General features: G+C 72.4%; 51 protein-coding genes. 25 read left to right on the top strand and 26 right to left on the bottom strand.

The genetic code is table 11. From position 1 onward, the window contains the following. The first annotated feature begins 11 nt into the window (after positions 1–11). Positions 12–827, top strand: coding sequence for an SAM-dependent methyltransferase (locus AB0K67_RS25790; protein ID WP_364065031.1), 816 nt, complete (start codon positions 12–14; stop codon positions 825–827). A 72-nt stretch (positions 828–899) separates the two neighbouring features. On the opposite strand, the gene lexA is transcribed toward AB0K67_RS25790, so the two are convergent. Then, positions 900–1,568, bottom strand: a complete 669-nt coding sequence (gene lexA, locus AB0K67_RS25785; protein WP_364065029.1) for a transcriptional repressor LexA — start codon at positions 1,566–1,568, stop codon at positions 900–902. A 108-nt stretch (positions 1,569–1,676) separates the two neighbouring features. Between lexA and AB0K67_RS25780 the strand changes: the two genes are divergently transcribed. Beyond that, positions 1,677–2,714: a methyltransferase gene (locus AB0K67_RS25780; protein WP_364065026.1), complete on the top strand. Its 1,038-nt coding sequence runs from the start codon at positions 1,677–1,679 to the stop codon at positions 2,712–2,714. A 151-nt stretch (positions 2,715–2,865) separates the two neighbouring features. Here the strand turns inward: AB0K67_RS25780 and AB0K67_RS25775 are convergent, their stop codons facing one another. The 4 genes from AB0K67_RS25775 to AB0K67_RS25760 form a co-directional block, all read right to left on the bottom strand. After that, a complete protein-coding gene (locus AB0K67_RS25775; RefSeq protein WP_364065023.1) occupies positions 2,866–3,246 on the bottom strand; it encodes a hypothetical protein in 381 nt (126 codons plus the stop codon). A 79-nt stretch (positions 3,247–3,325) separates the two neighbouring features. Continuing rightward, positions 3,326–3,571, bottom strand: coding sequence for a hypothetical protein (locus AB0K67_RS25770; RefSeq protein WP_364065019.1), 246 nt, complete (start codon positions 3,569–3,571; stop codon positions 3,326–3,328). Between the two features lie 201 nt (positions 3,572–3,772). Continuing rightward, on the bottom strand, positions 3,773–5,392 hold the full coding sequence (locus tag AB0K67_RS25765) for an FAD-binding oxidoreductase (protein WP_364065016.1): 1,620 nt from the start codon (positions 5,390–5,392) through the stop codon (positions 3,773–3,775). Positions 5,393–5,659: 267 nt separating this feature from the next. Continuing rightward, entirely contained in the window at positions 5,660–6,250 is a 591-nt protein-coding gene (locus tag AB0K67_RS25760) for a MarR family transcriptional regulator (RefSeq protein WP_364065014.1), read from the bottom strand. A gap of 153 nt (positions 6,251–6,403) precedes the next feature. Here AB0K67_RS25760 and AB0K67_RS25755 point away from each other — a divergent pair, with 153 nt between their 5' ends. Continuing rightward, positions 6,404–8,491 (top strand): serine/threonine-protein kinase, encoded by a 2,088-nt coding sequence (locus tag AB0K67_RS25755; protein WP_364065011.1) that lies wholly within the window; start codon positions 6,404–6,406, stop codon positions 8,489–8,491. Between the two features lie 88 nt (positions 8,492–8,579). Here AB0K67_RS25755 and AB0K67_RS25750 read toward each other — a convergent pair whose 3' ends face one another. After that, entirely contained in the window at positions 8,580–8,909 is a 330-nt protein-coding gene (locus AB0K67_RS25750; RefSeq protein WP_364065008.1) for a metalloregulator ArsR/SmtB family transcription factor, read from the bottom strand. 173 nt (positions 8,910–9,082) lie between these two features. On the opposite strand from AB0K67_RS25750, the gene AB0K67_RS25745 reads away from it, so the two are divergent. The 9 genes from AB0K67_RS25745 to AB0K67_RS25705 all read left to right on the top strand — a co-directional run bounded on the left by AB0K67_RS25745 (position 9,083) and on the right by AB0K67_RS25705 (position 18,973). After that, positions 9,083–10,063, top strand: coding sequence for a sugar ABC transporter substrate-binding protein (locus AB0K67_RS25745; RefSeq protein ID WP_364065005.1), 981 nt, complete (start codon positions 9,083–9,085; stop codon positions 10,061–10,063). Continuing rightward, on the top strand, positions 10,060–11,091 hold the full coding sequence (locus tag AB0K67_RS25740) for an ABC transporter permease (protein ID WP_364065002.1): 1,032 nt from the start codon (positions 10,060–10,062) through the stop codon (positions 11,089–11,091). Before AB0K67_RS25745 ends, AB0K67_RS25740 begins: the two co-directional genes overlap by 4 nt. Next, positions 11,088–11,849, top strand: a complete 762-nt coding sequence (locus AB0K67_RS25735; protein WP_364065000.1) for an ATP-binding cassette domain-containing protein — start codon at positions 11,088–11,090, stop codon at positions 11,847–11,849. The genes AB0K67_RS25740 and AB0K67_RS25735 overlap by 4 nt, the downstream gene beginning before the upstream one ends. A 277-nt stretch (positions 11,850–12,126) precedes the next feature. Then, a complete protein-coding gene (locus AB0K67_RS25730) occupies positions 12,127–13,101 on the top strand; it encodes an alpha/beta hydrolase (protein WP_364064997.1) in 975 nt (324 codons plus the stop codon). A 201-nt stretch (positions 13,102–13,302) separates the two neighbouring features. After that, complete coding sequence (locus tag AB0K67_RS25725; RefSeq protein WP_364064994.1) at positions 13,303–14,610, top strand: MFS transporter; 1,308 nt, start codon at positions 13,303–13,305, stop codon at positions 14,608–14,610. Further along, positions 14,607–15,554, top strand: a complete 948-nt coding sequence (locus tag AB0K67_RS25720; RefSeq protein ID WP_364064991.1) for a hypothetical protein — start codon at positions 14,607–14,609, stop codon at positions 15,552–15,554. Before AB0K67_RS25725 ends, AB0K67_RS25720 begins: the two co-directional genes overlap by 4 nt. Continuing rightward, entirely contained in the window at positions 15,542–16,576 is a 1,035-nt protein-coding gene (locus AB0K67_RS25715; RefSeq protein WP_364064988.1) for a DUF917 domain-containing protein, read from the top strand. The genes AB0K67_RS25720 and AB0K67_RS25715 overlap by 13 nt, the downstream gene beginning before the upstream one ends. Then, the gene (locus AB0K67_RS25710; protein WP_364064985.1) at positions 16,573–18,084 is read left to right on the top strand and encodes a helix-turn-helix domain-containing protein; all 1,512 of its coding nucleotides are present in this window, start codon (positions 16,573–16,575) and stop codon (positions 18,082–18,084) included. Before AB0K67_RS25715 ends, AB0K67_RS25710 begins: the two co-directional genes overlap by 4 nt. 34 nt (positions 18,085–18,118) lie before the next feature. Continuing rightward, on the top strand, positions 18,119–18,973 hold the full coding sequence (locus AB0K67_RS25705) for a metallophosphoesterase (protein WP_364064982.1): 855 nt from the start codon (positions 18,119–18,121) through the stop codon (positions 18,971–18,973). A gap of 212 nt (positions 18,974–19,185) precedes the next feature. Here the strand turns inward: AB0K67_RS25705 and AB0K67_RS25700 are convergent, their stop codons facing one another. From AB0K67_RS25700 to AB0K67_RS25690, 3 genes are all read right to left on the bottom strand, one after another. Continuing rightward, positions 19,186–20,814: a hydantoinase B/oxoprolinase family protein gene (locus tag AB0K67_RS25700; protein ID WP_364064979.1), complete on the bottom strand. Its 1,629-nt coding sequence runs from the start codon at positions 20,812–20,814 to the stop codon at positions 19,186–19,188. Further along, positions 20,811–22,835, bottom strand: a complete 2,025-nt coding sequence (locus AB0K67_RS25695) for a hydantoinase/oxoprolinase family protein (protein WP_364064976.1) — start codon at positions 22,833–22,835, stop codon at positions 20,811–20,813. Before AB0K67_RS25695 ends, AB0K67_RS25700 begins: the two co-directional genes overlap by 4 nt. A 91-nt stretch (positions 22,836–22,926) precedes the next feature. After that, entirely contained in the window at positions 22,927–23,364 is a 438-nt protein-coding gene (locus AB0K67_RS25690; RefSeq protein WP_364064973.1) for a hypothetical protein, read from the bottom strand. A gap of 81 nt (positions 23,365–23,445) precedes the next feature. Between AB0K67_RS25690 and AB0K67_RS25685 the strand changes: the two genes are divergently transcribed. Next, on the top strand, positions 23,446–24,066 hold the full coding sequence (locus AB0K67_RS25685; RefSeq protein WP_364064970.1) for a YigZ family protein: 621 nt from the start codon (positions 23,446–23,448) through the stop codon (positions 24,064–24,066). 168 nt (positions 24,067–24,234) lie between these two features. Here AB0K67_RS25685 and AB0K67_RS25680 read toward each other — a convergent pair whose 3' ends face one another. Beyond that, a complete protein-coding gene (locus AB0K67_RS25680; RefSeq protein WP_364064967.1) occupies positions 24,235–25,464 on the bottom strand; it encodes an isochorismate synthase in 1,230 nt (409 codons plus the stop codon). Positions 25,465–25,682: 218 nt separating this feature from the next. Here AB0K67_RS25680 and AB0K67_RS25675 point away from each other — a divergent pair, with 218 nt between their 5' ends. Further along, positions 25,683–26,522 (top strand): GDSL-type esterase/lipase family protein, encoded by an 840-nt coding sequence (locus AB0K67_RS25675; protein ID WP_364064964.1) that lies wholly within the window; start codon positions 25,683–25,685, stop codon positions 26,520–26,522. A gap of 11 nt (positions 26,523–26,533) precedes the next feature. Here the strand turns inward: AB0K67_RS25675 and AB0K67_RS25670 are convergent, their stop codons facing one another. Further along, entirely contained in the window at positions 26,534–27,250 is a 717-nt protein-coding gene (locus AB0K67_RS25670; RefSeq protein ID WP_364064962.1) for an HNH endonuclease family protein, read from the bottom strand. Between the two features lie 72 nt (positions 27,251–27,322). Between AB0K67_RS25670 and AB0K67_RS25665 the strand changes: the two genes are divergently transcribed. From AB0K67_RS25665 to AB0K67_RS25655, 3 genes are all read left to right on the top strand, one after another. Continuing rightward, complete coding sequence (locus AB0K67_RS25665; RefSeq protein ID WP_364064959.1) at positions 27,323–27,778, top strand: CrcB family protein; 456 nt, start codon at positions 27,323–27,325, stop codon at positions 27,776–27,778. After that, on the top strand, positions 27,775–28,134 hold the full coding sequence (crcB, locus tag AB0K67_RS25660; RefSeq protein ID WP_364064956.1) for a fluoride efflux transporter CrcB: 360 nt from the start codon (positions 27,775–27,777) through the stop codon (positions 28,132–28,134). The genes AB0K67_RS25665 and crcB overlap by 4 nt, the downstream gene beginning before the upstream one ends. Before the next feature lie 155 nt (positions 28,135–28,289). Then, positions 28,290–29,210, top strand: a complete 921-nt coding sequence (locus AB0K67_RS25655; RefSeq protein ID WP_364064953.1) for a trypsin-like peptidase domain-containing protein — start codon at positions 28,290–28,292, stop codon at positions 29,208–29,210. A 7-nt stretch (positions 29,211–29,217) separates the two neighbouring features. Here the strand turns inward: AB0K67_RS25655 and AB0K67_RS25650 are convergent, their stop codons facing one another. The 4 genes from AB0K67_RS25650 to AB0K67_RS25635 all read right to left on the bottom strand — a co-directional run bounded on the left by AB0K67_RS25650 (position 29,218) and on the right by AB0K67_RS25635 (position 37,943). After that, positions 29,218–30,516, bottom strand: coding sequence for a glycosyltransferase family 4 protein (locus AB0K67_RS25650; RefSeq protein WP_364064950.1), 1,299 nt, complete (start codon positions 30,514–30,516; stop codon positions 29,218–29,220). 159 nt (positions 30,517–30,675) lie between these two features. Further along, positions 30,676–33,858, bottom strand: a complete 3,183-nt coding sequence (locus AB0K67_RS25645; RefSeq protein ID WP_364064947.1) for a PDZ domain-containing protein — start codon at positions 33,856–33,858, stop codon at positions 30,676–30,678. A 371-nt stretch (positions 33,859–34,229) separates the two neighbouring features. Continuing rightward, positions 34,230–36,119 (bottom strand): translation factor GTPase family protein, encoded by a 1,890-nt coding sequence (locus AB0K67_RS25640; RefSeq protein ID WP_364064944.1) that lies wholly within the window; start codon positions 36,117–36,119, stop codon positions 34,230–34,232. Positions 36,120–36,896: 777 nt separating this feature from the next. Next, positions 36,897–37,943, bottom strand: coding sequence for an Rv2578c family radical SAM protein (locus tag AB0K67_RS25635; protein WP_364064942.1), 1,047 nt, complete (start codon positions 37,941–37,943; stop codon positions 36,897–36,899). 134 nt (positions 37,944–38,077) lie between these two features. Between AB0K67_RS25635 and AB0K67_RS25630 the strand changes: the two genes are divergently transcribed. Beyond that, the gene (locus tag AB0K67_RS25630) at positions 38,078–38,359 is read left to right on the top strand and encodes a DUF3040 domain-containing protein (RefSeq protein WP_364064939.1); all 282 of its coding nucleotides are present in this window, start codon (positions 38,078–38,080) and stop codon (positions 38,357–38,359) included. A 299-nt stretch (positions 38,360–38,658) separates the two neighbouring features. Here the strand turns inward: AB0K67_RS25630 and AB0K67_RS25625 are convergent, their stop codons facing one another. Continuing rightward, on the bottom strand, positions 38,659–39,129 hold the full coding sequence (locus tag AB0K67_RS25625; RefSeq protein WP_364064936.1) for an OsmC family protein: 471 nt from the start codon (positions 39,127–39,129) through the stop codon (positions 38,659–38,661). Between the two features lie 150 nt (positions 39,130–39,279). On the opposite strand from AB0K67_RS25625, the gene AB0K67_RS25620 reads away from it, so the two are divergent. Together AB0K67_RS25620 and AB0K67_RS25615 are read left to right on the top strand one after the other, a co-directional pair. Then, on the top strand, positions 39,280–39,927 hold the full coding sequence (locus AB0K67_RS25620; RefSeq protein ID WP_364064934.1) for a PadR family transcriptional regulator: 648 nt from the start codon (positions 39,280–39,282) through the stop codon (positions 39,925–39,927). Positions 39,928–40,077: 150 nt separating this feature from the next. After that, positions 40,078–40,926 (top strand): alpha/beta hydrolase, encoded by an 849-nt coding sequence (locus tag AB0K67_RS25615; RefSeq protein ID WP_364064931.1) that lies wholly within the window; start codon positions 40,078–40,080, stop codon positions 40,924–40,926. Here the strand turns inward: AB0K67_RS25615 and AB0K67_RS25610 are convergent. From AB0K67_RS25610 to AB0K67_RS25590, 5 genes are all read right to left on the bottom strand, one after another. Continuing rightward, complete coding sequence (locus AB0K67_RS25610; protein ID WP_364064928.1) at positions 40,920–42,494, bottom strand: penicillin-binding transpeptidase domain-containing protein; 1,575 nt, start codon at positions 42,492–42,494, stop codon at positions 40,920–40,922. The genes AB0K67_RS25615 and AB0K67_RS25610 overlap by 7 nt on opposite strands. 81 nt (positions 42,495–42,575) lie before the next feature. Then, complete coding sequence (locus AB0K67_RS25605) at positions 42,576–43,223, bottom strand: lysophospholipid acyltransferase family protein (protein WP_364064925.1); 648 nt, start codon at positions 43,221–43,223, stop codon at positions 42,576–42,578. 432 nt (positions 43,224–43,655) lie between these two features. After that, positions 43,656–44,252 carry a CoA pyrophosphatase gene (locus AB0K67_RS25600; RefSeq protein WP_364064923.1) on the bottom strand — a complete coding sequence of 199 codons (597 nt, stop codon included), beginning with the start codon at positions 44,250–44,252 and terminating at the stop codon, positions 43,656–43,658. A gap of 58 nt (positions 44,253–44,310) precedes the next feature. Then, positions 44,311–44,577: a hypothetical protein gene (locus AB0K67_RS25595; RefSeq protein ID WP_364064920.1), complete on the bottom strand. Its 267-nt coding sequence runs from the start codon at positions 44,575–44,577 to the stop codon at positions 44,311–44,313. Positions 44,578–44,710: 133 nt separating this feature from the next. Next, on the bottom strand, positions 44,711–46,729 hold the full coding sequence (locus tag AB0K67_RS25590) for an AAA family ATPase (RefSeq protein WP_364064917.1): 2,019 nt from the start codon (positions 46,727–46,729) through the stop codon (positions 44,711–44,713). 67 nt (positions 46,730–46,796) lie between these two features. Here AB0K67_RS25590 and AB0K67_RS25585 point away from each other — a divergent pair, with 67 nt between their 5' ends. Further along, a complete protein-coding gene (locus AB0K67_RS25585; RefSeq protein WP_364064914.1) occupies positions 46,797–47,399 on the top strand; it encodes a TetR family transcriptional regulator in 603 nt (200 codons plus the stop codon). Positions 47,400–47,616: 217 nt separating this feature from the next. Further along, positions 47,617–49,299, top strand: coding sequence for a SulP family inorganic anion transporter (locus AB0K67_RS25580; RefSeq protein ID WP_364065929.1), 1,683 nt, complete (start codon positions 47,617–47,619; stop codon positions 49,297–49,299). 407 nt (positions 49,300–49,706) lie between these two features. On the opposite strand, the gene AB0K67_RS25575 is transcribed toward AB0K67_RS25580, so the two are convergent. Beyond that, entirely contained in the window at positions 49,707–50,681 is a 975-nt protein-coding gene (locus AB0K67_RS25575) for a WYL domain-containing protein (protein ID WP_364064911.1), read from the bottom strand. Positions 50,682–50,806: 125 nt separating this feature from the next. Here AB0K67_RS25575 and AB0K67_RS25570 point away from each other — a divergent pair, with 125 nt between their 5' ends. After that, on the top strand, positions 50,807–51,202 hold the full coding sequence (locus AB0K67_RS25570) for a RidA family protein (RefSeq protein ID WP_364064908.1): 396 nt from the start codon (positions 50,807–50,809) through the stop codon (positions 51,200–51,202). 96 nt (positions 51,203–51,298) lie between these two features. Here AB0K67_RS25570 and AB0K67_RS25565 read toward each other — a convergent pair whose 3' ends face one another. After that, positions 51,299–52,270, bottom strand: a complete 972-nt coding sequence (locus AB0K67_RS25565; protein WP_364064905.1) for a tyrosine-type recombinase/integrase — start codon at positions 52,268–52,270, stop codon at positions 51,299–51,301. 10 nt (positions 52,271–52,280) lie between these two features. Then, positions 52,281–53,945 (bottom strand): acetolactate synthase large subunit, encoded by a 1,665-nt coding sequence (locus AB0K67_RS25560; RefSeq protein ID WP_364064902.1) that lies wholly within the window; start codon positions 53,943–53,945, stop codon positions 52,281–52,283. A gap of 137 nt (positions 53,946–54,082) precedes the next feature. On the opposite strand from AB0K67_RS25560, the gene AB0K67_RS25555 reads away from it, so the two are divergent. Both AB0K67_RS25555 and AB0K67_RS25550 read left to right on the top strand, forming a co-directional pair. Beyond that, on the top strand, positions 54,083–55,090 hold the full coding sequence (locus AB0K67_RS25555) for an aldo/keto reductase (protein ID WP_364064899.1): 1,008 nt from the start codon (positions 54,083–54,085) through the stop codon (positions 55,088–55,090). 176 nt (positions 55,091–55,266) lie between these two features. Continuing rightward, on the top strand, positions 55,267–55,650 hold the full coding sequence (locus tag AB0K67_RS25550; protein WP_364064896.1) for a VOC family protein: 384 nt from the start codon (positions 55,267–55,269) through the stop codon (positions 55,648–55,650). Here AB0K67_RS25550 and AB0K67_RS25545 read toward each other — a convergent pair. Beyond that, entirely contained in the window at positions 55,625–56,170 is a 546-nt protein-coding gene (locus AB0K67_RS25545) for a hypothetical protein (protein ID WP_364064894.1), read from the bottom strand. The two genes, AB0K67_RS25550 and AB0K67_RS25545, sit on opposite strands and share 26 nt — an antisense overlap. Positions 56,171–56,337: 167 nt before the next feature. Next, a complete protein-coding gene (locus tag AB0K67_RS25540; protein WP_364064891.1) occupies positions 56,338–56,739 on the bottom strand; it encodes a TrkA C-terminal domain-containing protein in 402 nt (133 codons plus the stop codon). Positions 56,740–56,888 lie beyond the last annotated feature (149 nt).

The raw sequence follows: 56,888 nt of genomic DNA, 5'->3' as shown, positions 1-56,888 counted from the left end.
GGGGAGTCGTGATGGGGGAGGAGCGCCGAAGGGCGGACCGCGCCGCGCCGGCCGAGCGGATGGACACCTCCGTGCCGCACCCCGCCAGGGTCTGGAACTACTGGCTCGGCGGCAAGGACAACTACGCCCCCGACCGCCAGGTCGGCGACGAGATCGTGGAGGTGATGCCGGACCTGCCGGTCAACGCGCGCGCGGAACGCGAGTTCATCGGCCGCGTCGTGCGCCACCTGGCCGGTGAGTGCGGCGTCGACCAGTTCCTCGACGTCGGCACCGGCATCCCCACCGCCGACAACACGCACGAGGTGGCCCAGCGGGTGAACCCCAAGGCCAGGATCGTGTACGTCGACAACGACCCGATCGTGCTGGCCCACGCGCGGGCGCTGCTGGTGGGCACCGAGGAGGGCGCGACCGACTACCTCGACGCCGACCTGCGCGAACCCGAGCCGATCCTGCGCGACGCGGCCCGCACGCTTGACTTCTCCCGCCCGGTCGCGCTGCTGCTGATGGGCGTGCTGGAGTTCGTGCCGGACGCCGAGCCGGCCCACCGCTCGGTCCGCACGCTCGTGGACGCGCTCCCGTCCGGCAGCTACCTCGCGATCGCGCACAGCGTGCACAGCCCGTCGATGGACAAGGCCGCCGCCGCGTGGAACGCCAGCGGCGCCACCCCGTTGACGCTGCGCACGGAGGAGGAGCTGCGCGCCTTCTTCGACGGGTTCGAGCTGCTGGAGCCCGGCGTCGTCTCGCTGCCGAAGTGGCGTCCCGATCCGCAGACCAGCTTCCAAGACCGCGAGGTGTTCCAGTACGGCGGTCTCGGCCGCAAGCCCTGACCCGGCTCGCCGTGTCAGACCCGCTTGGTGAGACGCTGAGCGTCAGACCCTGCTTGGTGGGACGCTGAGCGGTCAGACGCTGCGCAGCACCGACACCACGATGCCCAGCACCGTGGCCTCGTCGCCGTCGATCACCTCGTACGCCGGGTTGCGCGGCTCGAGGTAGACGTGCCCGCCCCGGCGGCGGAACACCTTGACGGTGGCCTCGCCGTCGATCATCGCGGCGACGATCTGCCCCGAGTGCGCCTCGGGCTGCTGCCGCACGATGACGATGTCGCCGTCGCAGATCGCCGCCTCGATCATCGAGTCGCCGCGCACCCGCAGCGCGAACACCGTGCCCCGCCCCGTCAGGTCGCGCGGCAGCGTCAGCGCCTCGTCCATCACCTCATCGGCCGGGATGGGAACGCCCGCCGCGATGTCGCCCACCACGGGCACGCTCACCAGGTCGGCGCTCGGCTCGGCGGACTCGGGGCGCAGGAACGACCGCACGTCGATCGGCCGCGTCATCGTCGAGCTCCGGCGCAGCAGCCCCTGGTCCTCCAGCGCCTTGAGGTGCTTCGACACCGACGAGGCCGAGCGCAGCCCCACCGCCTTGGCGATCTCGCGCGTGCTCGGCGGGTAGCCGTATCTGACCACGTGGTCCCTGATCGTGGCCAGGATGTGCTGCTGCCGCCGGGGCAGCGATTGGAGGTCGAGGTATTCGAACGCGTCGGGGCCGCCGTAGGTGCTCACCGGCGACATGCTAGAGCCTGCCGCACCGCGGCGTGGTCATCGCGGCGTCAGGCTCCGGAAAGGGCCTGTCGCCTACGGCCCTGCCTTCGTACTCTCAGGGCGTGGAAGGAGGCGGGCATGACGGAGGCAGCGGGCGGCGAGGCGGCGTGGGAGTCGGCGTGGAAGGTGCTCGCGCCGGTGACGGACCTGGTCACGCCCATGGCGGTACGCGTGGCGGCCACCCTGCGCCTGACCGACCTCATCGGCGGCGACCGCGTACCGGTGCAGGAGCTGGCCCGGCGCAGCGGCACGAACGCCGACGCGCTGGACCGGCTGCTGCGCCACCTGACCCATCAAGGCGTCTACACCGAGCCCGAGCCGGGCGTGTTCGCGGTGAACGAGCCCGCGGCGCTTCTGGCCTCCGGCCATCCCTCGGGGATGCGGGCCCGCCTCGACCTCGACGGCTTCGGCGGACGCATGGACCTCGCCTGCACCGGGCTGCTGCACACCGTACGGACCGGGGAGCCCGCCTGGGAGACGGTCTTCGGGCTGTCCATCTGGTCGCACCTTGCCTCCGACGAGCACCTGGGCGCGACGTTCGACGCCATGATGGCCGACGGCTCCGACTACCTGGCCGACGCCGCCGCCGGCTTCGACTGGTCCGGCGTACGGCACGTCGCCGACGTCGGCGGCGGCACCGGCGTCCTGCTCGCCGAGCTGCTGCGGGCACACCCCGGCCTGCGCGGCACCCTCGTGGACCTGCCGGACACGGCCGAGCGCGGCCGCCGGTTCCTGGCCGATCGCGGACTGGACGATCGCTGCTCCTTCGCCGGGCAGAGCTTCTTCGACCCGCTGCCCGCCGGAGCCGACGTCTACGTGCTCCGCCGCGTGATCCACGACTGGGACGACGGCTCCGCCGTACGCATCCTGCGCCGCTGCGCCGAGGCGGCCGGCCCGCGCGGCCGGATCGTCGTGATCGAGTTTCATGGCGGTACGGACGCCGCGCCGGCGATGCGCGCCGAGATGGACCTGCGCATGCTGGTCATCAATGGAGGTCGCGAGCGCACCCTGGAGCAGTACCGGGCCCTCGCGGACGCCGCGTCGCTGGAGGTGACCGGCACGCACATGACCCCGCTCGGCCACCTCGTACTCACCTGCACCCCGGCCGCCGCTTGAACCGCCACCGGGGTACGCGCCGTAGGCCGGACCCTCACCTGCCCACCGACCGGGACCCGCTGAAACCGCGCCACGTCGGGCAGGACCCCGCTCGCCGCCACGTCGGGCGGGACCCAGCTGGCCGCTGGGTCGGGCGGGACCCAGCTGGCCGCTAGGTCGGGCAGGACCCCGCTCGCCGGTCGCCGCCGCGTACGCCGTGACCGGCGGGCGGGCGCCAGTCGGAGCGCCGGGGCCGGATCGCCCCGCGCAGGTACAGGGCGTTGGCGGCCCGCCGCGCGAGGATGTCGAGGTGCGCGTCGAGCAGCGGCACCCGGGTGTCGGCCAGCTCGGTGCGTATCACCTGTACGAGGTGGTCGAGCAGCGGCAGCTCGGCCGGGTCGGCGGGCCGCTCGGGCGCGATCTCGCCACGGTGCAGTCCTGGCCGCCGGGGATCCTCCGGCTCCCCGCAGACGCGGCACTCCTCCTCGGCGTCGGGGTCGCCGGGGTCCTTCCAGGCGACGTAACGATGAGGCTGGACATGTGTCTCGTACATGACAATCACCTCGTACCCAGCCTAAAAGCCCCCTCTCCGCCCGGCCAGCACCGCAGCAGCCCCGGACGCCGGGATCGGGTCAGTCGCCCCCGTCGCCTCCATCGCCGCCGAAGCCGCCGCCTCCGCCTCCGCCCCCGTAGCTCGCGCCACCGCCGCCGTAGTCACTGCTCCTGCGACCGGAGTCAGCCGGGGTCAGGACGACAGCGAGCAGGAAAGCGAGGATGACGAAGACCACTCCCGCGAAATCGGAGTCCGGGTGTCCGATTCCGTAAAGGAAGTCGAAGAACATCAGCGGCACGATCAGCATCCACAGGTCCTTGCGCACGGCGACCTCCTCGGCCTGACGGGGGTTCCTCCTCGCCCTGGGCGGGGACGCAGGAGGGCCGGGACAGCCTGCGGGGAGGAGCCGCAGGCGGACGCGAAGTCTCCGATGAGCAGTTTTCCCACATGAGGGAGCGGCAACCGCCGGCAGCGCCAGGGTGAGGGGGCGGCGGGGCGAGCCGCGAGGGCGGGTCCCCGGAGCGGGTCAGGGCTTGGGGAGGCGGATCGACATGGCGTGGCGGAAGACGTCGCGCGGATCCCAGCGCGCCTTCACCCGCTGCAACCGGGCGTAGTTCCCGCCGTAGTAGAGGGTCGTCCACGGGACGCCGGAGGTGTTCCACTTCGGGTCGGCGTGGTCGATGTCGGGGTAGTTGATGTACGCGCCGCCGCAGTTCCCGCCCGGCACCGGCACGCCTCCGGTGGTCGCGTACAGGTCCCGGTGCAGCTCCCGCACCCACTGGAGCTGGGCGGCGCCGTCCTGGCCGTCCTGCCAGGAGGACAGGCAGATGACCTTGAGAATGGAGTCGCGCTCGGCGGTGGCGGTGGCGGCGGACGGCACGGTGTTGACCTGCCCGCCGTACGAGATGGCCCACAGCGTCCGCGGCATGGAGGCGGGCCTGCTGAGGTGGTCGTAGGCGACGTCGATCTGCCGGTCGGTGAAGCGCTTGCGCAGGTAGCTGGACTTGACCTTGAAGTGGCTGGACTGCTCGGCCTCGCTGAGCGCGAACGAGCGCACCGCGTGGTACCACGGCTGCCGCTCGATCGGCAGGACCGTCATATCCGGCTTGACCCCTTCGGCCACGGCGGCGAAGAACGCCCGCATCTTCTTCTCGGCGTCGGGGACGGTGGCGTCCATCTGGCAGGCCAGCGTGATGCCGCCGGGGTCGGCCGCGTCGCTCTTGCCGTTGAGCATGAGCACGCCGAACAGCGAGGCGTACGGGGAGCCGGGATCGCTGTTGCGCTCGTGCCACTCGCCATGGTTGCGGACCAGCCTGCGGAACGACTCCTTCGTCATGCCCTTCCACGGCCAGTACGCGACGCCGGTGAGCAGCGCGGCGGGCGGCTTGGGCAGCAGCGTGGCGGGGTCGTTGCCCTTGACCTTCGGATCGCGCAGCCAGTAGCGGGTGACGATGCCGAAGTTGCCGCCCCCGGCTCCGGTGTGCGCCCACCACAGGTCGTGATGGGGGTCGCGCGGGTCGCGGGTGGCGACGACCGCGCGGGCCCGGCCCGACCGGTCCACCACCACGACCTCCACGGCGTGCAGGTAATCGACGGTGAGCCCGTACTTGCGGGACAGGGCGCCGTACCCGCCGCCCACGATGTGACCGCCGGCCGCCACGGTGCCGCACTGGCCGCCGGGCAGCGTCACGCCCCAGCCGAGGTGGAGCGTCCGGTACGCGTCCATCAGCGTCGCCCCTGGCTCGACGGCGAACGCGCCGCGCCGCTCGTCGAAGTACACCTTGTTCATCTCGCACATGTCGATGACGACCTGCGCGCCGTCGCCGACGAAGTTCTCGTAGCAGTGGCCGCCGCTGCGCACCGTCACCCGCTTGCCCGCGCGTACCGCGTCCCCGACGGCCTTGACCACCTGCTCGGTGGAGGTGACCACGTGGAAGTACTCGGGTTGGGGGCGGAAGCGCTGGTTCATGCCGCGCACGACGAGGTCCGTGTATCGCGGGTCCGGCTTCCCGACGCGGACGAGGCCGGGGTCCTTCCCCGTGGCGGTCGTGGCGGCGGCGGGCAGCGCCGGAAGCAGGCCCGCGGTGGCGGCCCCGCCGAGCACGGTCGTGCCGCCGAGCAGTCGCCGGCGCGTGACGTCACTCATATCTGCGACTCCTAGTGGTGAGGTGATCTCTCAGTGCCTCACCGACGCTAGGAGCGGCCCGCCGGCCGGGGAATGCACCTAAGTACACCCCCGGGCGTGCCTGATTGCACTCTTCCGCGGGTGCCTTGATGCAGGCGGCCGGGTGTAAGCGGTGTCTTGATGCGGGTGGCCGGTTGATACGCGGCGTCCTGGCGCAGGTGGCCGGTTGATACGCGGCGCCTTGACGCAGGTGGTCGGTCCCGGGCGGCGGGGGAGGAACGCGGGTGATCAGTCTTGGGCGGCGGGGGAGCGGCGGCGGCGTCCGCTGCGGCGCGGCGCGGGTTCGGCACCGGCGAGCAGCGCCAGCCGCCGCGCCTCGCCCTGCTCCTCCACCTGGAGCACGACCTGGCGCAGCCCGTCGGCCAGCGCCCGGCAGGTCTCGCCGTCGAGCCGGGAGGTGACGAACACCTCCTCGGCGTTGAAGGCGGGCAGCGACCGCCGCATGAACTCCTCGCCCGCGGCGGTCAGCCGGCAGAGCACGAGCCTGCCGTCGGTGGGATGGCGCAGCCGCCGGGCCAGCCCGCGCGACTCCAGCGTGCGCAGGACGCCGGTCAGCGTGCCCTTGGAGATGCCGGCCTCCTGGGCGACGTGGCGGCTCTCCGGCTCGCCCCACAGCCAGATCACCCACAGCACCACGAACGCGGTCCAGGTGAGATCGCCGCTGCCGCGCAGGACGGCGTTCTCCAGGTGCTGGCGTACGGCGGCCGCGGCGCGGTAGATGTTCGCCACCACGGCCATGCGCTCGCGGTCGATCGGCATGTCGCCGAGCCTGGCCTCGACCAGCTTCTCCGCCTCGGTGATCGACCGTTGCCCGGGCACGCGGCCCTCCCTATCGCCTGCGAGCGGAAATCCGGCTTCCGAAGTATAGGTCCAGCTTCAAGCCTTGCCCGTTCTGCCCGATTTCGCGGATCGCCGAACCGTTACGGCACTTCCAACGTCTTCAAGTAGAACGGGGGCTTATCGGAGTGAAAGGTGGACCGGACGAACATGATCATGCCGGAGACCGTGCTGGCGGGCCGCTACCGCTTGCTGTCGCGGCTGGGCAGCGGGGGACACGGCGAGGTCTGGCGGGCCCGGGACATCCTGCTCGATCGCGTCGTGGCGGTGAAGACCGTGCGGTCGGGGCTCGACGGCGACGCGGTGGCCCGCTTCCACGCCGAGGCCAGGGCGATGGCCACCGTCGAGCATCCCGGAGTGGTGGGGGTGTTCGACTACGGGATCGCCGACGTGGACGGGCGGCGCACGCCGTACCTGGTGATGAAATACCTCGACGGCGAGCCGCTGCACCTGCTGCTCGAGCGCAGGGGGCGCATCTCGGCGGGTGCGACGCTCGACCTCGTCGCCCAGACCGCCGAGGCGCTGCAGGCCGCGCACGACAACGGCGTGGTGCACCGGGACGTCAAACCGGCCAACCTCATCGTCAAGGCCGACGGCAGCGTCGTGCTGACCGACTTCGGCATCGCCCGCGCCGCCGAGGGGCACAAGCTGACCGCCTCCGGCATCGTGCTGGGCACCGCCACCTACTGCGCGCCCGAGCAGGCCGAAGGCGCAGAGCCGAGCGCCGCCATGGACGTGTACGCGCTGGGCGTGGTCGCGTACGAGTGCCTGGCGGGACGGCCGCCGTTCCGCGGCGAGAACGCGGTCGCGATCGCGCTCCAGCACGTCCATGACCCGCCGCCGCCGCTGCCCGGCGACGTGCCCGCGGCGGTCGCGGAGGTCGTGATGCGCGCCCTGGCCAAGGACCCGGCGGCCCGCTGGCCCAGCGCCGCCGCCATGGCCGCGGCGGCCCGCGCCCTGTCCGCCCAGGTGAGCGGCGACTCGCCGCTGACCGACGGCTTCCCCGTCCCCGGCCAGCGCACGGAGACCGCGTCAGCGGCGAGCCCGCGCGACGGCGCCCCTGAGACGGCCGCACGCCCGGCGGAGCCGCAGGGCGGCGCCCCGGACCGGGCGGCCGGGACACGCGGCGGTGCGGGCGCGGCCAGGGGCCCGGCGGGACCGCGCGGCGGAGGCGCGGAGCCGGCGGGGAGAGCGGCCGACGGGACGACCCGCGCCCGGGCCAGGAGCCGTGAGCGGGCAGGAAGCCGGAAGCGGGCGGCGGCCACCGCGGGCGCGCTGGCCGGCGCCGCGATCGCGGCCGCCGCCGCGTGGGCGCTGCTGCCGGACGACGCGCGTACGCGGGCGCAGGCCGGAGCCGAGGTGACGGCGGAGGCGTCCCGCCCGGCCGACCCCACGCCCGACTTCGTGACGAACACGAAGGAGCCCGAGCCGAGCGAGACCCCGAAGACCTCGCGGACCACCACGTCCCCGTCCCCTGAGCCCGCCGACCCCACGCCCACCCCGACGGAGGGCGCGATCGTGGGCGGCATCCGGTACGCGGGCGCGTCCGCGCCCAAGGAGTACCAGCCCGGCCTGGTCGAGGTCTTCAACGACAAGGGCAAGCGCGTGACCGGCCGGCGCGCCGACCGCGACGGCTATCGCTTCTCGCTGCTCCCCGGCGGATACCGCCTCCAGACGCTGCTCGGCGGCACCAAGTGCTGGACGCTCGCCAAGGTCAAGGCGGACGAGACCACCAAGGCCGACCTGACCTGCCGCATGCCGAAGCCGGAGGAGCCGCCGTTCCTGGGCGCCGCCGTGCGCGACGCGGCCGGTGACGCCAGGCCGGGCGGTCCAGGTGCGGGCACGCCGCCCGCGTACGCGGACCTGACGGCGGCGGTGGCCAAGGGCGGCGAGGACAGCGTGCGGCTGGAGTGGCTCACCGGCGGTGCCGTCCCGGCCGAGCCTCCGGCGGAGGGCGCCGGGGAGAGCCGCTGGACCGCCACGTTCACCCAGTCGGGGGAGAGCGCGACGGTGATGCTCACGGGTGCCAAGGGCGCGTGGACCGTCGTGGCGTTCGGCAAGGAGGTGACCGCCAAGCCGGCGTTCGCGGGGACGGGCGTCGCGGTCACGCTCGACCGGGCGACGCTGGAGTCCGCGCCGATCGATCTCACCAAGCCGTACGAGGTGAGCGCCACCGCCACCGTGACCGTGGGCGCGCACACCTGGACGGACGCCGCCCCCTGATCGACACCGCCCCCTGATCGACACCGCCCTCTGATCGACGCCGCCCCCCTGATCGACACCGCCCCCTGACGGACGAGAGCGAGGCGGGCTACAGCGCGCGGCCGAGCAGCGCGACGAAGGCCGCGATGCGCTCCTCGTCGCGCCGGTAGTGCGTCCACTTGCCGATCCGGGTGGAGCGCACCAGCCCGGCGCGTTCGAGCGAGGCCATGTAGGACGACACGGTCGACTGCGCGAGCCCGGTCTTGGCCTGGATGTGGCTGACGCACACGCCGGCCTCGTGCGGGTCGGCGATGCCCTCGGCCACGGGGAAGTGCCGTTCGGGCTCGCGCAACCAGGACAGCACCTGCAGGCGCACGGGATTGGCGAGCGCCTTGAACACGTCGATCAGGTCGAGCTGCGGTTCTGTGCGGGCGGTCATGGGCGGTCCAGAAGAACGACAATTCGCAAAGTCTCGTCAGGATACCGGCACCGAGCAGGAGGGCGGAGCACGGCCGTGACCTCGGCACGCTGACGCCATAAGTCAGCATGTCTATACATAGGAATGATATTGAGGTACAACCGGGGCGAGCCTGTTGGTGCTGGAGGTGCCCTGTGAGACGTACCCCGATCGTGCTGGCCCTGCTAGGAGCGCTCGCCATCAGCGGCTGTTCCTCTTCCTCTTCCCCTTCTTCCGGAGGCGAGAGCGCCCCGCCCGCCTCCGCCGCGCAGGCGGGCGACGCCACCTACGCCGTGATCACCCACGCCGCCGCCGGAGACTCGTTCTGGGACGTGGTCAAGAACGGTGCGGAGGCCGCGGGCAAGGAGTACGGCGTGACCGTCACCTACCAGGGCGACGACGACCCGGCCAGGCAGTCACAGCTCATCGACCAGGCCGTGTCCGAGCAGGTGGACGGCATCGTCGTCTCCATGGCCAACCCCGACGCGCTCAAGGAGGCCATCGGCAAGGCCGTCGCGGCCGAGATCCCGGTGGTGACCATCAACTCGGGCGCCGACTTCTCCAAGGAGTTCGGCGCGATCACCCACGTCGGCCAGTCGGAGGACGTCGCCGGGCGCGGCGCCGGCGAGCAGCTCAAGGCGGCCGGCGTCACCAAGCTGCTGTGCGTGATCCACGAGGCCGGCAACGTCGGGCTCGACCAGCGCTGCAAGGGCGCGGAGGAGACGCTCGGCGGCACGGTCGAGCGGCTGCAGGTGAACGTGAGCAACCTGGCCGACGTCACCTCGAAGGTCGCCGCCAAGCTGCAGACCGACAAGCAGGTCAACGGCGTGCTCGCGCTCAACCCCGCCGTCGCGGTGGCCGCCAGGGACGCCATCAAGGACGCGGGCTCGCAGGCGAAGCTGGCCACGTTCGACCTGTCGGCCGACGTGGTGAGCGCGATCAACGACGGCGACATCCTCTTCGCCGTGGACCAGCAGCAGTACCTGCAGGGTTACCTGCCGATCACGTTCCTCCACCTGTACAAGTCCAACCTCAACACGGTCGGCGGCGGGCTGCCGGTCAACACCGGGCCCGGGTTCGTCACCAAGGAGAACGCCGCGCAGGTGGCCGAGCTGGCGGAGGCGGGCACGCGATGACGGCGGTGGCGGACGAGCGGGTGGCGAAGGCCGGGCTGGCCCGCCGCCTGCTCATCAGGCCGGAGCTCGGCGCGGTGGTCGGCCTGGTGCTGGTGTTCGCGTTCTTCGCCGCGCAGTCGGCGGTGTTCCGCTCGCCCGACGGCATCGCCAACTGGCTCGACCCGGCCGCGACGCTCGGCATCATGGCGGTCGCGGTGGCGCTGCTGATGATCGGCGGCGAGTTCGACCTGTCGGCGGGCGTGCTGACGGGGACGAGCGGGCTCGTGCTGGTGACGCTGGCCACCAGGTTCGGCTTCAACGTCTGGACGGCCATGCTGGCCGGGCTGGTCGTGGCGCTGGCGATCGGGTTCGCCAACGGCATCGTGGTCACCAGGACCAAGCTGCCCAGCTTCATCGTGACGCTGGGCACGTTCCTCATGCTCCAAGGCGTCAATCTGGGCGTCACCAAGGCGATCACCGGAACCGTGCAGGTCAGCGGGCTGCGCAGGGCCGAGGGGTTCGAGCTCGCCAACGCGATCTTCGCCGGCACCATCGACATCGGCGGCACCTCGTTCCGGGTGGCGATCCTGTGGTGGATCGCGGTGACGGCGGTGGCGACCTGGGTGCTCATGCGCACGCGGGCGGGCAACTGGATCTTCGCCGTCGGCGGCAACGAGCAGGCGGCGCGGGCGGTGGGCGTGCCGGCCGCCCGTACGAAGATCGCGCTGTTCATGACGACGGCGTTCGCCGCCTGGCTGGTCGGCTCGATCCTGGCGCTGCGCTACACGTCGGTGCAGGCCAACATCGGCATCGGCCAGGAGTTCATCTACATCATCGCGGCCGTCATCGGCGGCTGCCTGCTCACCGGCGGCTACGGCTCGGCGATCGGTGCCGCCATCGGCGCGCTGATCTTCGGGATGGCCGACAAGGGCATCGTGTTCCTGGGCTGGGACGCCGACTGGTTCACCTTCTTCCTGGGCGCGATGCTGCTGCTCGCGACGCTGGCCAACCGCCTGGTCCGGCGCTATGCCGAGGAGGTGCGGCATTGACCCCGATCCTGCAGACGCGCGGCATCGGCAAGACGTTCGGCTCGGTGCTCGCGCTGCGCGAGGTGTCCATGAGCGTGTCGGCCGGGCAGGTCGTCTGCGTGCTCGGCGACAACGGCGCGGGGAAGTCCACGCTCATCAAGATCCTGTCGGGGGTGCACCAGCACGACTCTGGCCAGTACCTGGTGGACGGCCAGGAGGTGCGGCTGACCGGCCCGCGCGACGCGCTCGATCGCGGCATCGCCACCGTCTACCAGGACCTGGCGATGATCCCGCTCATGTCGGTCTGGCGGAACTTCTTCCTCGGCTCCGAGCCGCGCAAGGGCCTGGCGTTCGATGTGGCCAAGGCCCGCAAAGTGGCGCGCGAGGAGCTGCGCGCGATGGGCATCGACATCCGCGACGTGGACCAGCCGGTCGGCACGCTGTCGGGCGGCGAGCGTCAGTCGGTCGCCATCGCCAGGGCCGTGTACTTCGGTGCGCGCGTGCTCATCCTCGACGAGCCGACATCGGCGCTCGGCGTGAAGCAGGCGGGGGTGGTGCTGCGCTACATCGCCCGCGCCCGCGATCGGGGGCTCGGCGTGATCTTCATCACGCACAACCCGCATCACGCCTATCCGGTGGGCGACCGCTTCCTGCTGCTGAACCGGGGCACCTGCATCGGCGATTACGCCAAAGCGGACATAACCCCTCAAGAGCTGACATCGCTCATGGCGGGCGGTGCGGAGCTGGCGGAGCTCGAGCACGAGCTGCGGCGCGAATGAGGATGATCCGCGTCACTTTCGCGGGTGTGAATGGTGGCGTGCGTCACTGCGGGCGTTGACATTCGCTGTGGTGCACGTCACTCGATACCGGCGTGCGCAAATGTGGTCTGCGTCACGCCGCACCATCGCTGACCTGGAACTTTACGCAAACGCCGGAATTTACAGGGATTGTCAGGAGTGATTTGGCCAACATTTGGGATGATCTCGCGGTCGATCATGGCTTATGGCAGGCAGAGTTCATCGAACATGCCGAACACGACAGAAAGGTGTGATCGTCATGACCACGACCGCGACGGGTCGAGTCGTTCTGGAGCAGGCCGCTCAGGAGTTCGTTGAGGCCACCGCGAACCCGCCCTTCCTCTACCAGGTCCCGGTCGAGCAGGGCCGTGCGACGGTGGAGCAGGTCCAGTCCGGCGAGGGCGTCGAGAAGCCCGAGATCGACGAAGAGTGGATCAAGGTCGAGGGCGGCCCGACCGGGTCGGTGCCGGTGCGGATCGTCAAGCCGAAGGGCGCCACCGGCACGCTTCCGGTGATCATCTACATCCACGGCGCCGGATGGGTCTTCGGCTCGGCCAACACCCACGACCGCCTCGTCCGCGAGCTGGCGGTCCGTTCGAACGCCGCGGTCGTCTTCGTCGAGTACGACCGGGCGCCGGAGAAGAAGTACCCGACGCAGATCGAGCAGAACTACGCCGCCGCCCAGTGGGTCGTGAAGCACGGCGCCGAGAAGGGCCTCGACGCCTCCCGCGTGGTGGTCGCCGGTGACTCGGTCGGTGGCAACATGTCGATCGTGCTCGCCCTCATGGCCAAGGAGCGCGGTGACGTCGAGCTCAACGGCCTGCTGGCGTTCTACCCCGTGACGGACGCGAGCTTCGACAACGGCTCCTACGAGCAGTTCGCCACCGGCTACTTCCTGCACCGCGAGGGCATGAAGTGGTTCTGGGACCAGTACACGACCGACCCCGAGGAGCGGGCGAACCCGCACGCCTCCCCGCTGCGGGCCAGCGCCGAGCAGCTGCGCACCCTGCCGCCCACGCTCGTCATCACCGGCGAGGCCGACGTGCTCCGCGACGAGGGCGAGGCGTTCGCCGCCAAGCTCCGCGAGGCCGGTGGCGACGTGACCGCCGTGCGCTTCGGCGGGATCGTGCACGACTTCGTGATGCTGGACACGCTGCGCAACACCAACGCCGCCAAGGGCGCCCTGGAGCTCGCCACCAGCAAGCTCCGCGAGTGGCTGAAGACCGCGCGGTAAGGACGCGGGCCATGATGCTCTGGCCGGTGCCTCTCCCGGATGGTGCTGACACCCGGGCGAGTGACCGGCGGGCGGACCGCCCTGCCGGGGCGGTCCGCTCAATCTCAGAGCGGGGCGGACCTCAGGGGAGCTGGTCGCACAGCTCCCCACGTGTTAACTCCACGTAACAGTGAAGTTAACACCGTCCTCTAGGGAGTTTACATGACCGCCGCAGGTGCGCGGACGCTGCCCATCGGGGCGGCGTTCGACCATATGCCGTTCACCCGCCGGCACGTGCTCATCGGGCTCGCGCTGTTCATCGCGTTCGTCATCGAGTCGTGGGAGCAGCTCGCTCTCGTCTACGTCTCCGGCGACCTCGGTGTGCGGCTCGGTATCGGCGAGGCGGGCATCGGCGTGGTGCTGTCGGCGGTCGCGTTCGGGATGATCCCCGGCGTTCTGGTGTGGGGGCCGGTGGCCGACAGGATCGGCCGCCGGCCCACCGCGTTCTGGTCGCTGCTGGGGTACGGGGTGCTCGCGCTGGCCTCGGCCTTCGCCACCAGCGCGGAGATGCTGGTGGCGGTGCGGGTGGCCTCGGGGCTGGCGCTGGCCGGCATCTACACGATCACGTTCCCGTACTTCCTGGAACTGCTGCCGACCCGGCACCGGGGCCGGGCGGCGGTCTACCTGTCGATCGGCTGGCCCATCGGCATGCTGACCGCCATCGGCGCGGCCGTGCTCCTCGGCGACCTCGGCTGGCGCGTGGTGGTGATCGCCAGCGCGGTGGCCGGGCTGTGGGCGTTCGCGGTGCGCGGATGGGTGCCGGAGTCGCCGTACTGGCTGGCCGCGCGCGGCAGGCATGAGCAGGCACGGGCGGTGCTGCGCGAGCTGCGCAGCCCCGACGTCGAGGCCACCTTCACCGTGGCCGGCGAGCGCGCGGGCCGGCCGCTCGATCTGTTCGGCAGCGGCCTCGCCCGGATCACCGTGGTCATGCTGGCGCTCAACTTCGTCTTCAGCTGGGGCTACTGGGGGCTGCAAGCATGGCTGCCGACGCTGCTGCAGGAGCGCGGGCTGACGCTGTCGGCCTCGCTCGGGTTCGCGGCGCTGAGCGCGCTCATGATGATCCCCGGCTACGTCAGCGCCTCCCTGCTGACCGGCCGCTACGGCCGTAAGAAGGTCTTCCTCGCGTACGTGGCCGCCGCCGCCCTGGGCGGCCTGTGGTTCGCCACCGCCTCCTCCACGACCGGCCTGTACCTCGGCAACTTCGTGCTGTCGTTCTTCAGCCTCGGCGCCTGGGGCGTGTGGAACACCTGGAACGGCGAGTTCTATCCGACCAGGCTGCGCGGCACCGGCTACTCGTGGGCCACGGCGGCGCAGCTCGTGGCCACCACCGTGGCGCCGGCGGCGGTGGGTGCGTTGCTCGCGGCCGCCACGGGCTTCACGGCTACCATGCTGATCATCAACGCGTTCATGGTGGCCACGGCGCTGCTCGCGCTGCCGCTGCCCGAGACGGAAGGACGCGAGCTGGAGTGATCCTCGGCGTCGCGCTTGAGGAGGCGGCGGGCGGGCAGGGCCCCGCTCCCGTGCTGGTCGCGGCGGGCGAGGGCGGGCCGATGTGGCCGGTGTCGCGGGCGGCGGCGCGTACGGCGGCCCGCGTGTGCGTGGCGCTCGACCTCACCGACGCCCCGACGGCGCCGGTCGCCGCCATCCGGGTGGGCGGGCCCTGCCCCGAGGCGCTGCGCCCCGTGGCCGACCCCGGCGTGGCGACCATCGTGCGCGGCGGCCACAGCCTGACGGGACGGCGGCTCGCGCCGCTGGACACCGAGGCCGTCCGGCGCTTCGCGGCCGGATGCGGACTGCTCGACTTCGCGGTGACCGCGACCGGGTCGCCCGTCCTGCCCGAGCACGAGCTGGAGGTCGCCGCGATCATCATGGCCGAGGTGCCGCAGGCGCGCATCACGCTGTCGTACGAGTTCGGCCACCCCGGGCTGCGCGAGCGGGAGGCCCAGGCCATCCGCAACACCGCCCTGTCGGCGGAGGCGGACCGCATCGCCGGCGACGTGGCGAGAGAACTGCCCGGCGTGCCCGCCTACTTCGCGCGATCGGACGGCGGGCTGGTGTCGGCGAGCTACTTCCGCCGCTTCCCGCTGGCCTGCGACCTGGGCGCGACGGCGAGCCGCGAGCGGGGCCGCGCCGAGCTGGGGCCCGACGTGCCCGACGGAGTGGCGGCGGCGTACGGCGCCGCACGCGGCCAGCCGGTCGCGCTGGTGGAGCGGATCGTGCAGGCGCGCGGCAGGGCCGAGCTGGAGCGCGTGCTGCAGGACGCCAGGGACGAGGCGCTGACCCGGGTGGTCAGCGCCGGAGCCGCGCCCGGGTCGGCCAGGATCGCCGAGACGACGGTGAACCCGCTGTCGTACCTGCCCGACGGGCTGTACCGGGTGCGGGTGACGGCGGGCGGGCAGCTGTGGCCCGTCTGATCGACCGCGACGGGCTGAGCCGGTTCTCGGCCGGGTCGCGGGTGCTCGCGACGGGGGCGGCGGAGTCGTCGTTCAACCTGTCGCTGGACTGGGCGCGCTCGGCCATCGGCGACGGGGTGGAGCTGGTCGCGGCGGACGAGCTGCCCGCCGAAACGAGATGCGTGGCCATCACGCTGGTCGGTTCGACGACCGCGCTGGGCGAGCAGATCCCGGCGGGCGACGAGCCCGAGCGGGCGGTGCGGGCGCTGGAGCGGCGGCTGGGCGAGCCGGTCGGCGCGGTGGTGGCGCTGAACCTGGCCGCCGAGAACGCGCTGTTCCCGCTGATCACGGCCGCCGGGCTGGGCGTGCCGCTGGTGGACGGCGACGGAACCGGGCGGGTGTTCCCGCTGGTGGAGCAGACCACGTACACGCTGGGCGGGGTGAACGTGGCGCCGCTCGCGCTGGCCGGCGGCTCCGGCGAGCTGGTGGTGCTGGAGACGGCCGCCGACCGGGTGGAGGAGCTGCTGCGCCCCGTGGTGCTGTCGGTCGGCGGCTGGGGAGTCGCCGCCTGCTACCCGATGACGGCCCGCGACCTGGTCAAGGTCGTGGTGCCGGGAACGGTGAGCCTGCTCATGCGGGCGGGCGAGCCGGGGGTGCCGCGCTCGGCGGCGGCCCCGTACGGCGCGCGCACGCTCTGCCGGGGCCGCATCCTGGCCGTGGAGGGCGGCACCGGGCACGGCCCCACCGTGGGACTGCCGTCGCAGCCGTCGTCCATCGTGATCCGCGAGTCCGAGGGGCTGCGCCGCCTGGTACGCCTGGAGGCGCACAACGAGGTGGTGCTGGCGCTCGCCGACGGCGCCGTGGTGGCGACCGTTCCTGACCAGATCTGCATGATCTCCACCACCGGCGGCATGGTGGTGGACGTGGACAACGCCGAGCCCGGCCTGGAGGTGGAGATCATGGTGGTGCGGGCGGCGCCGGTGTGGCACTCCGAGCGGGGCCTGGCCCTGGGCGGGCCGCGCGCGTTCGGGATGCCGCTGTGAGCGGCGTGCGCGCGGCCGGCTGGGAGGCCCCCGTCACGGTGGCCGAGCTGGTCAACGCGGGACCGCTGGCCGGAGCCCGCATGTACGGCGCGGGCGAGCACTCCGTACGCGGCGTGCGCATCGTCGACGAGCTGTCGGTCTTCGCGACCGTCGCGCCGCACACGGCGGTCGTGCTGACCGGGCCCGCGGCCGGCGGCGGATGGGCGATCGAGATGGCCATGCGCCGCGCCTGGGAGCAGGCCGCGGCCTGCGTCATCGCGCCGTCGGGCGGGCTCAGCGAGGGCTCGGGCAAGGTGCTCGCCGAGCGGCTCGGCGTCACGCTGGTCTTCGTGGACGAGGACCCGCTGCTGGTCGCGCTGCGGGTGGCGTCGGCGGCCTCACGTCCCGACGCGGCGCGTACGCAGCTCGTGGCCCGCTGCGCGACCCGGCTGGCGGAGGCGGGCCCGTCCGCGCGTCGGGTGCTCGGCGTGCTGAACGCCGAGCTGCCCGGCACCGCCGTGGCCTTCCTCGACCGGTACGGTCTGCCGCTCGCGGGCCGCCGCGACGCCGGCGAACCCGCGTCGGGGCGCGGCCGGTGGTCGGCCGAGGTGGAGGTGCCCGGCCTGGCCGGCGAGGCGCTGGGCCGGCTGGTGGCGTCGGGCTCGTCCCGCTCGCCCGGGTGGCCCGCGGTCGTGCGTACGGTGCTGGACCTCGCGGTGGCGCCGCTGACGGCGTGGGCGGCCGGGGAGCGGCTGCACGCCTCGCGCGAGTTCGCGCTGCAGGCGTCGCTCGCCGAGCGCCTGCTCAAAGCCGCCAAGCAGCCCGCCACCGACGCGGACGGCGAGCAGGAGGAACGCGCGGCGGCCGTCGCGCTCGGCTGGCAGGTGCAGGGTCCGCTGACCGCCTACCACGTACGCCCGAACGAGGACGGCGCCCCGGCGCAGACCGACCCCGCCTCGGCCGCCGTGCTCATCACGGCCTCGCTCGGTCAGGTGCCGGTGCTCATGCGGGGCGGCGGCTGGGCGGGCTGGTCGGCGCTGCCCCCGCAGGACGTCGCCGAGCGGCTGCGGCGCTGCCTGCCCGCCATGCCGTGGCCGGCCGCCGCGGGCGTCGGCACCCAGGTCAACGGGCTGGCCGCGGCGGAGGAGTCGCTGCTGGGCGCGCAGGCGGCGGCATTCGTCGCCGGTCCCGGCACGGTGGCGCGGGCCGACCGCATGGGCCCCGCCGAACTGCTGGGCGCGCTGCCGGTCGCCGGGCTCCAGGCCCCGGCGGCGGTCGTGCTGCGCCCGCTGCTGGCCGTCGACAAGGACGGCACGCTGCTGGAGACGCTGGCCGCGCTGCTCGACGAAGGAGGCGCGCTGCGCGCCGCGGAACGGCTCGGCGTCCACCGCAACACGATCACCACCCGGCTGGAGCGGATCAAGGCGGCCGGGTTCGACCTCGACGACCCGACCACGCGGCTCGCTCTGCAACTCGCGTGCCACGTCGTCCGGAGATCATCGGGTACGTCGCACGCGACGCCGGCATGACATGCTCGTAGCAGCGGCAGGAAAGGAGACCTCGTTGCCCGAACCCCAGCCCGACGGCAGATTGCTCGCGGTCAGCGACCTGCACGTCGCCTACCCGGAGAACCGCGCCATCGTGGAAGAGCTGAAGCCTTACTCACCGGGCGACTGGCTGCTGGTCGCCGGCGACGTCGGCGAGCGGCTCGACGACATCCGCTGGGCGCTCGGCCTGCTGGCCGGCCGGTTCGAGCGGGTGGTGTGGGTGCCGGGCAACCACGAGCTGTGGACCCCGCCCGGCGACCCGCCCGAGCTGCGCGGCGTCGCGCGCTACAACGAGCTGGTGCGCATGTGCCGCGAGCTGGGCGTGCTCACCCCGGAGGACGGCTATCCGTTATGGCTGGGCGCGGGCGGCCCCGTGCGGATCGTCCCGCTGTTCCTCCTGTACGACTACACCTTCCTCCCCGCGGGCCACACCACCAAGGACAGCGCGCTCGCCTACGCCCACAGCACCGGCGTCGTCTGCACCGACGAATACCTCCTCCACCCCGACCCCTACCCCACCCGCGAGGCCTGGTGCCGGGCCCGCGTGGCGATCACCGAGCGCCGGCTGGCCGCGCTGGAGGACGACGTGCCGCTGGTGTTCGTCAACCACTACCCCCTGGTACGCCAGCCGACCGACATCCTGCGCTACCCCGAGTTCGCCCAGTGGTGCGGCACCACGGCCACGAAGGACTGGCACGTACGCCACCCCACCGCCGCGATGATCTACGGCCACCTGCACATCCCGCGCGTCACCCGCCACGACGGGGTGCGCTTCGAAGAGGTGTCGCTCGGCTACCCGCGCGAGTGGAAGCCCCGTCCGGGCAACCGGCGGCTGCTGCGCGACGTGCTGCCGGACCGGCCGTCCTCGTGAACGCCTGAGCCCTGGAACGCCTGAGCTGCTGCCGAACGCCGCGGCCCGCCGCCCCGGTGCCAGGGGAAAGCATCGGGACGGCGGGCTGGTCTTGCGGGCTGGTCTGGCGGGCTTGTCCGTCGCCGGCGGGTCCGGCGGGCGGTCCTTGCGGGTGTGTCCGGCGGGCGGGTCTCGGGGCGGGGCCGTCGCCGGCGGGGTGCGGCGGGTGGGCCTCAGCGGGTGACCATGCCTTCGGCGAGGTCCTCGGCCACCGCGTCGGGCGCCCGCAGCTCGGGCGGGCCGTAGCCGCCGCCACCGCCCGTCTCGCAGCGCAGCACGTCGCCGGCCTTGACGGGCAGCGCGTTCACCTTCAGCAGGCGCCGCTCGCCGGGCGTGCCGGGGTTGAGCGTCACGCGCGGCGGCGCGCCGTCGCGCCCGCCTGCCAGGCCCCACGCGGGCGTGACCGACCGCTCGAACCACAGCGACAGCGCGGCGTCGCCGCGGAACTCGTACTCGCGCACCACGCCGTTGCCGCCCCGCCAGCGGCCCGCGCCGCCGGTGCCGGGGCGGATCTCGTACCGGGTGACGCGGACCGGGAACAGCGTCTCCAGCACCTCGATCGGCATGTCCCGCAGCGAGCCGTTGACGTTGTTGATCAGGCAGCTCTCGCCGTCGCCGCCCTCCCAGGCGCCCCAGCCGCCGACCGTGGCCTCCTGCGAGACGTACAGCTTGCCGGTGCGCGGGTCGATGCCGGTGAACTGCACGATCATCGAGTCGCCGTACGACGCGGCCGCCGCCTTGTCCGGCAGCACCGGGGCCAGCGCCTTGACCACCAGGTCGATGAGCAGCCCCAGGTGGGAGTAGTAGTACTGGCAGGCGGCCGGCGACTCGGCGGCCAGCATCGAGCCCGGCCTGGTGCGCACCGTCAGCGGGCGGAACGAGCCGCCGTTGAGCGGCACGTCGCCGGAGAGCAGCAGCTTGTAGCCGACCCGTACGGCCGCCACCGCCTGCGCGACGCCGCAGTTGACCGGGCCGGTCGCCTGGTCGGCGCAGTCGGTGAGGTCCACGTGCATCGAGTCGCCCGACACCGTGATCACCACCGTGACCGGCAGTGGGGTGTCCAGGTCGATGCCGTCGTTGTCGAGGAAGCCCGACGCCCGGTAGACGCCGTCGGGGATGGCCGCGATGGCGGCGCGCTCCATGCGCTCGGTCTGGTCGTAGATCTGCTCGCGCGCCTCGGCGAGCGTGTCCATGCCCCACCGGCCGGCGATCTCCTTCAGCCGCCGCCGGCCGGTCATGACGCAGCTCACCTGGGCGCGCAGGTCGCCCAGCGTGGCGTGGGGGAAGCGCACGTTGCGGAAGATCACCTCGTGCAGGTCGCGGCAGGGCTCGCCGCCCTCGTACACCTTGACCGGGCCCATGCGCAAACCCTCCTGGTAGATCGAGGTGGAGTCCATGGAGCCGCCGGGGTCCTTCGAGCCGACGTCCAGCCAGTGGGCGCGCGAGGCGGCGAACCCGGCCAGCTCGCCGCCGGCGAAGATCGGCCCGTAGACGGTGACGTCGTTGAGGTGGGTACCGCCGATGTAGGAGTCGTTGAGCACCCACACGTCGCCCTCCCGCCACACGTCCCGCCCGTACCGGCGCTCGGTCTCGCGGGTGCACACCTCCAGATTCCCGAGGAAGATCGGCAGGCCGGACGACTGGCCGAGCACGTTGTGGTCGCGGTCGAGCAGCGCGACCGCGCAGTCCTTGGCCTCGTAGATGACGGGGGTGTAGGAGCTGCGGATCAGCGTGGTGTTCATGTCCTCCGCCGCCTGCAGCAACGCGCAGCGGATGATCTCCGTGGTGACAGGGGCGATCACTTGTCCACTTTCACGATGAGGAAACCGTTGCCGTCCACGCTCGCCAGGCAGCCCGGCGGGATCACCGTGGTCGCGGTCTCCTCCACCACGATCGCCGGCCCCTCCAGCTCGCCGCTCAGGCCCGCGCGCCGCAGCACCGGCGTGCGGTGCACCTCGCCGTCGAAGATCACATCCCGTACGCCGACCTCCTGCGGCCCTTCGCTGCTCGCCTCGGGGACGGCGGCGCGGGGGAAGGAGCCGAACCCGGTGCTGCGCAGCATGACGAACTCCACCGGCGCCTCCGGGGTGGCGTGCCCGTACCGGCTGGTGTGCGCCTCGGCGTAGCGGGCGGCGATGCACTCCAGGAAACCGGCCTGCGCGGGCTCGGTGGCGTCGCGCAGCGGGATCGTCAGCGTGTAGTCCTGGCCCTCGTAGCGCATGTCCACCGCGTGCTCCACACGGCGGCGGTCCTCGGGCACGCCCTGCGCGTCGAGCGCGGCGAGCGCCTCCCGCTCCAGCGACACCAGCCGCTGCGACATGTCGCCGCCGTCGAGGACCTCCTGCGGCCGGAAGTACGGGTCGGTCAGGTCCCTGCGCACGTCCGCCTCCAGCATGCCCCAGGCGGAGAACGCGCCGGGGAAGCGCGGCACCACCACCTCCGAGATGCCGAGCTCCTGCGCGATGAACGCGGCGTGCATCGGGCCCGCACCGCCGAAGGCGACCAGCGCGAAGTCGCGCGGCTGCACCCCGTGCTCCACCGTGAGCGTACGGATGGCCTGCGCCATCTTGGCGTTGGCCACCGCACAGACGCCCTCGGCGAGCTGCAGCGGGTCGAGACGCAGCTCACCGGCCAGCTCCGCCACCGCCGCGCCCGCCGCCTCGGCGTCCAGCGTCATCAGCCCGCCCGCGAACCAGGCCGGGTCCACCCGGCCGAGCGCCACGTTCGCGTCGGTGACCGTGGGCTGCGTGCCGCCCCTGCCGTAGCAGGCCGGCCCGGGCACCGCGCTCGCCGACTGCGGCCCGACGCGCAGCGCGCCCGCCTCGGTGTAGGCGATCGAGCCGCCGCCCGCGCCGATCGTGTGCAGGTTGACGATCGGCATCAGCACCGGGTGGCCCTCGATGCGCGCCTCCGCGCTGACGTCGGGCCTGCCGTCCACCACCAGCGACACGTCGAACGAGGTGCCGCCCATGTCGATGCAGATGGCGTTCTCCCTGCCCAGCAGCCGGGCCGCCGCCACCCCGCCCATCATGCCGCCGACCGGGCCCGACAGCAGCGTCTGCAGCGGCCGGCGCATCGCGTACGAGGCGTTGACCAGCCCGCCCGACGACTGCATGACGTGCACGGGCACGCGAAGACCGCGCTCGGCGAAACGCCGCTCGATGCCCGCGAGGTAGTGCCGCACCACCGGCCCGGTGTACGCCTCCAGCACCGACGACGAGGTGCGCTCGTACTCGCGCCACTCGCGCGCCACCTCGTGCGAGAGCACCACCTGCACGTCGTCGCCCAGCTCCTCGCGCAGGATCCGGCCCGCCCGCACCTCGTGCTCCGGGTTGACGTACGAGAACAGCAGGCACACCGCCACCGCGTCGAACCGCTCGTCCCGCGCCCGCCTGGCCGCGTCGCGTACCGCGTCCTCGTCAAGGGGGACCAGCTCGCGGCCCCGGTAGTCCAGCCGGCCGCCCGCCTCCATCACGTGACGGCGCGGCACCAGCGGCTCCGGCTTGCGGTAGCGCAGGTCGAACATGCGGTCGCGGTTGCCGCGCGCGATCCGGTAGACGTCGCGCCCGCCCGCGCTGGCCAGCACCAGAACCCTCGAACCCTTGCGCTCCAGCAGCGCGTTCAGCCCCTGGGTGGTGCCGTGCACGAAGAACGAGATCTCCGAGAGGTCGCCGACCACCCGGCCCAGCGCGGCGAAGACGCCGTCCGCGAGGTCGCCCGGGGTGGTGGGCGCCTTCGACGCGGTCACGGCACCCGTGCGCTCGTCGTAGCAGACGACGTCGGTGAAGGTGCCGCCGATGTCCATGGCGACGCGGTAACTCATGCTGTGAACGGTATGTAACGCCGTTCACGCGATCTTGGGCGTCGCGCACAAACGGAGCCGTTCAGAAGTGCAGACCGCCCCTGCCTGCACCTCAGGGGGAAGAGTCGCGTCCGGCGCTCGCGGGCTCGGGCGTGCGGGGCAGCATGGCCGCCACCTCGGCACGCAGCAGCGGGTCGGCGCGGAACTCCTGCGTGATGGCCAGCCTCAGCGCGACCCGGCAGCTCTCGTCGTCGGGCTTGGCGCCCGCCACCGCGCCGATCACCTCGAGGGAGGCGGCGTCGCCCCGGCCGAAGATCCGCTGCAGGATGCGCGCGCCCCTGGCCATCGGCGTGGCCGAGGCCAGCTCGCGGGTCCTGGCCAGCACGCCCGTGCCGTAGGCGTCGATCGCCGCCGTCACGTACGGCATGACCGCGGCCGCAGTCTCGTGGGCCGCAGACTCATGGGCCGCAGTCTCATGGGCCGCGGTCTCATGGGCCGCGGTCTTGTGGGGCGCGGTCTCGTGGGGCGCGACGTCTTTCTGACTGTCCATGAGACCCCTCCCGGTCCTGGCGGCATCGACGCGATGGTAGCTCGCGCGAGGGCGGTCCGGCGTGGGCGTAATCTGTCGGATGTGCCAGCCCCGTACCTCACGTTGAACACCGTCGTCGAACACGAGACCGAGGCGCGGCGCTCGCGCTTCATCTGCGCGCTGGCCCCGGCGCGCAGCGTGGAGGAGGCCAACGCGTTCATCGCCGAGCGCCGCAGGCTCTACGCCGACGCCACCCACAACTGCACCGCCTACGTGATCGGCGAGCGCATCCAGAAAGGCGACGACGACGGCGAGCCCGGCGGCACCGCGGGCACGCCCATGGTGCAGGCGCTGGTGGGCCGGGGGTTCAGCGACGTGGTGGCGGTGGTGACCCGCTACTTCGGCGGCACCCTGCTGGGCGCGGGCGGGCTCGTGCGCGCCTACGGCTCGGCCGTCACCGAGACGCTCGACCGGGTGGAGCCCGTCCGGATGGTGCCGGCCAGGCTCGTCCACGTCTCCGTCGCGCACGACCAGGCCGGGCGGGTCGAGAACGACCTGCGGGCATCCCGGTACGCGGTGCGCGATGTCACGTACGCGGCCGAGGTGACCTTCGCCGTCGCGGTGGGGGATGACGAGGTCGAGGCGTTCACCGACTGGGTGGCCACGCTGACGGCCGGGCGCGCCCGCGTCGAGCTCGGTGACAGCCTCCACGTCCCCGCCTGACCCGCTCCGGCGGGGCGCCCCGCCTGCGTGCTCTGATCCGCCACGCCGCAGCGCCCTGCCTGCGTGTTCTGATCCGCCACGCCGCAGCGTCCCGCCTGCATGCTCTGGTCCGGCGTCCTTTCCCGCGCCGCCCGCCGCTTCCCCGCTCTCCGGCGTGCGGCGGGGTGGTCAGCCCTCCAGGGCGTACTGCATCACGCGGAACTTCGCCTGCGCCTCGGCCAGCTCGGCGGCCGGGTCGGAGTCGCCCATGATGCCGCCGCCGGCGAACAGCCGGGCGCGCCGCCCCTCGATCAGCCCCGAGCGCAGCGCGATGCCCCACTCGCCGTCGCCGTGCGCGTCGATCCAGCCGACGGGACCGGCGTAGCCGGCGCGGTCCATGCCCTCGAGCTCGCGGATGACCTGGATGGCGGTGTGGGTGGGGGTGCCGCCGACGGCCGCCGTCGGGTGCATGGCGGCGACCACGTCGAGCACCGACGCCCCGTCGGCCAGCCGCCCGGTGACGTGGCTGGCCAGGTGCTGCACGTTGGGCAGCACCAGCAGCTCGGGCTCGTCGGGCGTGGTCAGCGACGAGCACAGCGGGGCCAGAGTCTGGCGTACGGAGGCGATCGCGCACTCGTGCTCGTGCCGGTCCTTGGCCGAGGCGAGCAGCGCGGCGCCGCGCGCGAGGTCGTCGGCCGGGTCGGTGCCCCGCGGCGTGGTGCCGGCCAGCACCAGCGACTCGATCTCCTGCCCGGTGCGCCGGATCAGCAGCTCGGGCGTGGCGCCCACCAGCCCGGCGACCGAGAACGTGTAGCACTCGGGGTAGCGGCGGGCCAGCCGCGTCAGCAGCAGCCGCACGTCGATCGGCCGCTCGGCGGTGGCGACCAGATCGCGGGCCAGCACCACCTTCTCCAGCTCGCCCTCGCGGATGCGCTTGGCGGCCTGCGCCACGACGTGCTCCCACTCGGGGGCCGACAGGCTGCCGTCGCCGTAGCTGATGCGCCCAGGGTCGCGGATGGGCGTGAACGTCTCAAGCGGCGACTCGCCGATCGTGGTCAGCCACGCCCGGCCGCCCCGGCGGGCCAGCACGGCCTGCGGCACCACGAGCACGGAGCCGTGGGCGTCCTCGTCGAAGGTGAAGCTGCCGAAGGCGACCGCCCCGGAGCCCGGCGTGCGTACGGAGTCGTCGACCTGAGCCTCACCGAGGACGGTGGCCAGCCACTTGCGGGCCCAGGCGAACCGCCCGGGTCCCGGGGGGACGGCCACCCTGGCGGCCTCACCCCATCCGACGAGGCCCTCTCCGTTCCTGACCCATGCGTACGGGGCCGTGTGGGGGAGGGATGCCAGCAGGTCACCGGGGTCGCCGACAGGGGTTGTGCGAACCGGCAGCGGGCGGGTTGTTCCGAGCGCGACACTCACTCAAGACACTCTATGCGGGAACTGAACACGTTCGACTCAGACCCCCGTGAATGCACTGTTACTGCTAAAGAACGCGGAAAGAGCCGGCTGCGGCCCGGTGCAGGGGTCGGCGGGGAGCGGCTCCGGCTGTCAAGCCGCCCTATGAACTCGGTCCTGAACAGGTAGTACGCGTCCCGAGATCATGGCAGGCCGGTGATCGCGTCTCTACCTTTGTGCCCATGATCGCTCGACTGGGCTGCGTGCTCGCCTCCGCCGTCGTCCTCACGGCCTCGGGCACGGCCGTGCAAGCCGCCCCGATCGCCCAGCCGGTGCCCCAGGTCATGGCCGCGCTCGGCGACTCCATCTCGACCGGGTTCAACGCCTGCGGCTGGTACGTCTCCTGCACCGCCCGTTCCTGGTCCACGGGTGACAACAAGACGGTCAACAGCCACTACCTGCGGCTGTCGGAGATGTCTGGAACGCTTCACAAGCACAACCTCACCTTCGCCAAGCCCGGCGCGACCAGCGCCGACCTGCTCGGCCAGGTGAAGCAGGCGGTCGCCGCCAAGGCCGACTATGTGACGATTCTCATCGGCGCCCAGGACGCCTGCGTCCGCACCGAGGAGCAGATGACGCCGGTCGCCACCTACCGCCGCCGCATCGACGCCGCGCTCGCCGAGCTGCGCGCCGGCATGCCGGGAGCGAGGGTGTTCTTCGCCAGCATTCCCGACCTGCGGCGGCTGTGGCAGGTCGGCAAGTCCAGCGCGCTGGCCAGGACGTTCTGGGGCGCGGGCCGCATCTGCCAGTCGATGCTGGCCAAGCCCGCCTCCACCCGCCGCGCCGACGAGCAGCGCCGGGCCAGGGTGCGGGCCCGCGTCATGGCGTACAACAGGGCCGCCGCCGCGGCCTGCGCCGCCTACGGCCCCTCCTGCCGCACCGACGGGGGAGCGGTCTTCGACTACCCGTTCACGCTCGACCACGTCAGCCGGTGGGACTACTTCCACCCCAACTCCGAGGGACAGCGGGTGCTGGCCGAGCAGACCTATCGCCGCGGTTTCCGCTGGCTCGACCCGCGCTGAGCCGGGGGCGCTCACCGGCACTGGGCCAGCATGATCTTCTTGTCGGCCGGACGGACCGGCAGGTCGTACTTGAGCGCGACCTGCGCGAAACGGGTCACGTACGCGCAGCGGATGCCGCGTCTCGGCGGCAGCCAGCTCGCCGGACCTGATGCGTCCTTCTGCTCGTTGGCGCGCCCGTAGACCGGCAGCAGGTTGAGCGGGTCGTTGGCGAAGTCGAGCCGTTTGGACATCGGCCAGCGCGGCGCTCCCATGCGCCAGCCGTAGTTGAGCGGTACCACGTGATCGACCTGCACCTCGTCGGCGTTCTTCTTCCGCCAATGGATGACCCGGCCCGTGTAGGGGTCGGTCAGCTCCATGGAGACGACCTCGCAGTCGGAGCCCTTGCGGAACTTCACGTTCCGCCCGTCGCGGGCCAGCAGGTCGTCGCGGGTACGGCAGCCGTTGCGCGCGTACGGCACCCCGGTGGCCGAGTCGGCCCAGTTGTCGCCGAAACGGGTGCGCGCGTATCCGGTGTTGGGGCCGAAGCCCTTCGTGCGCAGGCGTCTGATGATCCCGCGTGCCTCGGCCTTGTCGGCCTTCGAGATGATGGGGGCCAGTCCGGGCAGCGTGCCCGTGACGTTGCCCAGCGGGCTTGCCGCGGTGGCGGCCTGAGGGGTTTTCGCAGTACTGATGAGAGAAGCGACGATGATGGCTCCGGCGAGGACGGCGACCGCGTCCTTGGTGCTCAAGCAAGCCTCCATGAGCTCCGGGTTGTCTAGAGAGATTCCCGGCTGGCCGCATGACGACACGGGGAGGGTTATGTGACTGATCGTCCCACCGATGTGGATGTTGATCTTCACGTTCCCGCCCGGCGTACCGAACTCCACTGGCCGCTGCTCGCCGCGATCGCCGCGGGTGGGGCGCTGGGGGCGCTGGCCCGCCACGGTGTGCAGGCGGCGCTGCCCACGCCGTCCGGCGGGTTCCCGTGGGCGACGTTCCTGGCCAACGTGTCGGGCTGCCTGCTCATCGGGGTGCTCATGGTGGTCGTCACCGAGGTCCGCACGGCCCACCGGCTGGTGCGGCCGTTCCTCGGGGTGGGGGTGCTCGGCGGTTACACCACGTTCTCCACGTACGTCGTGGACACGCTGCGGACGGTCGCCGCGGGCGCGCCGGTGACGGCGCTCGCCTACCTCGGGGCGACCCTGGTGGCGGCGCTGCTCGCGGTGGTCGCCGGGATGCGGCTGACCCGGCGGGTGGCCGGGGTGCGTATCCGATGACGCTGCTGCTGATCGTGCTCGGGGCCGCCCTTGGCGCGCCGCTGCGCTACCTTGCGGACCGTGCCGTGCAGGCGCGCCACGACACGTCCTTCCCCTGGGGGACGCTGACCGTCAACATCGCGGGATCCGCGCTGCTCGGCTTCCTGACCGCGCTGCCTCTGGGCGATGGCGTGATGGCGCTGGCGGGCACCGGGTTCTGCGGGGCGCTGACGACGTACTCGACGTTCGGGTACGAGACGGTCCGCCTGATGGAGGAGGGCGCCCGCTTCCACTCGGTCGCCAACGCGGTGGCCAGCGTGGTCGCCGGGCTCGGTGCGGCCTACTGCGGCATGGCCATCGCCCAGACGATCGCCTGAGCCGCTGAGCAGGCGTCGCCGTCGTGCAGGCGTCCGTCTGGGCCGGGCGATGCGGCCACGCCTGCGCGGTCCGATCATTCGGGTGTGTCCGGCTTTCCGGCTGGGACGCCTTCTGGAGTTACTGTGTAAGCAAGTAATCATCTCCTGGAGGCGTGATGGCCGATCCCCTCGACGCCTACTCTCGCGTCGTGTCGTCCGTGGCGGCCGAGTTGCTGCCGAAAGTGGCCGGCGTACGGGCCGGCCGGGGGAGCGGGTCGGCGGTGGTGTTCACCGCCGACGGGTTCCTGCTGACCAACGCGCACGTCATCAACGGCGCCAGGACCGGCACCGTCGCCTTCGCCGACGGCGTCTCCGGCGGCTTCGAGGTGGTCGGCCGCGACCCGCTGTCGGACCTCGCGGTCATCAGGGCGCAGACCCCCACCCCGCCCCCGGCCGAGCTGGGCGACAGCGACGGCCTCGTGGTGGGGCAGCTCGTGGTGGCCGTGGGCAACCCGCTCGGGCTGACCGGATCGGTCACCGCAGGAGTGGTGTCCGGGCTCGGCCGTTCGCTGCCCGCCCGCAGCGGCGCCGGCATGCGGCTCATCGAGGACGTCATCCAGACCGACGCCGCGCTCAACCCCGGCAACTCGGGCGGGGCGCTGGCCGACGCGCACGCGCGGGTGGTCGGCATCAACACGGCGGTCGCCGGGGTCGGCGTGGGCCTGGCCGTGCCGGTCAACGCGACCACCAGGTCCATCATCGCCGCGCTGATCAGGGACGGCCGGGTCAGACGGGCGTTCCTCGGCCTGGTGACCACGCCCGCCCCGCTGCCCGAGCCGCTGCGGCGGCGCACCGGGCAGGACAGGGCGCTGCGCGTGGTCGAGGTGGTGCCCGGCTCGCCCGCCCAGCGCGCCGGGTTACGCGCCGGCGACCTGATGCTGAGCGCGGGCCGTACGCCGGTGAGCGACGCGCAGAGCCTGCAGCGGCTGATGTTCGCCGACGCGATCGGGCGGCCGCTGCCCATCACCGTGCACCGCAACGGGGCGCTGGTGGACGTCATCGCCGAGCCGGTGGAGCTCACCGGCACCGGCGTCTGACCTCGCGTCAGGTGGTCGCGGGCTCGGCGGGTTGCTTGGCCGCGGTCTGCTTGCGGTAGCGGGCCTCGCGGCGGGCCAGCAGGTCGGCGAGCAGCTTGTCCCACTTCTGCCCGATCACCGGAAGGTCGTACTTCCGCGCGGTCTCCAGCGCCCCCGCCCCCAGGTCGCGCCGTAGCTGCTCGTCCTCGATGACCCGGATGATGGCCGCCGCGAGGTTGGCGTTCGTACGCGGCTTGACCAGCAGCCCGTCGACCCCGTTCTTGATCATCTCCTTGGGCCCGTGCGGGCTGTTGAAGCTGACGATGGCGAGCCCCTTCGCCATGGCCTCCAGGATCGTCATCGGGAAGCCCTCGTGCCGGGAGCTCATCACGTAGATCGACGCCTTCTCCAGCTCGGCGCCGATGTCCGTGGTCGGGCCGGGCAGCTCGACCTTGCCCTCGAGCCCGGCCTCGGCGATCTGCCTGGCCAGGTTCTCCTCCTGCGGCCCCGCCCCGAAGATGCGCAGCGTCCAGTCGGGATGCGCCTGCGCGACCGTCTCCCAGGCGCTGATCAGCCGGTGGAAGCCCTTGATGCGGGTCATCCTGCCGACCGCCACCGCCACCTTGGCGTCGAGCTTCGACACCTCGCCGCTCATCGGCGGCACCGCGTTCGGGATGCGGACCAGCTTGCGCGGCTGCTTGGCGAGCGTCTCGCGGTAGTCGTTCAGGTCCGCCTTGGTGAGCGTGACCAGGGCGTCCAGGCGGCGGTAGCGCCACTTGATCAGCTCCTGCACCGGCTCGGGCTGGGTGGCCAGGGCCACGTGCTCCTGCCCGATCGTGATGACGCCGGGCGGTGCGAGCTGCGCGACCGCGAGGTTCAGCCCCGGCCGGGTGGCCATGAGCACGCCGCCGTCCACCGAGCGGATGAACCGCGCCAGCTTGAGGTCGGTCCACAGCGTGAACCGGTGGTAGGCCGACTCCTCCTTGGGGATCAGCCGGCTCGGCAGCTTCGACAGCATCGCCCGTACGGGATCACGACTCGGTTCGAGGCGATCGTCGAGGAAGCGGAACTTCACCCGCGGGTCGATCGGGAAGAACGGCTGCTCGGCCTCCCTGAGCACCGAGACGATCTCCACCTCGTGCCTGTCGGCCAGGTAAGAGGCGAGGTTGAACACGGTCCTGATCGTGCCGCCCATGCCGTGCGCATGCAGGAGGAGGATGCGTATCCGCCTCGTCGAGGGCGGCGGCGCGGTGCGTGCCTTGCGCCGGTTGTACCCCCGATACAGCCGGCCCACCGCCGACTTGCCCTTGCGTGCGAGTGCGCGCACCTGTCATATCTCCTATCAGCCGCCAATGAGCTGTACACACACATCGCCGGTGGTGAGGACGTGAGCCTCGCCACCGGCCCGATCACGATCGGCGGGGTGCGCATTGTTCATCTCTTATGCGCTTTCCCCTCCAATGATCGTTAGACGCCATAAAGGTGACTAAGGTTGCATGCCGGGCCGGTGCCGGGGGTCCGGCGTGTGCGGCGGATGCTCGGCGAGCAGCTCAAGAGCGACGTCGATCGCCTTCTCCAATTGCGGGTCCACACCCCTGGCGTAATCCTGCGGCGTGATGTCCACCTCGATGTCCGGATCGGTGCCGTAGTTCTCCACCTGCCAGCCCACGTCGTCGAAGGCGAACGAGAACTCCGGCTGCGTCGTCACCGTCCCGTCCGCGAGCCGGTGGCGCGGCCAGATCCCGATCACGCCGCCCCACGTGCGCTTGCCCACCAGCGGGCCGAGACCGAGCAGCTTGAAGGTGTGGCTGAAGATGTCGCCGTCCGAGCCCGCCCACTCGTTGGTCACCGCCACCAGCGGGCCGCGCGGTGACTCCGGCGGGTACGGCTCCGCGTCGCCCCACCGCGGATAGTCGTAGCCGAGCCGCCGCCTGGACAGCTTCTGCAGCAGCAGCGCCGAGACGTGCCCGCCGCCGTTGAACCGCACGTCCACGATGAGCGCGTGGCGGTCGTACTCGGCCAGGAACCCCCGGTGGAACTCGCCGAACCCCTCGGCCCCCATGTCCGGCACGTGCAGGTAGCCCACCCGGCCGCCCGAGCGCTGGTGGCAGCGGGCCCGGTTCTGGTTCACCCAGTCGCGGTAGCGGGCCGGGCGCTCGTCGGCGAGCGCGCGTACGGTGACCGTGAACACCCGGTCGCCGCGCCGGAGCGTCAGCTCGACCTCCTCGCCCGCCTGGTTGACCAGCCGCTCGTTCGGGGTGGCCATGGGGCCGATCGGCGCGCCGTTGATCGCCAGCACCGCGTCGCCCGGCCGCACGTCGAGACCGAGCCGGTTCAGCGGCGAGGTCGCCTGCGGATCCCACCGGTCGCCGGTCACGATGGACTTGATGTGGTAGACGCCGTCCCTGAGATCCCAGTCCACGCCCAGCTTGCCCTGGGTGTAGTCCGGGCCTGGACGGTACTCGCCGCCGCTTTCGAAGGCGTGGCTCGTGGCCAGCTCACCGTGCAGCTCCCACAGCAGGTCGGAGAACTCGCTCCTGGTCGTGACCCGGTCAACCAGCGGCAGGTAGCGGTCGTACACGGCCGGCCAGTCCACGCCCGCCATGTCCTCGGTCCAGAAGTTCTCCAGCTGCAGCCGCCACGCCTCGCGGAACATCTGCCGCCACTCCGCCTCCGGGCAGACCGGCACCTTGACCCGTGACAGGTCGATCCAGCCGGTGTCGCGGCCCGGCGTGTCGCCGTCGGCCGGCACCTCGCCCGCCTTGACCACCCGCAGCCGGTCGTCGGCGCGATACAGCAGCGTGCGGTGATCGCGGCCCAGCTCGAACGCGGTGACGCCCTCGGCGAACGTCTCGTTCTCGCCCTTGGCGAAGTCGAACAGGTGCAGCGTGCCCTCGCCCTCCAGCGAGGTCGTGAGGATCAGCGCCTTGCCCTTGCGCAGCCCGGCCACCTGCTCGTAGCGGCCCTCCGGCAGCGGGAACGCCGTCACCCGCCCGGCCAGACCGTCCAGGTCCACCCGCAGTGGCTCCCCGCCCTCGTCGTCCCCCTCGTCATGGTCGTCGTCCTTGTCCTGGGTGAGCGGGCGCGGCACCGGGACGAACGGGTCCGGCACGTCCGCGCGCAGCGCCACCGCGTACGGCCGGGTGCCCAGCGGGAAGCCCAGGTCGAACTGGAGCTGGTCGTAGACCGGCGAGAAGACGCGCCGGCCGATGAAATACAGGTAGCGGCCCTCGGGGTCGAAGGCCGGCGCCGAGTCCTTCAGCACCGGCTCGCTGGCCAGGACCGTGCGGCCCGTCTCCGGATGGTGCAGCTTGATCGCGGTCGTCTGGGCGTTGAGCGGGCTCGCGTACGCCAGCCACCGCCCGTCCGGCGACCACGCCGGACCCTCGGGCGCGCCGTGCGGGTTGGCCTCCACCAGCACCGACCGGCCGTGGGACAGGTCGAGCAGGTGCAGCTCGTGGCGGTGGTTGACGATCGCCACCCGGTCGTGGACGGGGTCGGGGACCAGCTCGTTGATCCGCCCCAGGCGGGCCACCTCGGCACCGGGACTCATGCCGGAGCAGGCGCCGCTGCCTGCGTGCAGGTCGTCACCGCTTGCCAGGTCACCGACCTTGCCCGGCTCCAGGATGACCAGCCGCTCCTCGTCGCCGTCGTCGCTGGCCGCCGCGATGAGCCTGACCCCGTCGTTCAGCCAGGTGAGGAAGCGGTAGCGGACCCCGTCAGGTGAGCCGTAGCGCCGGACCGGGCCCTCCCAGTTCGCCATCCCGTACGCCTTGCCGCGCGTCGTGATCGCCACCGTGCTGCCGTCAGGGCCGAGTGTGGCGCTGTCGAGGTACTCGGCGGCGTCGACGAACCTGCGGTTGCGCTGCGTCCTGGAACTGGCCAGCCGCACCTCCACCCTTCGCGGCGGCTCGCCGGGCTCCAGCAGGTACAGGTCCGCGCCGGCGTGGTAGACCAGGCGATGCCCGTCACCTGACAGGTTGCGGGCGTAATAGTCGTCGTGATGGGTGTGCTTGCGCAGGTCGTCGCCTTCGGGGGTGCACGAGTAGACGTTCCCGACGCCCTCGTGGTCGGAGATGAAGCACACCCGGCCGTCGCTCCAGCAGGGCGAGGCCAGGTTGCCCGGCAGCCGGATCAGGCGGCGGAACTCGCCGTCGCCGGTCGGGTCGATCCACAGGTCGCCGACCGTGCCGCCGCGGTAGCGCTTCCAGCGTGCCGGGTCCGCGGTGTTGCGGCCGAGCACGATCTTGCCGTCGAGGGCGTACGCGATCGAGTTCGCCGGTCCGTACGGCAGCCGCTCCGGCACCCCGCCCGGCGCCACCCGGTGCAGCCACTTGCGTCCGTCGAAGGGCTGGTTCTGGTCGCTGGCGTACAGGATGTGCCCTTCCGGATCCCAGCCGGTCACCGTGCAGCGGGCGCCGTGGAAGGTCACCCGGCGGGCCGCGCCGCCGCCGGCCGGCATCACGTACACCTCTTCAGGGCCCTCCTCGCGTCCCACGAACGCGAGCTGGTCGCCGCGCGGCGAGATGCGCGGATAGCCGGCCTCGGCCAGCCCCGCGGTCAGCCGGAACGCGCGGCCGCCCTGGGCGGAGACCATCCACAGGTCGTCCTCGGCGGCGAACACCACCACGTCCTGGAACACGGCGGGGAAACGCAGGTAAGCCGACATGGGCGCAGCCTCACAGTCGATCGGACGGTCGAGGCCCCGGCCTCGGCCGTCCGATCACCTCACCGGACGGGCAGCCTGCGAGGGCTGCCCGGAAGATCACTCTTCGCCGGTCGGCTTGGTCTCCCGCTTGGTCTCCTTGGCCTGCCGGCTCGTCTTGATGGCCTGCTTCTTGGACTTGCCGGACTTGGCCGCGGGTTTCTTCTTCGTGTCAGCCATGAGGATCATCCCCCCTGTACGGACGTGGCGCACCGGATTGGTGCACCACGGCCCTTAATACCCATCGAACGACGAAACCCGACATACCTCCTATGTACTCTTCGTAACGCCTCGACCACGCAGCCGTATCGCCTGCGAACACCCGCGTGCGACTCTCACCGGACGGCCGCCGAGCGCGCGCCCGGGGCCGGATGGCGAACCGGCCGATCACCCGCCGCTTCCGACCACCACACCCCCTCGCCATGAGAGAGCCCGGGCAGGCGCTGCTCGAAGACGTGCACAGCCGCCGCCGGGATCTCCCCGGTCAGCAGCCACGTGTCGGCCCGCCGCCACGTCTCGCGCAGCTCACCGCCCAGCGCCGCGAGCTGCGCCGTGACCGGGCCGAACGTCTCCAGCGGCACCTCCACCTCGAACCGGTGGCACGGCTCGTGCACGATCGTGCCCGCCCGGCGCAGCGCCTCCGCGAGCACCCTCGGCGCGCGGCCGCGGAAGTCGGCCGCCACCGTGGTCGGCGCGTCGTAACCGGTTTCGGTCACCGCCACCACCACGTCGGTCACCGGCCAGCCGTGCGGGCCCTCGCGCAGCGCCGCGCGTACGCTCTCTTCGATCGCCCGGTGGTACGCCAGCGGCAGCGACCCGAGCGCGACCTCCAGCCGGTAGCGCACCCCCGTGCCCGGCGGGGCCGGCTCGACCCGCAGCCCCACCGTCGCCATGAACTCGTTGGGGCCGTGCCGCTGCATCTCCTCCAGCGCCTCGCCGGTGCCCGCGGGACGTTCGAAGTAGACGGGGCGGCTCGGCTCGAACGTCGCCTCCACCCCGAACTCCCTGGCCAGGGTCTCGCCGATGACCTCCTTCTGCACCTCCCCGTACAGCAGGACCGAGGTCTCGCCGCCCGCAAGCGTGCGCGTGCCGATCAGCGGGTCCTGCTCGGCCAGCGCGAGCAGCGCCGCGTGCAGCCGCGGCTCCTCGCCGGGGACGCGCGCCCGCACCACCGTCTCCAGGCTGGGCGGCGTGAAGTGCGCCTGCCCGGCCGGGCCCGGCCCGCCCAGGTGATCGCCGACCCGGATCTCCGGCACGCCCTGCACCTTGACGATGTCGCCGGCCAGCGCCGTCCGCCGCTGCGGCGCACCGGCCACGGTGAGCGCGGTCAGCCGTCCGTCGTAGGCGTGCGTCCCGTCGCGGTAGAAGCCGATCTTCTCGCGGGTACGGAGTGCGCCCGCGCGCAGCCGTACGTACGCCGCCTTCTCCCCGGACGGGGCGCGCTCGACCGCGAACACCAGCCCGTGCGGCCGCCCTCCCTCTTCTGGCTGGGCCACGGAGGGGAGCAGGCCGGCGATGCCGTCGAGCAGCTCGGTCACGCCCTGCCCGGTGATCGCCGAGCCGAACAGCACCGGGTACGCCTCCCCGGCCGCGCACTGCCCGGCCAGCGCCGCGCGTACCTGGCCGGATGTCGGCTCGCCGCCCTCGACCAGCAGCTCCAGGAGAGCGTCGTCGCGTTCGGCCAGCACCTCTGCGGCGGGTCGCAGCGAGGCGAGCGGCCGGGTGACGGCCCCGCGCCCGCCGATCCCCTCGACGGTGGTGATCGGCACGCAGGACGGCGACAACCGCCGCCGCATCTCGTCCAGCAGGTCGTGTTCGCGCGCCCCCGCCCGGTCGATCTTGTTCACGAAGATCAGCGTCGGCAGGCGCAGCTTGCGCAAGGTCTTCATGAGGACTCGGGTGTGCGGCTGCACCCCTTCGACGGCCGACAGCACCAGCACGGCGCCGTCGAGCACACCGAGCGCCCGCTCCACCTCGGCCACGAAGTCGGCGTGCCCCGGCGTGTCCACCAGGTTGACCCGCAGGTCGCCCAGCGTGAACGAGGCCACGGCGGTGCGGATCGTGATGCCCCGGCGTCGTTCGATCTCGCCGGTGTCGGTCTGGGTGTTACCGTCGTCAACGCTGCCGAGCCGGTCGATGACGCCGGTCTCGAACAGCAGCCGCTCAGTCAGGCTGGTCTTGCCCGCATCCACGTGCGCGAGGATGCCGATGTTCAGTATGTGCATGCGTGAGGAAGCCTCGGGAGACTCTCGAGCCAACAGGGCACTGGGAGATTCCGTGGCACCTCATCTCGAACTCCTGATCATCGACGTACGCGTGCGCCGGCCATAGTCCCACCGGCACCGCTTCCGCCGCCAACGATTTTCCACGCGGGCCTCGAACCGGGACACCACCGGCCCGCGCGGTCGCCCCCGTCCTTCCGCAGGCACGCCGCCGGCCGCACGGCCGCCCCTGTCTTCCCGAGGAACGGTGTTCGCGTGGTCGTCGTGGTCGTCCCGCAGGAGTGTCGCTAGCCCGCGCGGCCGTCCTCGTCCTCCCGCAGTAAGGCGACCGCCCCCCACCCGCGCCCCGCCGGCGCGAGCGCCGCCTCGATCCCGAGTCGGTACTGTCGATCGCGGTCGGCGTGTGCAACGAGCGCGGCCGTGTTCGCGCCGCTCGGCGCGGTGCGTGAGCGCCGGGCTTCGCATTCGGCGGGTCGTCGCCGGCCTGGGCCGGATCTCACCCGCCCTCGGCCTGGCCGCGCTTCGGCTCGCTCGAGCTCGGGTTCGCCGCGCCACGGTCACACGCGGGCGGGTCGCCCGCTCCGGCCGGGCCACGCACCTCGGCGACGTCGCCCGTCCCGGCCAGGTCGCTCACCCCGGCCAGGCCGCGAGACTCGGGCTGGCCGCGAGACCCGGCAGGCCGTGCACTCGGGCGGGTCGCACGCGGCGGCGGGTACGCCGCGGCCCCTGCGGTGTCCCGGGCTCCGGGCAGGCTGCACGGCGAAGGCCCCGCCCCGTTCTCTACAGCAGGCGTAGCTGTTCGGCTTCGGCGGCGGGTTGCCTGGCCGGGGGAGCGGGGCGAGCGGGTGGGAGGCGGCGGGCGGTGGCGGGGGTGGCGCGGCCGACTCCGTGCCGTTCGGCCAGCTCCCTCACTAGCCCGATGACGCGCTGCTGGTACGCCTTCGGCGCGTAGGCGCCGCGACCGTACAGCTCCAGATAGCGCGGGACGAGTCGCGGGTGCTCGCGGGACAGCCACGACAGCCACCACTCCCGGGCCCCAGGGCGCAAGTGCAGGATTATGGGGGAGAGGTGGGTGGCGCCCGAGTCGGCGATCTCCTTGACCGTGCGGTCGAGCTGGGCGGGGGAGTCGGTGAGGTAGGGCAGGATCGGCGCCATCAGCACGCCGCAGGCGATGCCGTTGTCATTGAGCGTCGCGCACGTCTCCAGCCGCCGTCGCGGGTGCGGCGTGCCGGGCTCGACCGCGCGCCACAGCTCCTGGTCGACGAAGCCGACCGACACGTTGGCCCCCACCTCGGTCACGTCGGCGGCCTCGGTGAGCAGGTCGAGGTCGCGCAGGATCAGCGTGCCCTTGGTGAGGATGGAGAACGGGTTGGCGGCGTCGCGCAGCGCGGCCAGGATGCCGCGCATCAGCTTGTAGCGGCCCTCGGCGCGCTGGTAGCAGTCGACGTTGGTGCCCATGGCGATGTGGTGGCCGCCCCAGCGCGGCGAGGCCAGCTCCTTGCGGGCCAGCTCGGCGGCGTTGACCTTGACCACGATCTTCGAGTCGAAGTCGGCCCCGGCATCGAAATCCAGATATTCGTGCGTTTTTCGGGCAAAGCAGTAAACGCAGCGATGGGTGCACCCGCGGTAGGGGTTGATCGTGTACTCGAACGGCACCCGGCTCGCGGCGGGCACGCGGTTGATGATGGATCGGGCCTGAATCTCGTAGAAGGTCATCCCCTTGAACTCAGGGGTGTCGAACGTTCTGGTCACCGCGCCGCGAGCGAACAGCGGCACGGCCGGATCGTCCCGGCCGGGCCCGGCCAGGCGCAGGTTGTCCCAGCGCATGCCATGATTAGAACAAGTATTCGAGCTTGATCGCAAACCGAAAAGAGGTCGCAATTACATGGTCAGCAGGGGGCTAATGATCTTCATGGTTGGGCAGAAAGACGCCACGGAGCTTGCGTTCGGGAGGTGCACCTATGGCCTGGTCGCAGGACGAGGAGCGGATGCTAGCCCAGATCGAGCAGCACCTCGTCGACGACGATCCGCGACTTGTGGCTCGGCTTGAGTCCTTCAACGAGCGGGTGCGTCGTAATGAGGCGAGGTCAAAGGGGCAGCCGGGTCTCAAGCGCCGGCCGCGCCGCTCGACGGTCATCATCTTGATCAGCTGGATTCTGATCGCCACATTGGTCGCAACGTTGCTGGTCATGGTGCTCCGTCATGAGGCCGCTGCCGCCTTGGCCCTGACGACCATGCTCTGAGGGAGGTTCGGGGTAGCGGTCGGCGTCGTCTGAGGTCCGCTGAGCTTGCGTGTCTCGCCTCCGGCCATTGTGTTGTGACGGCCCGCTACCGGTCGCACGGTGACAGTCCGCTCCCGGTCATACCGGCACGCCCCGCCGCCGGTCACGCCGACGTCTTGCCGTCGCGGATCTTGCACGCTCTCTGTGTGGTGGCGGGCTCGCGGTGGGCACGGGATCGTCGGGCGTTGAGCCGTCGTGCTCGTCGCCACGTCTTGTGACGGTGGCCCGGCGGGGTCGCCGCGGGCCACCGGGGATCAAGGTCAGCCGGCCACGCGGACCGTGGGCTCGTGGCGGACGGGGAAGTTGACCGAGGCGGCGATGAAGCAGGCCTTGTGGGCGTCGGCGTGCAGCGCGATCGCCGTCTCCACCATCTCCGGCGAGGCCACCGTCACCACCGGCCGCAGCACGACCTCGGTGAAGTGGCCGCCCTCTGCGGTCTCGGCCATGGTGCCCTCGGCGGTGTCGACGTAGCCGGTCACGACGACCCCGGCCGTCGAGCACTTGTGCAGGTACCAGAGCATGTGGCACTGCGAGAGCGAGCCCACCAGGAGCTGCTCGGGGTTCCAGCGCGCCGGGTCGCCGCGGAAGGCCGGGTCCGAGCTGCCGAGGATGACCTCGCGGCCGTCGGCGGTCAGCTCGTGCTCGCGGCCGTAGTCGCGATAGCCGCTGGTGCCGGTGCCTTTGTTGCCGGTCCAGGTGACGACGGTCTTGTGGTGGTGCAGGCGGCTCATCGGCGCTTCGTCCTCGCTCTCGTCGGGGGTTCGGCAGGACGAACGTATCGAAACAGCGTCGCCAGGCTTTCCATCAGGGTGGCTCTTGTTCGCACATTACTCGCATGCGTATATTCGCATACGAGTATTCGGCTGCGAGGGGGGCACACCATGGGCAGGCGGCGACCGGTGACCAACCTGCTGGCGCTCGCCGTGCTCACCGCCGTCGTCCAGCGCCCCATGCACCCGTACGAGATGGCCTCCGTCCTGCGGGCGCGGGGCAAGGACCAGGACATGCCCATCAAATGGGGCTCGCTCTACACCGTCGTCCGCAACCTGCACAAGCACGGCCTGCTGGAGGAGGTGGAGAGCCGCCGCGAGGGCGGCAGGCCCGAGCGGACCGTCTACCGCATCACCGAGGCCGGTCGTCGCGAGGCCGCGGACTGGACGCGCGAGCTGCTGTCGGAGCCCGCCAGGGAACCGACGGCGTTCGAGGCGGGGCTGTCGGTGATGGGCGGGCTCGGCCCCGACGAGGTCGGCCCGCTGCTGCGCCGCAGGCTGGAACGGCTGGAGGAGCAGATCGAGGCCGACCGGCGGGCGCTGGAGGCGGAGCGGGCCGAGCTGCCGCGCCTCTTCCTCGTCGAGTCGGAGTACGCGCTGGCGATGCGCGAGGCCCAGGCCGCCTGGGTGCGCGCGCTGGTGGAGGAGCTGGAAGGCGGCACGTTCCCCGGCCTCGACGAGTGGCGGACCTATCACCGTACGGGCGAGCTCCCGGACGGATCGGCGGACGTCGCCGCCAGAGGCGCACCGGACGGCTGACCGCGAAGAGCCCGGCGGAGGTGCTGCAACACCGCCGCCGGGCGTACCTCGCATCCGAAGAACCCCTGAAGCGGAGCCTCGGCCACGAGATGGCACCGACAACGATAGCCGGGCTCCCTTCACATGACCGAACAGAGAGAGGGAGCCCTCATGACCACGACCATCACGGGCGCGGTGACGTCCGCCGACGGCACCACGATCGGCTACCACGAGGTCGGCAGCGGCCCCGGCCTGGTGATCGTGCACGGCGCCATGCAGACCGGCCGCAGCCAGCTCGACCTCGCCCGCGCCCTGGCGGACGACTTCACCTGCTACCTGCCCGACCGGCGCGGCAGGGGAGCGAGCGGCCCGGTGGGCCCCGCGTACGGGCTGGAGCGCGAGGTCGCCGACCTCGGCGCGCTCTTGGAGGCCACCGGAGCCTCCTATGTCGCCGGTGTCAGCTCCGGCGCGATCATCACGCTGCGGACGCTGCTCGCCAGGCCGGGCGGCGTGCGCAGGGCCGTCGTGTTCGAGCCGCCGCTGCTCCCCGACGCCACCGCTCTAAGAGGTCACCTGCGCCGCCTGGAGAGCGAGCTCGACGCGGGCGACACCGCCGCGGCGCTGGTCACCGGCATGAAGGCGGCCGAACTCGGCCCGCCGATCTTCAAGGTGATGCCGCGTCCGGTGCTGGAGCCGCTGACCCGCAGGATGATGAAGGGCCCGGGAGCGTCGTTCGCGGAGCTGGCGCCCACCCTGCGCCAGGACCTCGGACTGGCGCTGGAGGCGGCCGGTGACATGGAGGTCTATCGCGAGGTACGCCCGAAGGTGCTGCTGCTCGGCGGCACCAAGACCCGCCCCTACCTGCTCGCGGCGCTCGACGGGCTGGAACGGGTGCTGCCGCACGCCACCAAGGTGCTGATGGAGGGCCTCGACCACAGCGCCACCTCCGACACCGCCGAGCGCGGCAGCCCGGAGCGGGCGGCCGAGGAGATCCGCCGCTTCCTGCTGCGCGATCAGTAGTTCTTCAGGAACGTGGCCGCGACCGGCGCCGCGACCGCACCGCCGCCGCCACCGCCCTCGACGACCACCGCGAACGCCACGTCGCCCTTGAACCCCATGAACCAGGCGTGCTCGTTCAGGTCATCCCCGGTGCCGAACTCCGCGGTGCCCGTCTTGCCGTGGGTGCCCGCGGGCAGGCCGGCCTTGCTCGCGGTGCCCTTGGTCACCACGGCCGCCATCATCTGGTGCAGCCCTTGCTTGACGTCGTCGGGCAGCTTGCGCTCCTTCGCCTTCTGCTTCAGCGAGGGCACCAGCGTCGGCGGACGCCAGGTGCCGTCGGCGATCGCGGCGGCGACCGAGGCCATCGACAGCGGGCTGGCGGTGATCCTGGCCTGCCCGAACGACTCCGCCGCCAGCTCGGCGTCGGACTGCGCCCGGGGGAAGCTGGCCTTGGTGGCCGGCACGCCGATGTTGAGCGGCTGGTTGAATCCGACGTCCTCGGCCGCCTCGAGCAGCTTCTCCGCGCCCAGCTTCTCCTTCGCCAGCGGCGCGAACGTGGTGTTGCACGAGTGGGCGAAGGAGTCGAGCAGCGACACCGAGCCGAACGACTCCTCGCCGGAATTGCGGATCTTCAGGCCGCCGACGGTGGAGTATTTGGGGCAGGTGACCCGGTCCTGCGGCGACATGCCGGCCGCGAGCAGCCCGATCGCGGTCACCGCCTTGAACGTCGACCCGGGCGGATAGCGGCCGTCGAGCGCCCTGTTGAACCCGCCCACGGTGTTGACCACGGCCAGGATCTCGCCGGTCGACGCCTTGATGGCGACCAGCGACGTGGGCTTCTTCATGTGCTTGACGGCCGTCACCGCGGCCTCCTGGGCGCGCGGATCGAGGGTGGTGCGCACCGGCTTCCCACGCTTGCCCTCGATGGTCTTCAGCGTCTTGTCGCCGAGCTTGATCTCCGTCGTGGGCGTGCCCGCGAGCTGCTTCTGGAACGTCTCCTGCAGCCCGCCGCGCCCCACCGCCTGACCGACCTTGTAGGAGGAGCCGAGCTTGGCGACGTCCTTCTTGGTCGCCTTGTCCAGGTAGCCCACGAGCTGCTGCACCGAACCGCCGACCGCGCCGGTGTCGATGCGCGAGCCCTCACTGTCGGTGATCTCGGCGCGCTCGGGCCAGCGGGTCTTCAGCGCGAACTTCTCCCCGCCGGTCAGCGACGGATGCAGCGTCGAGGGCTTCCAGTCGACCTTCCACGTGCGGTCGGACACCACTAGGTCGATCTTGCCCTGGTACGTCCACTCGCCGACGTTCTTCAGGTCGAGCGTGGCGGTATAGGGGACGCTGGCCCGGTCGTCGCCCTCGGTGACCCGGCCCAGCTCGATCTTGGTGGACTTGACGGCGAGCGCGCTGCGCTGCTGGTCGTACGCGGTGAGCTGCTGCGGCTTGGCCAGCTCCTTCGTCATCGCGCTCTTATCGCCCGCCTGCCAGGCCGCGGCGAACCGCTGCGCGGTCTCGGCCGGTGTGCCGCGCGTGTGCAGCACGTAGTAGGCGCCTCCAGCCGCGGCCCCCACCGCGAGCACGGAGGTCACGGACACGATCGCGATGGTACGGCCCCGCGCCACTGATCAGCCCCCTGCTCCTCGACGACAAGTTACGAGACTAGCGGGAGCTCCCAATCAGGACATACCATTCTCGGCTTTGACGCTGGCGGCGTATCTCGGGACGTACTCCTGGCCGGACAGCTTCTGGATGGCGGCCATGATCTCGTCGGTGACCCGGCGGCGGTCCTGCGCCTTGGTGTGGTCGCCGGTGAAGTGCATGGGCGCGCCGATCGCGATGCCGATGGGCGCGGGGCGCGGCACCTTCGCGCCGTACGGCATCACCTTCTCGGTGCCGCTGAGCGCCACCGGCAGCACCGGGGCGCCGGTGCGCAGCGCCAGCCAGGCCACGCCGACCTTGCCGCGGTAGAGGCGGCCGTCGGGGGAGCGGGTGCCCTCGGGGTGGATGCCGAACAGCTCGCCGCGCTCCAGCAGCGCGGCCGCCTCCTCCAGCATGGCCTGCGCCGAGCGCCCGCTCTCGCGGTCGACCGGCAGGCTGCGGCCGAGCCGCATGAAGAAACCCGAGATGGGGTCGCCGGAGAAGTATTCGTTCTTGGCCGTGAACGTCACGTGGCGCGGCAGCAGCGCGGGCAGCAGGAACGAGTCGAGCACCGACAGGTGGTTGGCGGCCAGGATCGCCGGGCCTGTGCGCGGGACGTACGCGGCGCCGGAGATGTGGGGGCGGCACATCGCATGGACGAGCGGCGTCGAAGCGAACTTGGCCACGTGGTAAAGCAACGAGCTCTCCTGATCGTCGGGCTGGCGGCCACCCCACAATAGAGCAGGCGCCTCGCGGGTGTTGCGGGGCGCCTGAGAAAGCTTTGAGGCCGATGTGGCGGTCGCCTCCTCGGCGAGATGCACAACACGGCTCCAGCCGAACGGTATTCCGTGAAGGCGGTAATTTGCGGCCCGGGGGACACAAACCACATCGGCATCTCGAGTTAAGCACACCGGGGGTCCCTAAAGGTAATCGTGGCGGGCCTTTGGGGCCCTGATGGGCGGCTCTCCGGCGGCCTCTGAACAGGGATTTCCCGCCGCCGTAAATGACCCGACACCGGGCAGACGGCGGGGGTTTCCGTACGCGTCCGGCGGGGTTGGGTGCGGACAGCGGCGGGGTGCGCGTTCAGTGAGGCCGGGTGCTGACGGATGGCGAAGGGGTCAGGTGCGTGTCCAGCGGGGCTGGGCGACGTCGAAAACGCGCTGTTCGCGGCCGCGCAGCGCCACCTCGGCGAACTGCCACAGGATCGCACCGGTCGGCGCGTGGATCACGATGGACGGCCCCAGCGGCATCTGCAGCAGCTCGCCCCGCCAGCGCGGCACGCCGGGTGCGAGGAAACGTTCCAGCGGAACGGCGTGCACCGACGCCACCTCGCGGGGATCGGCCACCGGCTCCTGCGGCCCGCCGAACGCCACCACCGGCGTGATCACGAACCCGGAGTCGGTGACGAAGTCGTCGAGCAGCCCGGCCACCTCGACCCCGGTGACGCCGATCTCCTCGGCCAGCTCGCGCAGCGCCGCGTCCTCCGGCCGCTCGCCGTCCTCGGCGCGCCCGCCGGGCAGCGCCCACTGCCCGGCGTTGCGGCCCGCGGCGGAGCGCCTGATCACCACGACGTACGGGCTGCGCTCGGCGTCCTCGAGCACGCACACCGTGACCCCGGCCCTGCGCAGCCCGTCCGCGGGCGGGACCTGCCGCCGCCGGAAGGCGGCCAGCCGGGCGGTGACCTGCGTGCGCAGCTCGTCGATGGGCGGAAGCACCCGTCAAGGATCTCACGCCGCGCGGAAAGCGCGCCGGCTCACGGCCTGCCGACCCTGGTCAGGTCGTGGTGAGCAGGATGCCGAGCATGGTGCCGATCAGCATGGCCGCGCCCGCCGCGATGGCGGCCCAGCGGCCGAGCGGCTCGCCGCGCGTGTGCCCGATGATGCCGAGCACCACGCCGCCCAGCCCGAACAGGATGGGGATGAACAGCAGGGCCATGGCCGCGCAGGCGAACCCCATGATGGACAGCATCTGATCGCTCGTGCGGGGCTCGTCACGGGGCGTGTGCGGTGTGGCGTCGTACGGGTCATGAGGTGAGGTCATGGGCCGGCTTCTCTCAAGGCGGTGACGCGACATCACACGCCTGGGTGGGCGGAGCTGTCGAGTCGTTCGTTCCCGGCATCGGCCCATCTCAAGCCGCCTGTGGCGGGTCCGGCATGGCCCCGTGGAGACGGTGTCACCGGGCCTTCGCCGAGAGCGCGGCGACCGGCGAGTCCGCCTCCCGCGGGATCGAGAGCCGCGCGGGCAGAGGGCGGTGGTGCAGGACGTCGAGGCGGGAGACGGCGCGGGTGAGCGCCACGTACAGGCGGTTGAGGCCGCGCCGCTCGGCCTCGACGATCGCGGCGGGCTCCACGACGACGACGTGGTCGTACTCCAGGCCCTTGCACAGCGTCGCGGGCATGACGCTCAGCCGCTCTCCCGCGTCGAGGCCCTGGAGCGCGGCGGTGAGCGCGGGGACGTGGGCGTCGGCGGCGATGACGCCGATCGACCCCTCGAACGCCATGGCCTCGCGCACGGCGGCGGCGACCCCCTCGCCCAGGTCGGCGACGCGGGTCACCCGCAGCCGCCCGTCCGACCGGTACGAGCGCGTCTCGGGCACCTCGACCTCCAGCGCGGCCAGCAGCGAGTTGGCCAGATCGACCACGGCCGCCGGCACCCGGAAGCCGGTGGTGAGCGCGACGACGCGGGCCCCGGGCTTGCCGAGCAGCGCCATCCGCTCCGGCCATGAGGTGGCCGCCCACGGGGTGGTGCCCTGGGCGAGGTCGCCGAGCACGGTGATCGAGCCGTGCTCGCTGCGGCGGGCGACCGCCCGGCACTCCATCGGCGACAGGTCCTGGGCCTCGTCCACGATGACGTGCCCGTAGCCGCGTGGCCGCTCGATGAGGGCGGCGATCTCGTCGAGCAGCACGAGGTCGGCCGCCGACCACTTCGCGCTCTTCGCGCTGCGCGGCGGTCTGTCCCAGGTGAGCGCGGCGCGTTCGGCATCGGTGAGCAGGCCCCGAGCCGGGTCGGGGGCGTCGTCGGAGGGGCCGCGCAGCACCTCGTACAGGACCTGGACGGGCTTGACCGACGGCCAGACGGTGTCGAGCCAGCCGGTGACGCCCCGGCCGATCTTGCGCAGCCAGGCGGCGTTGGGGGTGGCGCCGCGCTGCTCGGCCTGGCGTCTGATCGCCTCGACGACGCGGGCGCGCACCCGCTCGCGGCCGACCGCGTACGGCACGGACTCGCGGCGCGTGTCGTCCACGATGCGGCGCAGCTCGTCTTCGTAGACCCGCCACCGGTAGGAGCCGTCGGGGACGGCCACGGGCTCGACCGGCTTGCGTATGCGCCCATAAAGCGCCCTGCGCAGCACGTCCGCCATGCGCACGTCGTGCTTGACGGCGGCCGTGTCAGGGTCGTCGACGGCGGTGACGGGGACGGTGGCGAGCAGCTGCCCGAGCGTGGTCTGCTCGACGTCCATCTCGCCGAGCGCGGGCAGCACGGCGGAGATGTAGCCGAGGAAGGCGCGGTTGGGGCCGAGGACGAGCACGCCGTCCCGCTCGAGCCGCCGCCGGTGCGCGTACAGCAGGTAGGCGGCGCGGTGCAGGCCGACGGCGGTCTTGCCGGTGCCGGGCGCGCCCTGCACGCACAGCGAGTTGTCGAGGTCGGCACGTACGAGGTCGTCCTGCTCCGGCTGGATGGTGGCGACGATGTCGCGCATCGGCCCCACGCGGGGACGCTCGATCTCCGCCGCGAGGATCCTGCTCTCGCCCTCCTCGCCCTGACCGAGCCGCTCGTCCTCGAAGCTCGTCAGGGTGGTGCCCGACCAGCCGAAGCGGCGGCGTACGGCGACGCCCTGGGGGTCGCGGGCGCTGGCCCGGTAGAAGGCGCGCGCGACCGGCGCGCGCCAGTCCACCACCACGGGCGTGCCGCCGTGCTCGCCCGCGATGTGCCGCCGCCCGATGTGGTACGCCCGCCCGCGGTGCTCGCCGGCGTCCTGGCCGAAGTCGAGCCGGCCGAAGAACGGCGGCCCCTCGGGCTCCTCGCTCAGCTCCTTGGCCAGGCTCTTCAGGTGGCGTCCCAGCCGTTCGGCGCTGTAGCGGTCGCCGGCCACGGTCTCGCCGACGATGACGTTCTCCCGCGCGTCCCGGAGCATCCTGCGCAGGCCGTCCTTGCAGCGTTCGACGTACGCGCGCTCCTCGTCGAGCGTCGCCATGACACCTCCCAAAGCGTTAACTCGGTTAAGAGATTGACCAGGTTAACACTTTGCTAGGGTTGGCCTCATGGCGGGACTTCGGGAGCTGCAGCGGCAGCGGGTGCGCGAGGCCATCTCATCGGCGGCCATCACGCTCTTTCTTGAACGCGGCTTCGACGAGGTGCCGGTGACGGAGATCGCGGCGGCCGCGGGCGTGTCCAAGCCGACGCTGTTCAAGTACTTCCCGACCAAAGAGGACCTGGTCCTGCACCGCATCGCCGACCACCTCGGCGAGTCGGCCCGCGTGGTGCGCGGGCGCGCGCCGGGGGAGTCGCCGGTCGAGGCGCTGCGCCGCCACTTCCTCGACGGCCTGGCCAGGCATGATCCCGTGACGGGGCTCAACGACGACCCCGAGGTGGTGGCGTACCACCGTATGGTCTTCTTCACCACGCCCAGCCTGCTGGCCCGGCTGCACCAGCACATGGCGCGCGACGAGGAGCTGCTCGCCGAGGCGCTGGCCGAGACCTCCGACGAGCTGACCGCGACCCTGCTCGCCGGGCTGCTGGTGTCGACCCAGCGGGTGCTCGCCCGGCGCAACTGGGCGATGCTGGCCGGCGGCCGGCCGCTCGCCGAGGTGGAGGCCGAGGCGGTGCGCGCCGCCGAGCGCGCCTTCGCGATGTTGCCCACCTGATCGCCACCGGCATGTTCGCCCGATGATGACTACGCAGAGTATTTGACTGAACACAGAAAGTGGTGGATAAGATCCTGACTACTCCTTGACCACTTGCATGGCTATGCAGTCTGGAGCATCTGCGGGCTAGTCGTCGGCACTCGAAGGGAGTGAGGGTGAGCGGTTCTTTCGCGCGCCAACGCAGTAACAGCACCGATATGAACGGTCTCGCTCCGTGATGGTCGCGCTCGGCCGCCGCCTGCGTGCCCTGCTGCCGCGCCGAGGCGACCTGGCGGAGATGTGCCGCGAGCCCCGCACCGACCTCATGGCCGGGTTCACCGTCGCCGTCGTCGCGCTGCCGCTCGCGCTCGGCTTCGGCGTCTCATCCGGGCTCGGCGCCGCGTCCGGCCTGGCCACCGCCATGGTCGCGGGATCGCTCGCCGCGCTGTTCGGCGGCTCCGCGGTGCAGGTGTCGGGCGCGAGCGGCGCGATGACCGTCATCCTCATGCCGATCATGAGCGCTCACGGCGCCACCGGCGTGTTCACCGTCGGCGTGCTGGCCGGGCTGCTGCTCATCGGGCTCGCCCTCATCGGCGCGGGCCGCCACGTGGCCATGGTGCCCGCGCCCGTGATCGCCGGGTTCACCGTCGGCATGGCCTGCGTCATCGGGCTGCAGCAGTTCCCCCACGCGCTCGGCGTGCGGGCCCACGACGGCGACAAGGTCGCCGTCATCGCCTGGCACGCCGTGCTCGACTTCCTCGCCCGGCCCCACTGGTGGGCCGTGGGCACCGCCCTGGTCGTCGCCGTCGTCCTGCTCGCCGGGGCCGCGCTGTGGCCCTCCGTGCCGTGCTCGCTGATCGCCGTGGCCGCCGCCACGCTCGTCGCCGAGATCGCCGGGCTGCCGCTGGCCCGCATCGGGCCCCTGCCCGCCGGGCTGCCCGCGCCGTCACTCGGCTTCCTCGACCTGGACGCGCTGCCGTCACTCATCGCCCCCGCCGTCGCCGTGGCCGCACTGGCGGCGCTGGAGTCGCTGCTGTCGGCGACCGTGGCCGACGGCATGACCGGCCGCGCCCGCCACCACCCCGACCGCGAGCTGTTCGGCCAGGGCGTCGCCAACCTCGTCACCCCGATGTTCGGCGGCATGCCCGGCACCGGCGCCACCGTGCGAACGGCCGTCAACGTGCGCTCGGGAGCCCGGTCCCGGCTGGCCGCGCTCGCCCACGCCCTCATCCTGGGCGCGCTCGTCTACTCCGCCGCCGGGCTGGTCGCCCGCATCCCGCTCGCCGCGCTGGTCGGCGTGCTGCTCGCCACCGCCGTCCGCATGGTCGAGATCGGCGCCGTACGCGCCATGGTCCGCTCCACCAGGGCCGACGCCGCGGTGCTCGTTCTGACCGCCGTGGCCACGCTCACCCTCGACACCGTGCTGGCCGTCATCCTCGGCCTGGTCGTCGCCGGAGCGCTGGCGCTGCGGGCCATCGCCGGGAACGTCCGCTTCGACCAGGAGCCGCTCCGCCACGACCTGCAGCCCCAGCACACCGTGGAAGAACACGCCCTGCTGGCCGAGCACATCGTCACCTACCGCCTGGAAGGGCCGCTGTTCTTCGCCGCCGCCCACCGCTTCCTGGTGGAGGTGTCGGCGGTGAGCGGGGTGTCGGTGGTGGTGCTGCGCATGCGCCGGGTCACCACCATCGACGCCAGCGGCGCGCTCGTCCTCGGCGACGCCGTCTCCCGGCTGGAGCAGCGCGGCATCGCCGTGTACGTCTCCGGCATCCCCGACGGGCACCATCGGCCTCTTGAAGCGCTCGGCGTGATCGCCCGGCTGCACCAGGCGGGCCGGGTGTTCGCCACCACCGACGAGGCCATCGCGGCCGCTCGCGAACGCCTCCACACGACGGGCGTCGTCCCCCGCCTGGCTGGCTGACCCCGTCTCACGCGGCCCCGGACTCGCGATGTACGCGGCCCGGGCCGGTTCGCCCGGCGGGACCTCGCCGCGGTCCTGCCGGATCCCTGACGTGCGCGGCCCGGGCGGGCGGGCCGCGCACACCCCCGGGTCGCGACGCGCGCTGCCTGCCCGGGAGGCCTGCACGCGTCCAGGGTTGCGACGCGCGCTACCCCCTCCCCGAGACGATCGGCACGCGCCGAGGGCGGGCTGCGATCCAGACGGGGAGTGCGCGGAGGGCGCGCTCGGAGTCGCGCGGGGCGGGACAGACGGTCAGGGCTGCGACTGGCAGCGGGTGGTGATGTGCGGCGGTCAGGGGTGTGCCGCGTGGCAAGCGGTGGTGTGCGGCGGGCGGGGTGTGCGCCGTGGCGGATGGTGATGTGCGGCGGTCAGGGTTTGGGCTCGTAGCGGGTGGCGATGGCGGTGGCGCGGGCGTGCAGATCGTCGCGTAACCACTGCGGCGACAGCGCCTCGGCGGCGGCGGCGAGCTGCCACAGCGCCCACACGGCGTGCCTGCGGTCCTGGAAGGACACCAGCAGCCGCAGCCAGCCGTCCGCGCCGGTCTCCTCGGCGTGCACGGCCAGCGCGGTGCCCACCAGTTCCTCCCGCCGCTCGGGGTGCACCCGCAGCTCCACGGTGACCTGGTCGTCGCCGTGGCGGAACCGGGTGCTGCGCTCCTGCCAGGCCCGGTCGAGATCGACGCGCTCCGGCCGCTCCGCGGGCTCGTCCAGCTCCTCGGCGGCCAGCACACGCGACAGCCGGTACGTGCGGTCCTCACCCGAGCGGATGGCCAGCAGGTAACCGCGCCCGCGTACGGTGACCAGCCCGATCGGATCGACCGTGCGCCACGACGGCTCCCGGCCGGGGGTCGCGTAGTGCAGCCGCAGCCTGCGCCCGGCGAAGACCGCGCCCAGCACCGCGGCCATCACCGCGTCGGGCACCTCGTCCATCGGCATCCGGCGCGCGAGCAGATCGGTCTCGGGCTCGATGAGCAGGCGTTCCGCGGCGCCGGCCGCCGTGTCGCGATGACCGTCCGGCAGCGCGTCCACCACCTTGAGCATCGCCGAGGCCAGCGCGGAGCCGAGGCCGAACGCCTGCGCGCCGCGCCGCGACCCGGCGACCAGCAGGGCGAGGGCTTCGTCGCGGTTCAGCCCGGTCAGCTCGGTACGGAAACCGGGCAGCAGCGCGAAGCCGCCGTGCCGCCCGCGTTCGGCGTAGACGGGGACGCCGGCCGCAGACAGCGCCTCGATGTCGCGCAGCACCGTCCGGGTGGAGACCTCCAGCTCGCGGGCCAGCGCGGTGGCGGTCATCCGGCCGTGCCGGCGCAGCAGCAGCACCAGCGCGACCAACCGGTCGGCACGCATGCGAAAACCCTACAGAGATACACGACACAAGATGTCGTGATTTGTCGGAAGGCTGAGCTGCGACGCGAACAACCGCGCCGGCGCGCCATCGTGCGCCGGCCGATACGGAAGGAGCCGATATCACCATGGAGCGAACGGCGGTCAACCCGTGGCCGTGGTCGGTGGAGCTGGGCTACAACCAGGCCGAGCTCGTCTCCGGGCACACCAGGACGCTGTACTGCTCGGGTCAGACCGCGATGAGCGCCGACGGCAAGCCGCAGCACGCCGGTGACATGGCCGCGCAGCTCGCGCTGAGCCTCGACAACCTGGAGGCGGTGCTCGCCGAGGGCGGCATGTCCCTGGCGAACCTCGTCCGGCTCAACGTCTACACCACCGACGTGGACCGGGTCTTCGAGCACTACGGCGTGCTGGCGGCGCGGCTCGGCGCGGCCGGGGTCGCGCCGGCCACCACGATGCTCGGCGTGACCCGGCTCGCGCTGCCTGGCCTGATGGTCGAGCTGGAGGGCACGGCGGTGGCCTGACCCCGGCCCCGCGCCAGCCTGGCTCAGCCGGGTCCCGGCCCGTCCCCGGCCCCGGCATCCCGGCGGATTCAGACCGGGCAGGCCGGGGCTCCCTGCTCAGGCCAGAGGCCGGGGCTGGGGGAGGTGCAGGCGGTCGACCGCTTCCCTGCGGGTGCGTTCTGGGCGGCGGTCGTAGCGGGCGGTGGTGGCGGGGGAGGCGTGGCCGACCAGGGCCTGCGCGGTGGCCAGGTCGACGCCCGCGTCCAGCAGCTCGCCGATGAACGTGCGGCGGAAGTCGTGCGGGGTGCGCCGCGCCGCCCCCGCCGCCTCGAAGCGCCGGGTCAGGATGTCGGAGATGCCCTGCCCGGTCAGCCCCACGGGACGCCCGTCGCGCATCCGCAGCCGCCCTGCGGTGCTGATCGGGCTGAACAGCGCACCCGGCGTGGTGCCGCGCACCGCGAGCCACCGTTCGAGCAGCCCGATCGCGTCGGCGGTCAGGTAGACGAGCCGTTCCTTGTCGCGCTTGCCGCGCACCCGCAGCGAGCGCGCGCCGGGGTCGTAGTCGGCGAGCGTGAGCCCGCCCAGCTCGGCGCGGCGGCAGCCGGTCGAGTAGAGCACCGCGATCAGCGCCGCGTCGCGCCTGCCCGCGGGGGAGTCGTCGCAGGCCGCCAGCGCCGCGCCGACCACCTCGGGCGGCACGTGGTGCCCGGCGGGCAGCCGGCTCTGCCGTACCGGGGCCAGGTCGGAGGCGCGCGCCATGTCCTCCGCGCTGGTCTGGCCGAGCCGCCACGCCTCCTTCAGCACCCGGCGCAGCGCCACCAGATGCTTGTTGACGTACGCCGCCGACCAGCCCTGCTCGGTGAGCATCGTGCGGATGCGCACGGTGTGCTCGTACCGCAGCAGGTGCCACGGCTGGCCCGCGCCCGTCGCGTTCTCGTCGCCGGTGAGCATGCGGGCCAGCCGGTCGAGGCAGCCGCGCATGGTGCGGCGCGACTCGGGGCTGGTCAGGGAGTCGAGATAGACGTGGTACGGGTCGCGCGCCGGTTCGACCGCCGGCGCGCCCGGTGCGGATACGGCGGGCAGGCTCACCCGGACGATCTTAGAAGGGTCCGGTCAGCTCGCCCAGCTTGTCGGTCAGCTGAAGGTTCGCCGAGTAGTCGACCGGCACCGCGATCACCGACACCACGTCGTCGGCCAGCGCCTTGCGCAGCGTCGGCAGCAGCTCGCCGGCGCTGCTGATCCGGTAGCCGCGGGCGCCGAAGCTCTCGGCGTACTTCACGAAGTCGGGGTTGCCGAAGGCCACGTTGGAGTCGCGGCCCAGCTCCAGGTCCATCTTCCACTCGATCAGCCCGTACGCGCCGTCCTCCCACACCAGCACCACGAACGGGATGCGCTCGCGCACGGCGGTCTCCAGCTCCTGGGAGTTCATCAGGAACGCGCCGTCGCCGGTCGCCGCCAGCACCTTGCGCCGGGGGCAGGCGAGCTTGGCGGCCAGCGCGCCCGGCACCGCGAACCCCATCGACGACAGCCCGTTCGAGACGATCATCGTGTTCGGCTCGTACGCCGGGTACATGCGGGCCATCCACATCTTCACCGCGCCCGTGTCGGCCAGCACGATGTCCTCGCGCCCCATGGCCTCGCGGATGTCGGCGACCACGCGGCGCGGCGACAGCGGGAACCCGTGCTCCTCGCGGCCCTGCTCCAGCTCCTCGCGCAGCATGCGGCGGATCTTCTCGCCGGTGCCGTTCATGGTGAACCGGCGGTGCACGGCGTCGCCGAGCGCGTGCAGCGAGCGGGGAATGTCGCCGTGCACGCCGACCGCCACCGGGTAGTGGTCGTCCACCTCGGCGGGGAACCGGTGCACGTGGATGATCTTCTTGTCGCGATTCGGGTTGATCTTGACCGGGTCGAACTCCTGCAGCTCGTAGCCGACCGTGATGAGCACGTCGGCCTCGTCGAAGCCGAAGTTCACGTAGTCGTGCCGCATGAACCCGACCGCGCCGAGCGCGTGCCGGTGGTCGTCGGGGAAGACGCCCTTGCCGTTGAACGTGGTCGCCACCGGCAGCCCCAGCTTCTCCGAGAAGCGCACGAGCGCGTCGGATGCGCCCGCCCGGGTGGCGCCGTGGCCGGCCAGCACGATCGGGCGGCGCGCGGTGGCCAGCACCTCGGCGGCGCGGGCGATCTGGGCGGCGGAGGGGTCCTGCGGGCGTACGACGTTGAGCGGCAGCGGCGCGAGGTCGCCGGGCGCGGGCGCGGACTCGACATCCTCGGGGATGGCCAGGTAGACGGCGCCGGGCCGCTCGGTCTGCGCGGTCTTGAACGCCTTGCGGATCAGCTCGGGCAGCGCCTGCACCGAGGGGGCCAGCTCCGACCACTTCGTGATCGGCTTGAACAGCGACACCAGGTCCACCACCTGGTGGGTCTCCTTATAGATGCGGTCGAGGCCGACCTGCGCGGTGATCGCCACCACCGGGGTGCTGTTGGTCGTGGCGTCGGCCACGCCGAGCTGCAGGTTGATCGCTCCGGGGCCGAGCGTGGCCGAGGCGACCCCGGCCTTGCCGGTCAGCCTGCCGTAGAGCTCCGCCATGAACGCCGCGCCCTGCTCGTGGCGGACGAGGATGTAGCGGATGGAGGAGTCTTTGAGCGCGTCGACGAAGTGGATGTTCTCCTCGCCCGGGATGCCGAAGACGTACTCGACGCCCTCCGCCTCCAGGGCCTGCACGATGAGCTGGGCCGCCGTCTTCTGCGTGGCCTGCGCTGACATGCGAAACGCCTTCTTTCACCTGTGACTGCATCCGTCACAGCACGCGCGCCCCGCCGTTCATTCCAGCCCCTGTGACCAGCGGTCATGGCATTGAGGATGCCTGGATGCCGCACGCGGCGGGCGAGCACTGTGGAGCCATGACGACTCAGACTGAAACGACTCGCCCCGGGACGCGCCGCCTCGGCCGTACCGGTCCTGCCGTCACCTCGCCGGGGCTCGGCTGCATGGGCCTGTCCGGCGCGTACGGACCCATGGACGAGCGCGAAGGCGTACGTGTGGTGCACGCCTACCTCGACGCCGGCGGCACCCTGCTCGACACCGGCGACTTCTACGGCTCGGGGCACAACGAGCTGCTCATCCGGCGCGCGCTCGACGAGCGCGACCGCGACGGCGTCGTGCTGTCGGTCAAGTTCGGGGCCCTGGTCGGCCCGGACGGCGTGATGACCGGGTTCGACGGCCGTCCGGCCGTCGTGGGCAACTTCCTCGCCTACACGCTGCGCCGCCTCGGCACCGACCACGTGGACATCTATCGCCCGGCCCGGCTCGACCCGTCGGTGCCCATCGAGGAGACGGTGGGTGCGATCGCCGAGTGGGTGGAGAAGGGGTACGTGCGCCACATCGGGCTCAGCGAGGTCGGTGCCGAGACCATCCGCAGGGCCGCCGCCGTCGCGCCGATCTCCGACGTGCAGATCGAGTACTCGCTGTTCAGCCGGGGCGTCGAGGACGAGATCCTGCCGGTCTGCCGCGAGCTCGGCATCGGCGTCACCGCGTACGGCGCGCTGTCGCGCGGCCTGATCGGCGGCAGCGGGACCGCCTCCGGCGGCCGCGCGGCCTACCCCCGCTTCCAGGGGGAGAACCTCGAACACAACACCGCGCTCGCCGACCGCCTGAAGGAGCCGGCCGCGGCCAGGGGAGTCTCGGTGGCGCAGCTCGCCATCGCCTGGGTCGCCGCGCAGGGCGAGGACATCGTGCCCATCGTCGGCTCCCGCACCCTGGAGCAGGTCGGCACCATGATCGACGCCGGCGGGCTCGCGCTCACCGCCGAGGAGCTGGCCGAGATCGAGGCCGTCATCCCGCGCGACGCCGCCAGGGGCGACCGTTACCCCGTGCACCTCATGGCGAGCCTGGACAGCGAGCGCCGCTGACCTCCCCCGGCCCGCAAAGCGGCCACCCCGGGTGAGAGGGGGGTGGCCGCCGCTTTCGGGCGGAAAAGTCGCTCGCGGTCGCGCCGGCCTCTCGGATACGATCGCGGGACCGTTCCGGCGGCTGGGGCCCAGGTGACGGGTGTTCGGTCGCCTTCGACCGAAAGTGGGTGTTCTGCGTGGCGTCCCGGATCAGCGAGCTGGTGCTCGCCTGCCGCGACCCTGAGCTGCTGGCGCGGTTCTGGTGCGAGGTGCTGGACTACGTCGAGCTCGACCGCGAAGAGGACGGCTCCATAGAGATCGGGCCGCGCGAGGGGTTCGGCGGGCCGCAGCCGACGATCGTGCTCAGCCCCGAGGACGACGTGCCCGACGCGGGCCTCTTCCGGCTGCACATCGACATCAACGCCACCGACCGCGATCAGGACGCCGAGCTCGAACGCCTGCTCAAGCTCGGCGCCCGCCACGCCGACGTGGGCCAGACGGGCGAGGAGCCCTGGCACGTGCTCGCCGACCCGGAGGGTAACGTGTTCTGCCTGCTCAGGAGGCGTCTCGACCCGCTGTGACGCGGTGCCGGTGCCGGCGCTGGTACAAGTACGCGACCGCGAACGTCAGCGGCCCCCACGCCAGCAGCGGCAGGTAGCAGGCGATGAGGAGTGCGTGCCCGGCACCCGACAGGAACGGGAAACCCGAGCCGAGCTGCAGGATCACCGCGAGCACCGCGTACCCGCAGAGCAGCACGATCAGCGCCGCCCCGGTGTAGGCGGCGGCGAGCACGAGGCGCGGCCGCATGCGCCGCCCGCCCACCAGCGGCAGCCAGCGGGGCGGGACCTCGCCCCAGGGCTTGACGAGCCCGATCGTCAGCAGCGCGGCCAGCTCACTGACGACGCTGAGGCCGACGATGTAGGCGACCTCTCCTGGGGGCAGGTCGCGCACCTCGGGCGGCACGTCGGCGACGTATCCGATGGGCAGCCCGGCCACGAGCGCGACGCGCCACAGTCCCGACGGCAGAGTGACGAGGGCGACGGCGTGCGCGGCGCGCACCGCCCAGCGTGGCGGCGGCGCGGGCGCCTGCCGGGCCGCCATGGAGGACGCCGGGGAAGGCGCCGTGGAAGGCGCCGTGGAAGACGCCCTGGAAAACATGCTCATGCCGGCAGTCTCGTCGCCAGAAGGGGAGCGCCGCCTCCCCCGTCAGAGGGAGGGGGGCCGCCCCGGCGGGGGAGATCGCCTCCCACGGCGGAGAGACCGCCCGCTCACCCGTCGGCCAGGATGCCGGCGACCGCCTGCACGCTGTCGGCGCTGCCCACCACGACGACCACGTCGCCGGCGGCCAGCACGAAGTCGGGGGCAGGGCTGGCGACGATCTGCGCGCCGCGCACAATGGCCACGATCGAGGCGCCCGTACGCGTGCGCACCTGCGCGTCGCCCATCGGCCGCCCCGCGTAGGGCGAGTTCGCGGGGATGGGCAGCTTCTCGCTGACCAGCCCCTCCACTTCGCGGTGCAGCTCGTTGAGCCGCCGGATGATGCGCGGCGCGCCCAGCAGCTCGGCCAGCGCGTCGGCCTCGTCGTCGTTGAGCGTGACGGTCTCGCACGCCTGGTCGGGATCGTGCGGATCGTAGATCACCAGATCGCGGCGGCCGGTGCGGTGCGACACGACGGCGACACGCCGCCCGGAGCGCGTCGTGAACTCGTGTCGCAGTCCTATCCCTGGCAGCCCTGTTTGTTCGATCTCCACCGGTCACCTCACGTCCGTCTTGCACCGCTCGACCGGGGGATCACTCCGGCGGACCTCGCCGTCGTCCC

This window comes from Nonomuraea sp. NPDC052634 (genome assembly GCF_040678535.1).
GTDB lineage: Bacteria > Actinomycetota > Actinomycetes > Streptosporangiales > Streptosporangiaceae > Nonomuraea > Nonomuraea fastidiosa.
Note: the sequence above shows the minus strand (reverse complement) of the source record. Positions and strands in the feature narration are given on the sequence as shown.

Coding starts and splice junctions, on each gene's coding strand:
- AB0K67_RS25790 (WP_364065031.1), top strand. CDS start 12: ATGGGGGAGGAGCGCCGAAGGGCGGACCGCGCCGCGCCGGCCGAGCGG.
- lexA (WP_364065029.1), bottom strand. CDS start 1,568: ATGTCGCCGGTGAGCACCTACGGCGGCCCCGACGCGTTCGAATACCTC.
- AB0K67_RS25780 (WP_364065026.1), top strand. CDS start 1,677: ATGACGGAGGCAGCGGGCGGCGAGGCGGCGTGGGAGTCGGCGTGGAAG.
- AB0K67_RS25775 (WP_364065023.1), bottom strand. CDS start 3,246: ATGTACGAGACACATGTCCAGCCTCATCGTTACGTCGCCTGGAAGGAC.
- AB0K67_RS25765 (WP_364065016.1), bottom strand. CDS start 5,392: ATGAGTGACGTCACGCGCCGGCGACTGCTCGGCGGCACGACCGTGCTC.
- AB0K67_RS25750 (WP_364065008.1), bottom strand. CDS start 8,909: ATGACCGCCCGCACAGAACCGCAGCTCGACCTGATCGACGTGTTCAAG.
- AB0K67_RS25740 (WP_364065002.1), top strand. CDS start 10,060: ATGACGGCGGTGGCGGACGAGCGGGTGGCGAAGGCCGGGCTGGCCCGC.
- AB0K67_RS25730 (WP_364064997.1), top strand. CDS start 12,127: ATGACCACGACCGCGACGGGTCGAGTCGTTCTGGAGCAGGCCGCTCAG.
- AB0K67_RS25725 (WP_364064994.1), top strand. CDS start 13,303: ATGACCGCCGCAGGTGCGCGGACGCTGCCCATCGGGGCGGCGTTCGAC.
- AB0K67_RS25695 (WP_364064976.1), bottom strand. CDS start 22,835: ATGAGTTACCGCGTCGCCATGGACATCGGCGGCACCTTCACCGACGTC.
- AB0K67_RS25690 (WP_364064973.1), bottom strand. CDS start 23,364: ATGGACAGTCAGAAAGACGTCGCGCCCCACGAGACCGCGCCCCACAAG.
- AB0K67_RS25675 (WP_364064964.1), top strand. CDS start 25,683: ATGATCGCTCGACTGGGCTGCGTGCTCGCCTCCGCCGTCGTCCTCACG.
- crcB (WP_364064956.1), top strand. CDS start 27,775: ATGACGCTGCTGCTGATCGTGCTCGGGGCCGCCCTTGGCGCGCCGCTG.
- AB0K67_RS25655 (WP_364064953.1), top strand. CDS start 28,290: ATGGCCGATCCCCTCGACGCCTACTCTCGCGTCGTGTCGTCCGTGGCG.
- AB0K67_RS25645 (WP_364064947.1), bottom strand. CDS start 33,858: ATGTCGGCTTACCTGCGTTTCCCCGCCGTGTTCCAGGACGTGGTGGTG.
- AB0K67_RS25640 (WP_364064944.1), bottom strand. CDS start 36,119: ATGCACATACTGAACATCGGCATCCTCGCGCACGTGGATGCGGGCAAG.
- AB0K67_RS25635 (WP_364064942.1), bottom strand. CDS start 37,943: ATGCGCTGGGACAACCTGCGCCTGGCCGGGCCCGGCCGGGACGATCCG.
- AB0K67_RS25630 (WP_364064939.1), top strand. CDS start 38,078: ATGGCCTGGTCGCAGGACGAGGAGCGGATGCTAGCCCAGATCGAGCAG.
- AB0K67_RS25625 (WP_364064936.1), bottom strand. CDS start 39,129: ATGAGCCGCCTGCACCACCACAAGACCGTCGTCACCTGGACCGGCAAC.
- AB0K67_RS25620 (WP_364064934.1), top strand. CDS start 39,280: ATGGGCAGGCGGCGACCGGTGACCAACCTGCTGGCGCTCGCCGTGCTC.
- AB0K67_RS25615 (WP_364064931.1), top strand. CDS start 40,078: ATGACCACGACCATCACGGGCGCGGTGACGTCCGCCGACGGCACCACG.
- AB0K67_RS25595 (WP_364064920.1), bottom strand. CDS start 44,577: ATGACCTCACCTCATGACCCGTACGACGCCACACCGCACACGCCCCGT.
- AB0K67_RS25590 (WP_364064917.1), bottom strand. CDS start 46,729: ATGGCGACGCTCGACGAGGAGCGCGCGTACGTCGAACGCTGCAAGGAC.
- AB0K67_RS25585 (WP_364064914.1), top strand. CDS start 46,797: ATGGCGGGACTTCGGGAGCTGCAGCGGCAGCGGGTGCGCGAGGCCATC.
- AB0K67_RS25580 (WP_364065929.1), top strand. CDS start 47,617: ATGGTCGCGCTCGGCCGCCGCCTGCGTGCCCTGCTGCCGCGCCGAGGC.
- AB0K67_RS25575 (WP_364064911.1), bottom strand. CDS start 50,681: ATGCGTGCCGACCGGTTGGTCGCGCTGGTGCTGCTGCTGCGCCGGCAC.
- AB0K67_RS25570 (WP_364064908.1), top strand. CDS start 50,807: ATGGAGCGAACGGCGGTCAACCCGTGGCCGTGGTCGGTGGAGCTGGGC.
- AB0K67_RS25560 (WP_364064902.1), bottom strand. CDS start 53,945: ATGTCAGCGCAGGCCACGCAGAAGACGGCGGCCCAGCTCATCGTGCAG.
- AB0K67_RS25555 (WP_364064899.1), top strand. CDS start 54,083: ATGACGACTCAGACTGAAACGACTCGCCCCGGGACGCGCCGCCTCGGC.
- AB0K67_RS25545 (WP_364064894.1), bottom strand. CDS start 56,170: ATGGCGGCCCGGCAGGCGCCCGCGCCGCCGCCACGCTGGGCGGTGCGC.